At 37.9% G+C, this 53,453-nt stretch carries 40 protein-coding genes and 1 pseudogene (1 of these 41 running past the window's edge); 29 read left to right on the forward strand and 12 right to left on the reverse strand.

From position 1 onward, the window contains the following. Window positions 1–1,437, forward strand: the 3' portion of a protein-coding gene (locus OW492_RS02805) for a bifunctional diguanylate cyclase/phosphodiesterase (protein WP_290038268.1). It extends 336 nt beyond the left edge of the window; 1,437 of the gene's 1,773 nt are visible here — the last part of the coding sequence; the start codon falls outside the window, past its left edge; it ends in the stop codon at window positions 1,435–1,437. 80 nt (window positions 1,438–1,517) lie between these two features. Here OW492_RS02805 and OW492_RS02810 read toward each other — a convergent pair whose 3' ends face one another. Further along, the gene (locus OW492_RS02810) at window positions 1,518–2,714 is read right to left on the reverse strand and encodes a multidrug effflux MFS transporter (RefSeq protein WP_290038269.1); all 1,197 of its coding nucleotides are present in this window, start codon (window positions 2,712–2,714) and stop codon (window positions 1,518–1,520) included. 94 nt (window positions 2,715–2,808) lie between these two features. Between OW492_RS02810 and OW492_RS02815 the strand changes: the two genes are divergently transcribed. The 3 genes from OW492_RS02815 to OW492_RS02825 all read left to right on the forward strand — a co-directional run bounded on the left by OW492_RS02815 (window position 2,809) and on the right by OW492_RS02825 (window position 5,111). Further along, window positions 2,809–3,309 (forward strand): MarR family transcriptional regulator, encoded by a 501-nt coding sequence (locus OW492_RS02815; RefSeq protein ID WP_290038270.1) that lies wholly within the window; start codon window positions 2,809–2,811, stop codon window positions 3,307–3,309. Between the two features lie 33 nt (window positions 3,310–3,342). After that, window positions 3,343–4,074 (forward strand): DUF1499 domain-containing protein, encoded by a 732-nt coding sequence (locus tag OW492_RS02820; protein WP_290038271.1) that lies wholly within the window; start codon window positions 3,343–3,345, stop codon window positions 4,072–4,074. 239 nt (window positions 4,075–4,313) lie between these two features. Continuing rightward, entirely contained in the window at window positions 4,314–5,111 is a 798-nt protein-coding gene (locus OW492_RS02825) for an LEA type 2 family protein (RefSeq protein ID WP_290038272.1), read from the forward strand. A 108-nt stretch (window positions 5,112–5,219) separates the two neighbouring features. Here OW492_RS02825 and OW492_RS02830 read toward each other — a convergent pair whose 3' ends face one another. The 4 genes from OW492_RS02830 to OW492_RS02845 form a co-directional block, all read right to left on the reverse strand. After that, the gene (locus tag OW492_RS02830; RefSeq protein WP_290038273.1) at window positions 5,220–7,595 is read right to left on the reverse strand and encodes an EAL domain-containing protein; all 2,376 of its coding nucleotides are present in this window, start codon (window positions 7,593–7,595) and stop codon (window positions 5,220–5,222) included. A 541-nt stretch (window positions 7,596–8,136) separates the two neighbouring features. After that, window positions 8,137–9,624: an MATE family efflux transporter gene (locus OW492_RS02835; RefSeq protein WP_290038275.1), complete on the reverse strand. Its 1,488-nt coding sequence runs from the start codon at window positions 9,622–9,624 to the stop codon at window positions 8,137–8,139. 238 nt (window positions 9,625–9,862) lie between these two features. Next, window positions 9,863–11,434, reverse strand: a complete 1,572-nt coding sequence (locus OW492_RS02840; protein ID WP_290038276.1) for a polysaccharide lyase family 7 protein — start codon at window positions 11,432–11,434, stop codon at window positions 9,863–9,865. 792 nt (window positions 11,435–12,226) lie between these two features. Next, window positions 12,227–13,897: a methyl-accepting chemotaxis protein gene (locus tag OW492_RS02845; RefSeq protein ID WP_290038277.1), complete on the reverse strand. Its 1,671-nt coding sequence runs from the start codon at window positions 13,895–13,897 to the stop codon at window positions 12,227–12,229. Window positions 13,898–14,422: 525 nt separating this feature from the next. Between OW492_RS02845 and OW492_RS02850 the strand changes: the two are divergent. From OW492_RS02850 to OW492_RS02875, 6 genes and pseudogenes are all read left to right on the forward strand, one after another. Beyond that, window positions 14,423–15,601 (forward strand): annotated as a pseudogene (locus OW492_RS02850) (pyridoxal phosphate-dependent aminotransferase); the annotation flags it as partial. A 114-nt stretch (window positions 15,602–15,715) separates the two neighbouring features. Further along, window positions 15,716–16,489: an ATP-binding cassette domain-containing protein gene (locus OW492_RS02855; RefSeq protein WP_290038337.1), complete on the forward strand. Its 774-nt coding sequence runs from the start codon at window positions 15,716–15,718 to the stop codon at window positions 16,487–16,489. Between the two features lie 14 nt (window positions 16,490–16,503). After that, a complete protein-coding gene (locus OW492_RS02860; protein ID WP_290038279.1) occupies window positions 16,504–17,214 on the forward strand; it encodes an ABC transporter permease subunit in 711 nt (236 codons plus the stop codon). An 8-nt stretch (window positions 17,215–17,222) separates the two neighbouring features. After that, window positions 17,223–17,906, forward strand: coding sequence for an ABC transporter permease subunit (locus tag OW492_RS02865; protein ID WP_290038280.1), 684 nt, complete (start codon window positions 17,223–17,225; stop codon window positions 17,904–17,906). A gap of 11 nt (window positions 17,907–17,917) precedes the next feature. Beyond that, window positions 17,918–18,811 carry a DMT family transporter gene (locus OW492_RS02870; RefSeq protein WP_290038281.1) on the forward strand — a complete coding sequence of 298 codons (894 nt, stop codon included), beginning with the start codon at window positions 17,918–17,920 and terminating at the stop codon, window positions 18,809–18,811. A gap of 29 nt (window positions 18,812–18,840) precedes the next feature. Continuing rightward, a complete protein-coding gene (locus OW492_RS02875; RefSeq protein WP_290038282.1) occupies window positions 18,841–19,596 on the forward strand; it encodes a transporter substrate-binding domain-containing protein in 756 nt (251 codons plus the stop codon). Between the two features lie 81 nt (window positions 19,597–19,677). Here OW492_RS02875 and OW492_RS02880 read toward each other — a convergent pair whose 3' ends face one another. The 5 genes from OW492_RS02880 to OW492_RS02900 form a co-directional block, all read right to left on the reverse strand. Beyond that, window positions 19,678–20,295: a TetR family transcriptional regulator C-terminal domain-containing protein gene (locus OW492_RS02880; protein WP_290038283.1), complete on the reverse strand. Its 618-nt coding sequence runs from the start codon at window positions 20,293–20,295 to the stop codon at window positions 19,678–19,680. Between the two features lie 216 nt (window positions 20,296–20,511). Then, window positions 20,512–22,287: a DUF4347 domain-containing protein gene (locus tag OW492_RS02885; protein ID WP_290038285.1), complete on the reverse strand. Its 1,776-nt coding sequence runs from the start codon at window positions 22,285–22,287 to the stop codon at window positions 20,512–20,514. A 336-nt stretch (window positions 22,288–22,623) separates the two neighbouring features. Beyond that, window positions 22,624–29,922: a non-ribosomal peptide synthetase gene (locus OW492_RS02890; RefSeq protein ID WP_290038287.1), complete on the reverse strand. Its 7,299-nt coding sequence runs from the start codon at window positions 29,920–29,922 to the stop codon at window positions 22,624–22,626. Window positions 29,923–30,033: 111 nt separating this feature from the next. Further along, window positions 30,034–30,216, reverse strand: coding sequence for an MbtH family protein (locus tag OW492_RS02895; protein ID WP_290038289.1), 183 nt, complete (start codon window positions 30,214–30,216; stop codon window positions 30,034–30,036). Window positions 30,217–30,446: 230 nt separating this feature from the next. Continuing rightward, the gene (locus OW492_RS02900; RefSeq protein WP_290038291.1) at window positions 30,447–31,697 is read right to left on the reverse strand and encodes an MFS transporter; all 1,251 of its coding nucleotides are present in this window, start codon (window positions 31,695–31,697) and stop codon (window positions 30,447–30,449) included. Between the two features lie 307 nt (window positions 31,698–32,004). Between OW492_RS02900 and OW492_RS02905 the strand changes: the two genes are divergently transcribed. From OW492_RS02905 to OW492_RS02945, 9 genes are all read left to right on the forward strand, one after another. Beyond that, window positions 32,005–33,207, forward strand: a complete 1,203-nt coding sequence (locus OW492_RS02905; protein ID WP_290038293.1) for an isochorismate synthase — start codon at window positions 32,005–32,007, stop codon at window positions 33,205–33,207. Further along, window positions 33,207–34,880, forward strand: a complete 1,674-nt coding sequence (locus OW492_RS02910; protein WP_290038295.1) for a (2,3-dihydroxybenzoyl)adenylate synthase — start codon at window positions 33,207–33,209, stop codon at window positions 34,878–34,880. The genes OW492_RS02905 and OW492_RS02910 overlap by 1 nt, the downstream gene beginning before the upstream one ends. Before the next feature lie 10 nt (window positions 34,881–34,890). Further along, window positions 34,891–35,781 carry an isochorismatase family protein gene (locus tag OW492_RS02915; RefSeq protein ID WP_290038296.1) on the forward strand — a complete coding sequence of 297 codons (891 nt, stop codon included), beginning with the start codon at window positions 34,891–34,893 and terminating at the stop codon, window positions 35,779–35,781. Next, window positions 35,782–36,552, forward strand: coding sequence for a 2,3-dihydro-2,3-dihydroxybenzoate dehydrogenase (gene dhbA, locus OW492_RS02920; RefSeq protein ID WP_290038298.1), 771 nt, complete (start codon window positions 35,782–35,784; stop codon window positions 36,550–36,552). A gap of 8 nt (window positions 36,553–36,560) precedes the next feature. Further along, on the forward strand, window positions 36,561–37,292 hold the full coding sequence (locus OW492_RS02925; protein ID WP_290038300.1) for a 4'-phosphopantetheinyl transferase superfamily protein: 732 nt from the start codon (window positions 36,561–36,563) through the stop codon (window positions 37,290–37,292). Window positions 37,293–37,379: 87 nt separating this feature from the next. Next, complete coding sequence (gene fepB / locus OW492_RS02930) at window positions 37,380–38,393, forward strand: Fe2+-enterobactin ABC transporter substrate-binding protein (protein WP_290038302.1); 1,014 nt, start codon at window positions 37,380–37,382, stop codon at window positions 38,391–38,393. Next, complete coding sequence (locus OW492_RS02935; RefSeq protein WP_290038303.1) at window positions 38,386–39,402, forward strand: Fe(3+)-siderophore ABC transporter permease; 1,017 nt, start codon at window positions 38,386–38,388, stop codon at window positions 39,400–39,402. Before fepB ends, OW492_RS02935 begins: the two co-directional genes overlap by 8 nt. After that, entirely contained in the window at window positions 39,399–40,385 is a 987-nt protein-coding gene (locus OW492_RS02940; protein WP_290038304.1) for an iron chelate uptake ABC transporter family permease subunit, read from the forward strand. The genes OW492_RS02935 and OW492_RS02940 overlap by 4 nt, the downstream gene beginning before the upstream one ends. Continuing rightward, a complete protein-coding gene (locus OW492_RS02945) occupies window positions 40,385–41,233 on the forward strand; it encodes an ABC transporter ATP-binding protein (protein WP_290038305.1) in 849 nt (282 codons plus the stop codon). Before OW492_RS02940 ends, OW492_RS02945 begins: the two co-directional genes overlap by 1 nt. 16 nt (window positions 41,234–41,249) lie before the next feature. Here the strand turns inward: OW492_RS02945 and fes are convergent, their stop codons facing one another. Together fes and OW492_RS02955 are read right to left on the reverse strand one after the other, a co-directional pair. Further along, window positions 41,250–42,566 carry an enterochelin esterase gene (gene fes / locus OW492_RS02950; RefSeq protein ID WP_290038307.1) on the reverse strand — a complete coding sequence of 439 codons (1,317 nt, stop codon included), beginning with the start codon at window positions 42,564–42,566 and terminating at the stop codon, window positions 41,250–41,252. A gap of 66 nt (window positions 42,567–42,632) precedes the next feature. After that, window positions 42,633–43,676 (reverse strand): AraC family transcriptional regulator, encoded by a 1,044-nt coding sequence (locus OW492_RS02955; protein WP_290038308.1) that lies wholly within the window; start codon window positions 43,674–43,676, stop codon window positions 42,633–42,635. A 124-nt stretch (window positions 43,677–43,800) separates the two neighbouring features. Here OW492_RS02955 and OW492_RS02960 point away from each other — a divergent pair, with 124 nt between their 5' ends. The 10 genes from OW492_RS02960 to rpmJ all read left to right on the forward strand — a co-directional run. Next, window positions 43,801–45,828: a TonB-dependent receptor gene (locus tag OW492_RS02960; protein WP_290038309.1), complete on the forward strand. Its 2,028-nt coding sequence runs from the start codon at window positions 43,801–43,803 to the stop codon at window positions 45,826–45,828. A 455-nt stretch (window positions 45,829–46,283) separates the two neighbouring features. Then, entirely contained in the window at window positions 46,284–46,760 is a 477-nt protein-coding gene (gene iscR, locus OW492_RS02965; RefSeq protein WP_290038311.1) for a Fe-S cluster assembly transcriptional regulator IscR, read from the forward strand. Window positions 46,761–46,825: 65 nt separating this feature from the next. Next, window positions 46,826–48,262: a Fe-S cluster assembly protein SufB gene (gene sufB / locus OW492_RS02970; RefSeq protein WP_290038338.1), complete on the forward strand. Its 1,437-nt coding sequence runs from the start codon at window positions 46,826–46,828 to the stop codon at window positions 48,260–48,262. Between the two features lie 11 nt (window positions 48,263–48,273). After that, window positions 48,274–49,059, forward strand: coding sequence for a Fe-S cluster assembly ATPase SufC (sufC, locus tag OW492_RS02975; RefSeq protein WP_290038312.1), 786 nt, complete (start codon window positions 48,274–48,276; stop codon window positions 49,057–49,059). A 3-nt stretch (window positions 49,060–49,062) separates the two neighbouring features. Further along, the gene (locus OW492_RS02980) at window positions 49,063–50,322 is read left to right on the forward strand and encodes a SufD family Fe-S cluster assembly protein (RefSeq protein ID WP_290038313.1); all 1,260 of its coding nucleotides are present in this window, start codon (window positions 49,063–49,065) and stop codon (window positions 50,320–50,322) included. Window positions 50,323–50,333: 11 nt separating this feature from the next. Further along, window positions 50,334–51,551 carry a SufS family cysteine desulfurase gene (locus OW492_RS02985; RefSeq protein ID WP_290038314.1) on the forward strand — a complete coding sequence of 406 codons (1,218 nt, stop codon included), beginning with the start codon at window positions 50,334–50,336 and terminating at the stop codon, window positions 51,549–51,551. A gap of 9 nt (window positions 51,552–51,560) precedes the next feature. Beyond that, the gene (locus OW492_RS02990; RefSeq protein ID WP_290038316.1) at window positions 51,561–51,911 is read left to right on the forward strand and encodes an iron-sulfur cluster assembly accessory protein; all 351 of its coding nucleotides are present in this window, start codon (window positions 51,561–51,563) and stop codon (window positions 51,909–51,911) included. After that, on the forward strand, window positions 51,912–52,445 hold the full coding sequence (gene sufT / locus OW492_RS02995) for a putative Fe-S cluster assembly protein SufT (protein WP_290038340.1): 534 nt from the start codon (window positions 51,912–51,914) through the stop codon (window positions 52,443–52,445). A 118-nt stretch (window positions 52,446–52,563) separates the two neighbouring features. Continuing rightward, the gene (locus OW492_RS03000) at window positions 52,564–52,974 is read left to right on the forward strand and encodes a SufE family protein (protein ID WP_290038318.1); all 411 of its coding nucleotides are present in this window, start codon (window positions 52,564–52,566) and stop codon (window positions 52,972–52,974) included. Between the two features lie 403 nt (window positions 52,975–53,377). Continuing rightward, a partial coding sequence (rpmJ, locus tag OW492_RS03005; RefSeq protein WP_290038341.1) for a 50S ribosomal protein L36 occupies window positions 53,378–53,453 on the forward strand: 76 nt, incomplete at its 3' end.

Below are 53,453 nucleotides of genomic sequence, written 5' to 3' on the forward strand. Positions count from 1 at the left end.
AATAGTGGTTTATCACCCTCTCAGGTGGTCATAGAGTTAACCGAGCACAGCCCTTTAGAGAATTACGAGCTAGTTAGAGATGCACTTAAGCATTATAAAGAGATGGGCTTTGAAATTGCCATGGACGATTTAGGCTCTGGCTACTCTGGTTTAAGAATGTGGTATGAACTGCGTCCAGATTTTGTAAAAATAGACCGCCATTTTATATGCGACATTGATACCGATAAGGTCAAGCAGCAATTCGTTCGTTCCATTAAAAACATTGCAGAAGAACTTAATTGTAAAGTGATAGCCGAAGGAATTGAAACAGCTGATGAATTTCAATTTATTGAAAAAATTGGTGCCCCTTTTTGCCAAGGTTATTATTTTAGCCGTCCTGAAGAGTCGCCCATTGTTAAATTATCATCACACTTTTTTCAGGATAGGAATTTAATCAATGCAACTAGTAACAGAATTTTATCTAGCGCGACGATTGGTGATCTTTTATTACCCTTTCAGGCGATAGACATTTCATCCAATGTACAAACCTGTACCGACCTATTTAATCAATACCCAGATTTAGATTGCATTCCTATTGTTAAAGATAACCAACCTGTGGGTGTAGTACGGAGAAGTGGATTAACCAATCTATTATTTTCTAAATATGGGCACGATCTATCGAATAAGTTTGAATTATCCAGGTTAATTGATCAAGACGTATTGCTCTTAGAGGAGGACTTAGCCATAGAGCAAGCTAGTTTAATGATTAGTGAAAAAATCAATAATAAGAAGGTGTTAGAGTTTATCATTGTTAAACAAGGTCAATATAAAGGCATTGGCTTGATCATTGACTTGTTAAAAGAGATAACAAGCTTACAAATTAATAACGCACGTTATGCGAACCCACTTACTTTGTTACCCGGTAATGTCCCTATTAGTAAAAAGCTCGATTATATTCTATCAACATCAACCCCTTTCACTGTGTGTTATATAGATTTAGATAATTTTAAACCCTATAACGATTATTATGGTTATGAAAAAGGTGATCAAATTATTTTGGGTTTGGCAGATATTCTTAGAGCAAAAGTGAATGGAACTGATGATTTCATTGGCCATATTGGTGGAGATGACTTTATTCTTATCTCATCATCTATCGATTGGAAGCAACAGTGCGAACGTATTTTAAATAAATTTTCAGATTGGGTAGGTTATCGGTACCGACCAGAAGATCTAGCTAATGGCGGTATTTCAGGTGAAGATAGAATGGGTGAAAAACAGTTCTATCCCTTATTAAGCATATCAATTGGTTGTGTTTGTCTTCCTCCTCCTTATTGTAAGAGTCACCATGATGTTGCCGTATTAACCACACACGCTAAATCCATGGCTAAAAAAATCAAAGGTAACTCGATTTACATTTACAATGAAAGTAAACATCAAATAGAAAAACTTAACGCTTAACCTAGTAAATAAAAAAGGTTGGCAGAGTATAATCCCTGCCACCTCAATATTATGCTTATTAATAGGCCAGTTTATCCGACTTATATTTCAGATTTTTTTGCATCAACGTCTATTGATGATAATGGTTGTTTAATCGCTCCACCTAAATACGCAATCACTGTTGCTACCGTCATAACGCAAACAATAGGCCACAATGAGTCATAACTTAAAAGCGCAGCTAATGCACTAATAGCAGCACCTAACATATACTGAGTAGCACCTAATGTTGCAGCTGCAACCCCTGCATTTTTTCCGAAATAATTCATAAAACATGCACTGGAGTTTGGAATAACTCCTCCCATTGTTGCTGTAATAGCCACAAAACCTAATACTGTTAACCATAAAGATTCAGGGAAGAAAGCTGTGGCCACAATCAAAATAACCGCACCAGTTAATTGCACTATTAAAAATGACTTCAATAATTGATTCGGCTCGTACTTATGTAAAAGATAAGTATTAACACGATTAACAATTGAAACCCCTGCTACATTAAGTATAAGCAACACAGAGAAAAAGGTTTCACTCACACCAAAATGTGCAATATAAGCAAATGGAGCGTTTGTCAAAAATGTCATTAACACTGAAAAAGAAAAGCCCTGCGCCAATAAGAACCCTAACGCTCTCTTTTCTTTGAATACACTTAAATAACCACCACTTTTGTTCGCTTGTTTAACTTTTATTTCAGTAGGCATTACTAATAATGTTGCTACCGCCACAATCGCACCAACAATAGCTAATGAAGTGAATATCCATCCCCAGTTCGATAACTTTAATATAAGCGTACCAACAGATGGCGCAATTGAGGGGGCTAGCATGGTGATTAACATGATTAATGAAAATAGACGTGCAGCATCTTTACCTTGTGCATTATCTCGAATAATTGCAGGTACGCCTACCACGGCAATACCGCCACCCAAGGCTTGTATCATTCTCACTGTCCATAACATTTCTAAAGAATGTGCATACGGAATAGCGAAACTACCTAAAGTAAATATAATGAGACCAACAACAATAATAGATTTACGGCCGAATTTATCGGATAACGGTCCTCCTACCAATTGTCCAATAGCCAAACCAAAAATATAAAGACTAACGGTAACAGCAACCATGGAAATATCCGTATTAAGATCTTTTGCCATGATTGGAATTGCTGATAAATAGCCGTCAGTGGCGAATGGTGTTAATGCAGAGATGCCTGCAAGTAACAATAATAGTGATGTAGATATGTGTTTGCTCATAAAACCCTCGTTATTTAGCTTTCTAGAAAGATAATAATTGCAATTTAGCTTTCTAGCAAGGTATATTTACATTATATTAATTGAAGGAAGTAATATGAGTAAACAAAGCTCCATTGCTAATGTACTAGCGAAAACAAAAGCAAACTGGCCAGAATCAAATAACCAAATATCACCTGAAATATTGCGTATTCATCGTGTTAGTGCTTATTGCCAACAGAATTTATCATTGGTACTTGAACCTTATGGGTTACAAGTTGCTGAATTTTCGGTATTAGAAACCTTAAGAAAAGAAAAGCCTCCCTATTGCCTTACTCCAACTGAATTATCCAGTGCTATGTTATTTAGCTCTGGTGGCTTAACCAAAGTACTTAATAGAATGCATACTGCTGGATTAATTCAACGGATGGATAACCCTAATGATAAACGCGGGAAATTAGTTCAGCTAAGTGAATCAGGCCAATCATTGATCGGTGAAGTCATTGTAAAATTACATAATACTGAGCAACAAAAATTTAATGTATTAAACACAGAGGAAAAGGCACAATTGAATCACTTATTAAATAGAATACTGCAAGTGTGGGAAGAAGATGCTTAACTTAATAATTACCTAATTAAAAATGAGGTCATCATGTCAAAAATTAATACCCTTTGCTTAACCCTATCAATTGTTTGTATAAGTATTGCAGTGATAATGGTATTCGGCGCTTCACTTAATTTATGGGAACCTATCGTCGGGTTTTCTGCAAGTCGACAATATAACGATACCCTTGGCTATACCGCATTAACAGTGGCAGTAATAACTTTTATAATTAACGGCTATAACAAGCAAAAAGTATTCAATGTAAAACCAATCACCGCATTCATTCTTGGGATCGCGATATTAACACCAAGTATCATTAGCTTGGTGCGCGAGCCAGTTCGCTATCCTCCTATTCACGATATTTCAACAGATACAACTAACCCACCTAAATTTGTTTTCTTAGGTGATGATAGACCTGGGGCGAAAAACACGTTGCAATATAGTGGACAACAAATAGCAGAACAACAAGAGCAAGCTTACCCGAATGTTAAACCGCTTCTGACAAGCCTTTCTACAAAAAATGCCTACCAGAAATCTCTTCTTTTGGCAGACAAAATGGGCTGGGAAATAGTCTATGAAGATCCGGAAAAGGGGTTTCTTGAAGCAACAGCTTATACTGCCTTTTTCCATTTTGCTGACGATGTGATCATACGAGTCAGTGAACAAGAAAATGGTAGTAAAATAGATATTCGAAGTGTCTCACGTATTGGTCGCAGCGATCGTGGTGTTAACGCTCAACGAATAAGCACTTTTATAGGTGATTTTAAAACAATAAAATAAATCTTATAGCAGATCTATTTAAGCATAAATCAGCAAATAATGATTAGAATTGTTATCAACATTAAGACGGAGATTGCTGGCTATAATCTAGTAATCCCCGTTTTAATCCCCCACGCATGATCTATTCACCTCTAGTTTATTGACCTAAAATTTAAACTCTAAATATTATCGCTTTAGTATGAGATAGATACCAATCTGATATAATCCATTAAATCTAAAATAACTTACAGGATCAATCCATGTTTAAAAAACTCACCTTTGTCGCAGCAGTTAGCGTATTAACAGCCTGTACCACTCTACAAGAAAGTATTAAAGACTATGTGCAGCAACCCGAAGTTAATTACAAATCAATTTCAGTGGGTGAAGTTTCAATGGATCGCATCGAGTTAAACCCAACCTTTAATATTGCCAATAATAACGCTTTCTCACTGCCAATTAATAATGTGAGCTACGAGTTATCTTTAAACGACAGTAAAATGTTAGAGGGTGAAACAGATTCTATTGGTACACTCGCAGCCAATAGTAATAAAGATGTGGCATTATCATTAGCACTAACTCAAGAAACTCTAACCTCTTTACAACAGCTTTTATTTAAAGAAAACAAACTAGATTATCAAGTAAAAGGAAGTGTTAGCGCACTTGGCTTATCTATCCCATTTGAAAAATCAGCAACCTTATATGTACCGACGGTTTCTATCGCTGATTTAGAGGTGGTGAATGCAAGCTTTAGTCAGTTAGATATTATTCTTAGTTTAGAAGTTGATAACCAAAATGAGTTTAGTTTACCGCTAGATGATGTTAATTACTCAGTTTCTTCGAAAGGTAGCGAACTATTCACTGGTGCAGTAAACAATCAAAAAATCAGTGAAGGAAGCAATAGTATTCAACTGCCGTTAAGCATTAAACCAAGTGATATGTTCAGTAATGTTTTTTCACTATTAACCAGCCCTGAATTACCTTTACACTTTGAAATTACTTCTCCATTATTCACAAAGTCGTATGATCAAACGATTAATTTAACTTCATTTTTTAAATAAAAAATTAAAAAATAGGTAATAAACATAAAACTAACCACGCTGCTTTATTGAAAGGAGCGTGGTTTTTATTCTTATATAAGGTGTTTTCGAGCAACTGAATTTAAGAGATCAGATTTGGTAATCTGTCTTTTCGAAAGAAGGAGGATTAAGTAACCAAGGCGTTAACTCTGAAGCAGGTTTTGGCCTACTAATAAAATAACCTTGTACATAATTACAAGCATAATCAGATAACCAAGATAAAGAATATTCGTCTTCTATCCCTTCCGCGACCACTTTTAAGCCCATGTTATGCGCTAAATCTATAGTAGATCGCACAATAATTTGATCATCAACATCTTTTTCAAGTCGTTGAATAAAGGATTTATCTATTTTAAGCTCATGTACAGGTAATTGTTTCAGCTGTGCTAGCGATGAATAACCAGTACCATAATCATCAATCGAGATTTTTAAACCATAGTCTTTGAATTTACTTAACAGTTGTATTGCTGCGGCCGTGTCCCCTACGACAGAACTTTCAGTCACTTCTAAAGTAACTTGACTATGACTGATATTTTGCTCATGCATGGTATAACAAACAAAATCATAGAAATCAGGTTCTTTTAAATTCTCAGCTGAAATATTAATAGCCATGTTGATCTCTAACCCTAGCTCATTCCACTTTTTGCATTGTATTAAAGCCGCAGTAAAAACCCACCGAGTTAGTGCTTCTATCTGACCAGTTTTTTCTGCAATGGAGATGAAGTTATCTGGTGGGATCATTCCTAAGGTAGGATGCTTCCAACGTACTAAAGCTTCAACGTGTTTAACTTTCCTAGACGTCATACACAGTTTAGGTTGAAAATATAACTCAAATTGGTTCGCTGGAATAGCTTTCACTAAGTCATTGATTAAACTTAACCTTTCTACTGTATTTACATCTAATTCAGGCTGATACATTTGTACTAAGCTACCTGTGTTACGAGTGTGGTGTAAAGCAGTATCCGCCATTTGCACAAGCTTAGTAACATCAGTGGTATGTTCAGGATATAAGGCGATACCCATTCGTACTTGCAGCTGCAAACTAATACCTTGGAAACTAAATATCTCTTCTAGTTCTTTATTGACTTGAGCGCTTACCTCGCTGACTTCCATGGTATCGACAATTAAAATGAATTCATCTGCCCCTAGGTGCACTAAAAACTGAACATGTTGCTGTTCTGAGATCTTTTGTAATCGACTCGCAAGTGCTTGAATAACTAAATCCCCTACGTCATAACCTAATGTCGCATTCACATCTTTCAGCCGACTTAAATTCAAATGCAACATCATAAAGTGATCGTCTTTTAAACCGACTAAAAACTCATTAAGGCGATGCCTATTTGGTAAATCAGTGAGCAGATCATGGTTAGCTAAACGCGTTATTGCTTCTTCTCGTTGTAACAAAGCAACCTGCATATGATTGAATTCATTAGCTAACTGGCCTATTTCATTTTTTTCTTTAAAGGTAATATTTTGTTGAAAGTGTCCACTTGCAATGACCTTTGCATGCTTAACAAGCCGGTTGATTGGTCGACTTATTGAAGCAGCAATAAAATAGGCACTGGTTAAAGAAGCAATAAGCGTTAAGATAGCCAACATCAACAGTGGCCACCACTGCTCTTCAATCATAGAAATAATATTTTCTTTTAGGCTATACATGTAAACAACAAGTTCACGGTCTTCGAAACGTGTCAATACCGCCGAAGTCCCAATAAAATCATCAGGTAGGCGTTGTTCATCAATTGCACTTGTCAAGTTTAGCTTTTTTTGTAGGCTAAAATTTTGGATATGTTGTTCAGAAGAAGCTGTTAAGAATGATTGCTGGCCTTCTTTTAATACAAACTCGGTTTGTAAACCTGTGACGGACTTAAATTCATTAGCTAAGCGTTGGTTTATTTCAAAGCCAAACACAAGCCAGCCAATTTTTTTTCCTCTATAAACGACGGGGGAAATACTCGCTTGGTAATACAAACCATCAATAACATAGATATGTGATGTTTGCGTCGATTCAAACCAGTTCGGATAACGAAATTGCTCGCCAACCTCTACCCCACGGTTAATCTTATTATAAAAATTACTATCTTCGATTGAGTTATCAATATTACTAACTAACTCTCGTTGTAATTGCCCTGTAATCAAACCATCAGAAGTAATAGACATCGCTAAATCTGTATCAATCTCTTGTCTTTGATTATTTAAAGCAATTAATAAATGATGGATACTTCCATCTACAAACACTTTTATAATATTATTTTCTTTTGCTGTAATAGCTGTAAATGCAGATAAATATTCAATACGGCGTTTAAATAATTCTGTAAAAATGGTTTTAGCGGAAGTGAGTCGACTATTTACTTCAGTTGCTTCTTGGCTTTTATTCGTGGTGTAAAGTGCATAAAAAGTAATCCCTTGTACTATCAGCAGTATCGAAACAAATAATAAAAATATTTTATATTTGAGGCTCTTCATTTCATAATTTCCATTTTTTAGAGCATTTCTTTATGGTTAAGTCATCTTTGTGACTTTTAATCCATGTTCTTCATGGCTTAGCGCTAACTTAGCGTTATGCATATGCATATGCATGATTAATTGGATTGTTTGTATTGTTAAATAACTAAATAACATCAATGTTTGTTCGCTTATCTAACATGCAAAAAGTAATAAATATGCAAAAAAGCTTACTCAATAATTTTCAGCGAATAAATACCAATTAATATAAGATAGTAATACGAATTAGTTATTAAATTCAGTCTATACTAAATGAATAACAATCAATAGAGGCCAAAAGTCAAATTTAGCTATGCCAAATAAACTAATTAACTAAACATTATAAAGTACTGATATTAATTATTTTTTAGTCTTTTTTTTAAGCATATAGGTTGATTAATTTAGAAAAATTGAGAATAAAATATCAATTGGTGGCTGCTCCCGATTAATATCGAAATAATAATCGTTATAAACAATCACCAATAATGAGGTTTAATATGAATTGAATAGAAATTAATTTAGTTCATTTACTTTTAAGCTGACTGTTATCAAGGCTATTAGCCGATTCATTATCAACATCATCCTGTTCGGAGTATATATAACCTCGATTAGAACTAAATGGAGGTAAAGGTAAACTTGGCGTTAAATTGACCTCACCTTGATCTTGGTGCATTAATTCTACAGCGTCATGTTTACCGAGGCGATTGAGAATATATTGTGACCAATACCAAGCAATAATACCAAACAAAATAGCGCCTACAGCTTGCCCAGCAACAACCCCAAATGCACCAAACCACATACCGCCAAAATACACAAATGGTACGGTTCCGATCGTAGCTTTACCTATATTCATAATGGTAGAGGTACTTGGATACCCTAAGTTATTAAAAGTACCATTTGCTATAAAAATAACACCATTAAAAATAAAAGTGACAGATAACCAAGTACAATAGAATGCAACCATGTCAGCAGCTTCACTATGCGCACTAAACAATAAAATAACTTGATTTTGCAAACAGTAAATAATTAACGATACAACAAGCACATAACCCACAGTAAATTGTAAGGCTCTTTTACTGGTTAAGCGAACTCTATCATACAATAAAGCACCGAAGTTTTGGCCAATGATAGGCCCTACAGCTCCAGACATAGCAAAGATCATACTGAAAGAAACAGGCATTAATCGAGCAACAATAGCCCAACCAGCAACATAAGCATCGCCAAAAGAAGCAATCATTAAAGTGACATAAGCATTACCTAATGGGGTTGCAATATTAGTACTAATAGCAGGTATCGCAACCTTAAGGATATCTCGTTGATCCGCCAACCATGACTTGTAATCAAAACGTCCCATTAATTGATGGATGCGAGTCACTCCATATAAAGCCAACCAGGCTACTGCAAAGCGAGAAATAACTGATGCCAATGCTGCACCGTGTAAACCCATATCAAAGACAAAGATAAAAATAGGATCTAAAATGGCATTAACTGCCCCACCAGCTAATGTAGAGTACATCGCTAATTTCGCATCACCAACAGAGCGTAATGAAGCACCTGCACTCATCGCTATACACAAGATAGGTAACGAAGGTAACAGAATTCTTAGATATTCCACTGCAAGATCGTGTGTTTCATCGCGCGCACCAATGAGTGTCACTAATTCGGGCGTAAAATACCAAATAATGGCGGCGATAATAGAACTGATAATGAAGCCTGACACCAGTATATTAATGACATATCGACGAGCTTTATCTCGATCCTGTTGACCAATAGACCTTGACACCAACGCCGTCATTGCTATTGATAAACCAATGCTGATGGAGGTAGTAAAAAATGCGATAGTCCCGGCATAACCAACCGCTGCAGCGAGCTCAGTTTGTCCTAATAAACTAATAAAAAATAAATCTGCTAAGTCAACTAAAAACAATGCAGTTAAACCAATAGCATTGGTGGAAGACATTACAATAATATGGTTAAAAATATTACCGCTAACAAACTTTCCTTTGCTCATAAATTGATTCCATCGTTAATTTGTACTGAGGCTAAAAAGCATGCTGCTTTGATAAAGACATAGGAACTATATGACAAAAAGTCTAATCTAATATTACAAAACAGAATAAAACCGAAGATAAACAAATAGATTTGTTTATTAATCATTTCATTATAGATGAGTTGAAAACAACTAACGAGTGGCAGAAACTAAAAAGCCAGCAAAAGCTGGCTTTAATGACGTTTAAATAATGTTTATATTATTTATTGTATTGATCGTGTGATGTTTTGATTTTGTAGAAAGTTGCTTGTACATAATCCTCGGCATCACCAGTGTTATTTTGGTTATACGCACCCACTTTAAAGTACATGTAACGACCGCCTTGGTCATAACCACTCTTACTCATATCAACCACTTGCACAGCATCATCTTTACCGTCACGTTTTAATGTAACCGTCATTGTGTTACCTTCAACTTTGATTTGGTATGAGAATACTTCACCAAGTGCAATACCATCTTCAACTTCACCACTTAAATCACCTACTAAACTAAAGTAGTTGTCTGAACCTTCCAGTGTGTTTTCATGTGCAAAGTAAACTGAACCTGTGTCTCTGTTTGGTAATTTACGGTAGTAAAGACGAATCGGCTCATCATCTTGATCATGAATTTGACCAATAATGAAACGACCTACTTGGCCTAATTCACCCGTTGTTGTAGTGTGGTCAACTTTCATTGTTACATCCATTACACCATCTACACCACCAGCAGCTTTCAAATCAGCTTCAGGAGCACTACCGAATACCCAGTTATTTTTGTTAACGCCTTTCGTTGGAATTGATTTATCACCACGACGTAACATTTCACGCATTTCTGTACGTGTATATTTAGTATTTTTAGAAGTACGTGTACCTTTGATGAAGGTTTTAATAACTAGACCACCGTCGTCACCAGTATAGAAAAGCTCTGGTTGCTCATAGCCTTGATTTAAATACCATTCGTTAACATCATCAGGCTTACCATTTTTATCATGGTCAAAAGGTTGTGATAGGTACCAAGTTGTTAAGTCAAAGTTTTCACCTGGCTTATTACCTGCTTTTGGTACTGCAGGAATTACTGGCGATTTAAGTGGCACATCCCACCATGTTTTCTTAGTACAATCAGAGACTGCTGAATCACATTTCAATGGAACGTAAGTACCGAAGTCACCTTTACGTAATGCAGCCATTCTTGCTTTTTCTTCAGCTTGTTTAGCTTTAGCAGCTTTGTTAGCTGCTTCATTAGCGGCAATAACATCACTAGTTACAAACTCATTAGCAAGACAAGTATTAATAGCACAATTCACTGCGTAAAATTCAGTTAAACTGTTCCACATATTTTTAGTGTTACCATGTCCAACATATTTAATATAACGCGCTTTTACCGCAGTAAATGGAAAGCGTTCTATCGACGTGATCTTGCCAGATGACTTTTCACCTTCAAGTACAGCTGTCCAAGTATTTCCGTCTTCACTCACTAAGATATCAAATGTACTAGCGCGCTCATTGCCTTTAGAAAAGGCGATACGTACTGCATCAAATTCAGCAACTTGACCATAATCTAACACTGCATAAGAGTTATCACCACTTGCAGACCAACGCGTTGACGTATCACCATCAATTAGACGATCAGGGCCATTACCATCATGCGTACTTGATATTGCTTCAACCACTACTAGCGGTGCTGAAGTACCTGCTAAGTTAATTGGACCAACAGGCTCATCTGTTGTTGCACAACCAGATAAAGCGATAGCAACTGAAGTGCTTAGTAATAAATTTAATTTTCCGTGTTTCATTGGAACCCTTATTTATAATATTTAATAATATGACAAATGCAAAATAGTCTGCGTGTAAAAAGTAACTATTTATTCACGCTTACCCTGTGCATACAGTTCTTTTTTTGTTGCTAATAAGCCTACCTCAAGTTTTAAATAGACGTATTCAAGATTGTTAGAAAGTCTTAACTAGATCTCAGTTTCAGCATAAAATCGCTAAGAAGTTAGATCTGTAAACAGATTAATAAAAAAAACATAAGCCCTATATACACTGGCACAAACGTCTTAATTTTCTTTTATTAACTTAAGATAGGAAAATTTGGTGAGTTTTAAACAGGTAGAAAGAAGTACATGAAATGGTTATTTTCACTAAAATAATAAAAGAAATTTTACTCGAATATTTTAAAAAAACGATGCTATAAAATTTTATTTCAAAAGCTATTTAAAACTAAATATACAGAGCACTAAAGACTAACTTTTTTAAATAAACCTCGACATATTGTATTATTAAATTGCAAAGGTTATACAATTGTAGCGTCAATTAATTGATCTGTTTTACTAACAGATCAATTAATTTAGATTATTTAGACCAGAGAAGGCCAACTTCCTTATTCAGGAATTTAAGTAGTTAGTTATGGAGAGCCACTACTCTTCTCTAGTCGCAGTATGATTATTGTCATCAACGATATAATTAAAGTCCAAAATTAAACAATAAAAAAGGCTACGACAAATTCTTTGTACGTAGCCTTAATGTCTTTAAATAACCATTGATATAAACAATCGGCATATTGCTTATATCGTTTTTATTATCTGCTAAACAGTAAACTTATTAGTCATCTCAGCGATTAATTTAGATTGTAGTTCTAAACTTGCAAACTGTGACCTTGCTTCTGTCGAGCTATTACCAATATCTTCAGCCAATGAAGCAATGCCGTTAATTCGTTCCGCTATCTCAGAGGACACTGTTGATTGTTCACTAGCTGCTGTTGCTACTTGTACATTCATCTCTGATAATTGTTGAATACCTTGATTACTGCTGTGAATAAACTCTCTTATTTTTGCCATGGCATCGGTCACAACTTGTCTTTGTTCATCTGAACGCGCCATATCTTGTACTGTTTTCTCTGCACTATCTTGTAACTTATCTAGAATCCCTTTGATTTCAACTGTACTATCCTGGCTTCGTTTAGCAAGATTCCTCACTTCATCAGCAACTACCGCAAACCCTCTCCCCTGTTCACCTGCTCGTGCAGCTTCAATAGCTGCATTTAATGCTAACAAGTTAGTTTGTTCTGAAATACCTTGAATAACGCTTAATACAGAATGGATCAATGTCACGTTATCACCCAACTCGTTGATTGAACCTTCTACTCCTTTCATTAAACTATTTAAATCTTCAAGCTGCTCATTGGACACTTCTACTTGTTGTAGTACACCTCTTATTTCTGTTTCCACAGCAGTAGCTGAAGCACGTGTTTGTTCTGCTGTATTTGCTATTTCATTTGATGTTGAAGACATTTGGTCAATAGCTGCAGCCACTTGTACCGTTTCTTCTTTCTGTTGATTTGATAATGCCTCTAAACGAGCTTGCTGCTGACTTGACTGACTAGCAATATTGTTAAGCTCTTCACTGGTGCCTTTTAAATTCTTAATATCTAATCCCATCGCAGCCAAAAATTTATTGAAATCTGCTGCTAATTTATCGAGTAGAGATATATAACTAGCTGGTAAGGTAGCCGTTAAGTCTCCTTCTCCTGCGGCTAATCCATTCACTGAGACACTTAAGTTATTAAGTGGCAAGTATAATTTATTAATAGCAATAAAGACGGCAACTGCCACTATTATAAAAGCGATCAAGAACAGAAAAATTGCATCATTGATTGCCTCTGTAGCAACTTCAACAATCGCTGCATCGACTTCTTTTTGTGCTTTCTCTACATCGTCGATGTAAAAGCCCGTTGAAATGACTATGTTCCATTTTGGTACTAATAAAGAGTATGAATATTTTGGAGAAGGTTCCGTTGCACCAGGCTTAACAAAGTAATAAGTGCTATAACCCGTTCCATCTTTTGCAGCGCTAATAACATTCTGAGTAATATAATTACCTTTTTTATCTTGGTTATTATAAAAGTTTTTACCAATACCCTTACCAGAACCACTTTGTAAACGAACACCTTTTAAGTCATAAGTAAAAATATATCCCGTACCATTGTCATAACGTAGCTTATCGATAACAGATAACGCTTCTTTTAAACCACTATCACCGGGTAATTGAATGTAATCCTGTATCATAGAATAAGCTGAGTCCACGACAGTTTTTAAACGTTTTTTCTCTATTGCTAAAGTGTTGTTTAAGGTCATCTCTGACACTTTATCTTCAATGACAGTCGTACTACGAATTTCACTGTACAAACCAAGACCGGCCATTATCACAAAGGGAATAAAGACCAGTAGGTATATTTGCACTTTAAGCGAACGTAACATATTTTAAACTCCATCTTATTTTATAAAATTAAATTATTGGTTATCCGTACCCATTTTCTGGTAATCATCGATCTGGATTATTAGTTGCTTAGTACATCCTTCATTCCATTTGAATTGCTTATGCACTCAATAAATATATTACTAAAGTAATACAAAAGATACTTAATAGGACAGTTTGTGACTATTGTGTGGGCTAGATTGCACCGATTAAATAGAGAGCAATTGAACATTTCTATACGTCTTCTATTTAATTCCAAAGATTGATCTAAAGACTATATCGACCAAATTACGATTTACCTGAATAATAATTAAATATTTTTTCATGCACCCTTGTGGTTCATATAAATAGAAGCTAACCACTAATATTTAGTTAGTTATAAGCATTATCAATACATTTAACCTCGCACCAAAATGTACCTATCACCTCTTTTTTGCACCTTTATTGTGAAGCTAAATAAACGCACTCTTTTAGCAAAAAAACACTATTGAACGATCGTATATTTAAGGGTAATCTAAAAATGCTAAATGAATAAAAACGATAAAAAAGAGTGCATTTATAAGGAGAAGGATTTGAATTATTCACCGTTTGTAGACCGTATAAAAAGCCAAGGTGGCGATGTTTGGAATATCCATTTTGAAGCCTTAAATGCGCAACGAAAAGGTGAAGATACAATCATATTGAGTGTCGGTGATCCTGATTTTAATACACCAGATGTTATTTGTGATAGTGCAATTAGAGCGATCAAAGAAGGCGATACTCATTATACCGATACCTGCGGTCATATGGCTTTACGTGAGAAAATAGCAGAGGTGCATAATCAAACAGCTAAACATGCTGTTGGTGTAGAAAATGTGGTTGTACTGCCGGGCACACAAAATGGCTTGTACTGTGCTGCAACTTGTTTATTAACCGCGGGTGATGAAGTACTCGTTATCGACCCTTCTTATGTCACCTATGAAGCAACACTCAAATCAACTGGTGCAACCATAGTGCCAGTACCCACATTAAAAGAAGAGCATTTCCGACTCAGTCACACAGCATTGCGGAAACTAGTAACAGAAAAAACTAAAGCAATATTTTTCGCCAACCCTAATAACCCAACTGGCCGAGTGATGGATCGCGATGAACTGGAAGAGATAGCAGCAGTCGCTAAAGAGTTTGACCTTTGGGTCGTTTCTGATGAAGTTTATCAATCACTAAGTTTCAGCAAAGAAGTTATTTCGATTCGTGAATTAGAAGGTATGCAAGAACGTACTATTACCCTATCTAGCCTTTCTAAATCTCATGCCATGACGGGTTGGCGTTCAGGTTGGATGATAGCCAATCCAACCATGATCGGACATATTGAAAATCTCACTTTAAACATGTTTTATGGGCTGCCAGGTTTTGTACAACAAGCTGCTATTACTGCTTTAGAGCATTACCAATCTATTAGTAGTTCAATGCTTGAAGTGTATAAACATCGCCGTTATCTAGTAATGGACATGCTGAAAGATTGCCCTGCAGTTAAATTGATCACACCAGATGCAGGTATGTTTGTACTAGTCGACATTCGTCAATTAAATATATCCGCAAAGGAGTTTACTTGGAGTTTATATAGGCACACAGGCGTAGCAACTTTAGATGCAGAAGCTTTTGGTAGCTGTACGAAAGGATTTGTTCGCTTATCTTTCTCTGTCAGTGAGTCCGAATTAACAGAAGCTTGCTCTCGTATCAAAAAGTTTGTCACCGAACTAGTTGAAGGCACTATTACCATAGCAAGCCAACAAGCTGAACAAACTTCAACAATAGAAAGTGCAGTTGAACCCAAAATTATTCTGCCTAAAAAAGTCATAGAAGTAGTTAACTTACATAAAAGCTTTGGAGATCACGAAGTATTAAAAGGTGTTTCTTTATGTGCTCGTGAAGGTGAAGTTATCTCATTAATTGGCGGTTCAGGGTCAGGTAAAAGTACCCTATTACGCTGTATTAATATGTTAGAGGTACCTAATAAAGGCCTTATCTACGTCAACGGTGAAGGTATCAATACCGATATTGACCATAAAGGTCGTCCATTTGTTACCAACCAAAAACAACTGTTAGATATTCGTTCTCGTCTCGGGATGGTATTCCAAAACTTTAACCTTTGGCCACACCGCACTGTGTTAGAAAATTTAATCGAAGCACCTATTCACGTATTTGGTGAATCTAAAGCTGTAGCGACTGAACGAGCCGAAGCTTTATTGGAACGTGTTGGAATGGCACATAAGCGAGATCAATATCCAGGGTTTTTATCCGGTGGCCAACAACAACGTGTCGCTATTGCAAGAGCTCTCGCTGTTGAGCCAAAAGCCATGTTATTTGATGAGCCGACCTCCGCTTTAGATCCAGAACTGGTAGGAGAAGTATTGAAAGTCATCCGCTCTTTAGCTGATGAAGGTCGCACTATGATCTTAGTGACACATGAAATGGCATTCGCGCGTGACGTTTCTTCTCATATAGCTTTCTTACATCAAGGTGTTATTGAAGAGCAAGGTAAACCAAGTGACATATTTACCAACCCACAAAGTGAGCGGTTCTGTCAATTTATCAATGCTCAACATAATCGCTAATAGGGGAAGTTTTTATGAATGAAGCAATGCAACTACTCGGATTCGGTGAAGGAGGATGGGGACCAGCATTATTAAGTGGTACCTGGGTAACCCTACAAATATCTATTGGCGCGTTCATTGTCGGTATTTTGATCGGGTTATTAACGGCATTAGCTAAGCTATATGGCAACCCTTTTTGCCAATCCTTTGCCCGTGGTTATACCACTATATGTCGCGCTGTACCTGAATTATTACTAATACTGCTATTTTTTTATGGAGGCAGTAGCTTACTCAACATGCTATTAGATTATTTAGGATATGGCTACGTTGAAATTGCTGGTTTACCCGTTGCCATTATCGTATTGGGATTAGTACAAGGCGCTTACGCATCTGAAATATTTCGAGGATCTATTTTAGCAGTTCACTCAGGTCAAGCTGAAGCAGGTTCAGCTTATGGTATGAACCAACGTAAAGTGTTTTTTAGAATTACCTTACCAATTATGGCGCCACATGCATTAGCTGGATTATCTAACTTATGGGTTAATTTAATTAAAGACAGTGCCTTAATCAGTGTAATTGGTACTAACGAGCTGTTATACACAGCTAAACAAGCTGGTGGTTCTACTCGTGAATATCTGCTGTTCTTTGTTTCAGTTGCAGTTATCTATTATTTAATCACCCTTATTTCTAGTTATCTTTTACGCAAACTTGAAATTCATTTACGCCGCTGGCAACCAAAACACTAGGAGTAAACATGGACGTCTTAATTGACTATTCGAATCTTATTTATGAAGGGTTACAAGTTACCTTAGCGTTATTAATCATTGGTTTAATTTTTGGTTTTATCTTTGCTATTGGTGTTGCACTGGCACGATTATCAAAATACAGGGTGATTGCTTACCCTGCTTTTCTCTTTACTAGTGTGATAAGAGGTACTCCATTACTGGTACAAATTTATATCTATTATTATGGGCTTGGCACCCTATTTTCCCATGTACCATGGATTCGAGGACACTTTTTATGGCCCTATCTACGTGATGGCTTTTGGTACGTTGCTTTTGCCCTAATTATATCGACAGCCGCTTATTTAAGTGAAGTTATTCGTGGCGGTTTATTAGCTGTACCTAAAGGAGAGGTAGAAGCCGCAAGAGCCTATGGAATGACTGAAACTAAGGCCTTATTACGAGTTCGATTACCAAGAGCATTGTATCAATTAGCACCGACTTTAGCCGGTGAAACCGTTCTGTTATTAAAATCTACTGCATTAGCATCAACCATTGCAGTCGTTGATCTATTAGGCGCCGCTAATCAGATCCGCTCTATTACCTTTGAAGTGTATAAACCGCTGTTATTAGTGGCTGCAATTTACATTATTGCAACCTATCTAATTGAATTCATATTTGCACAATTCGAAAAACGCATCCCAATGAAACAATAAGGAATAGATTGATGTTAATAAACAATAAATCAGTTAACAAAGGTATTTTACTTTGCTTTGCTGCATACGCTATTTTTTCTATTCAAGATGCAGTCATGAAATGGATGGTTGCCGACTTTGGTGTCGCAGAATTATTATTCTGGCGGAGTCTTGCAGCGCTCTTCATCTGCTTAGTCATTGGTCGTTCGACAATTATTAAACAAACAATACAATCCCCTGTTATCAAACCATTAATGTGGCGTAGTTTAATCGCCGCTTTAGCTTGGGTATTTTATTACTTATCAGCAAAAGAACTAAGTTTAGCGCAGATGACAACCATCTATTACTCTGCACCAATAATTGTAGTGGTATTAGCAGTACTATTACTCAATGAAAAACCCACCAAACTGCAATGGACAAGTGTTTTTATTGGATTTATTGGCGTATTAATCGCTTCACGCCCTGGATTCACTAGCCAAGCTTTATCAGTATTTTACGCACTCTTTTCAGCGCTGTTATGGGCTTATACCTACATCTTATTAAGAAGGTTATCAGGTAAAGCAAGTATCCTTGTACAGATGGTGGCAGCTAACTTTATGTTTATCGTGATCACAGGTGTCAGTTTACCTTGGACATTTACCTCATTGGATAGCACAGCTATTTTAGTAATGATGATCACTGGAGTGATCGGCGCAGCAGGACAATACTTCTTGTTTGCCAGTTTTGAGCATGTTGAAGCCACTGTACTCGCGCCCATTGAATACACTGGTCTTATTTGGGCATTTATTTTCTCTTATCTAATTTGGGGAAGTGAACCCAACAACTATTTAATCATCGGAGCGTTCATGATTGCAGTTAGTGGTTTTGTCTCAGTACTAGCCAATAATAATAAAAATAAAACACTTAAATTACACGCAGAAACTTAATTTTATTACTCACAACAAGGAAGAAGAAAATGAAAAAAGCATTATTAGCACTCTCTATGGCATTTACTGCTATTTCAGCACAAGCTGCAGATACAATTAAATTTGGTGTAGCAGCAGAACCTTACCCGCCCTTTGCAACAAAGTCATCGGATGGCACTTGGCAAGGCTTTGAAATAGATTTAATAGCAGATATATGTAAAGAAGCAGCATTAGATTGTGAGGTCAAAGAAGTTGCATGGGATGGTATTATTCCATCCTTAGAAAGTAAAAAAATAGACGTTATCTTTGCGTCAATGACAGTCACAGATGAACGCGCAAAAAAGGTACGTTTCACTGCACCATATTACAACACACTTCCAGCGATTGTTGGTCTTGATGGGCAGGAATTTGCACTTGATAAAGACACGCTAAAAAGAAAAATAATCGGTGTTCAAACCTCTACAATTGCCGCTTTTTACATTAAAGAAAAAGCAGGAAAGTTTACCAGTATACGTTATTACGATACGCAAGATGCAGTTAACTCAGACCTTTTAGCAGGACGTATTGACTTCATGATAGCCGATGATATTCCAGCCACTGACTTTTTTAATAAAAATAAAGATGGTCTAAAATATTATGGTGCAGTGGAATACGAAGAGATGCTAGGTAAAGGGGTTGCAGCAGGCGTCCGTTTAGAAGATAGTGAACTTGAAAGTAAATTAAGTACTGCAATTAAAAAAGTTGTTAGTAGAGATCATTACAATGAGCTCTCAATCAAATACTTTGGTACTAATATCGCTCCTTAGTGAATACTATTAATATTAATTGGTTTAAGCAGAAAGTAGTTATTCAACACTTTCTGCTTTTTATTAAGAACAGGCTGCAAATTAATTATATAAACCTGCTTTAAACCCTATAGTCCAGTTTCTACATACACTTAATGAATCTTGCAGTGAAATATGTTGAGGCGCTAAACATTGTCTAACCCAAAGACCATCTAACAATGCCATTAATCCCTGAGTAGCTAGTGACACATTGGTACCCTGTAAATTTTCATCTTGTTTTATTTCATTTAGCAATGCTTTTAAAATAACTTCTATCCGTCCATTTGCTGTTTCATAAGCGTCAGCCATTCCTTCCGAGTCTCTGATTAAACTCCAAAAGACTAACCAGGGCTTTAATAGGCTTTGGTCAAAAGATTCAACATCAAAATGAATACGAAAAAATGCATCTAACTGTGCTGAAGCATCGCCTTCACAAGCTTCAAGCATGCTTTCTATATTAACCATAAATTCATCAGAAACAGATTGATAAGCATAAATAATTAAAGCATTCATTGAACCAAAATGGTGGTTAACTAACCCTTGTGAAACATTCGCTTCTTTAGTTATTTTACGTACCGATAAACCAGCATAACCATCAGCGATTAAACTTCTTATAACGCCTTGTACCATCAGAGATTTACGTTCATCGGGTTCTATTCGGTCAAACTTTTTAACTCGCATAATAACTAATTCGCCTGTGTATTTGAGGATAAGGTAGAAAATAAATTAACAGTACTTAAGGCCTTTATAATACATGAAAATAAAGGTGTTCAGTTTCATATAAATCAATTAGTAAGGTAATCTAACTCATATAATAGTGATCAACCTCAATGCTGGTTAAGAAAACGAGTTAATACCCCGGTTTATACGGATTTCTGTTTAACTATCTGATTTTATCTAATGTTTCGTTTCCATATTAATTGGGGTAACACTGATAACCACAGATCCTGTTAAACTGATATCCCCATCTGTTACAGAATAAGTAAAACCCTCAGAACCAGTTGTCTCTTCACCGTTGTGTTGGTAAATAATTAAGCCCGCAGTAATATCTGCTTGGGTAAAGGTATCACCAACACTGAGTGTGACACCGTCCAATGAAAATACACCTTCGTCGTTATCTAATGTCTCTATTGTAAATACAATTTGTGACGCTGAATTATCAGCATCATTATATAAAAGCTCAGTATCACTAAAGGTTAGACTTTCACCTTCACCTATTGAGACTTCAACCACAACAGCCCCATCTTCATCAGGATCTAAACTACTGTCTGCTTCAAGTGGGTCATTGTAAGCGGTTATAGTGATGTCAAATACTTGATTGTTTAATGTATTACCCGTTCTATCTACAACTTCATAAGTAAAATTATCAGCAGTCACTTCGCTGCCATCGTTAACATAACTCAATAAACCGTTGTCGATCTCATCCTGAGTGAAGGTATCACCAAGATATAATACGGTACCATCAAGATTTAACTGTCCAGCGCTTGGCTCTGAAAGCAGGGTATAAACAATCTCACTTGCTTCTGACTCAGGGTCCGTTGTATTTAATTCAGTGTTTGTAATGATTTGTTGTGTGGGATTATTAAGATTACTTTCTTCATCAAAGGTTGCACTACTGTCAGTGATCTCAGCAGTATCATCTGTGCCAGTTACGGTTATGGTTAAAGTAGCCGTTTCAGTTGTATTATCACTAACATCTGTCAATGTGTAAGTAATAGAAGTTGTTTGTGGTTCACCGTCTGCTAAGTAATCAAAATCAGTGCCAGGTTCAAAACTATAATTACCATCGCCGTCTACTGTAAAAATACCACCGTCGGAGCCTTCAACATCGGTATTAAGAGCATCTCCACCATTCACCGCCGTGACTACTTTATCACCCGTAGCGGTGTCGTTATCTAAAACATTTCCACTCAGGCTAGTGTTCTCTTCTGTGCTAGCAGAGTCATCATTCGCTCCTGCGCTCAGTAATAAATCGTGAGCAGAGGCATCTGTTTTGAGTAAAGTAATAGATTCAGCTTCTATATCACCCACTGTGTATTCTAAATCCCAGTCTCCTCCCAATGCATCAGAACCAGTATCATCAACAGAAGCCGCTACATCCAGTCCTGTTAATAAAGCGAATTCTTGTACAAATTCTTGACCTGTTTCAGTTTCAGCAACATTACAACCAAACAATAATAAGTCTGCCCCCTCTTCCGTGGCATCCTGCCAGGTTGCAATCAAATCATTGTAGTCTGCTAAGGTATCAGAGTTTAGGTTGGTACTACCAAGAAGTAATTCGCCATCATCACCGTGGCTGACTATTTGAATTGAGCTTAAAGAGTCATATTGAGAAAGGGTTTCTGTAATTTGATCGATGCCATTTTCATTAGCATCTAAAATAATGACTAGCGTATTTTCATCTGCATCTACAGTATAACCGCTATCAGTAACTCGGCTATCAATAAACACAATCTGGTCTATGTTGTCAGCAGATGAATTAAGGGATACTAGGCTCGCAGAAAGTGATTCAATCTCAGCTAATTTTGCCTCTGACTTTTCTTCGTTATCAACTTGTTTTTTTGCTGCAACATCTGCTGAGTCTGATTGGCTATCATTGACTTCACTAGCCGTTACTAAGGCAGCAGCGTCCAGTAAAATCCTAGGTTCTAGCTCGTAATACCCCTTGCTCATGTAAATCTCCTTTTAACAACATAGTCCATTAAATATCACCTTAGTAGTATATAGTAAAAAAACAAAAAAATATCAAGTGGACATTACGAAATAACTAATGATTTCATATAAATAGCATTCAAATGGGAAATAAATCACTTAACGTAAATAAATATATTTCAAAGTGATCTTAATTAAATATGGATGCTTTATAATTAATAATTATAAGCAAAAAGAAGATTATTTATGCTTTGATAGAGGAAATTTAACTCAGATTACAAATCAGTAGAAGAAGCAAAGTGAATCGAACAACCTCATTACATACAAATTTCGTAGGTAATGAGGTTTTATTTGTTACTAATTTAAACTTGATTTTACTAATCTAGATAGCCTAGTTCCAATGCTCAGTAACGCTTCGCTTGATAAAATATCATCATGCGAAAATGGCAGCCTATATTTTGTCAAGTCATTAACAAAAGGTGCCCAGGACTTAACTTCATCCCAACCTTCAGGTAAGGTTTTTTCAGCGACAAATAGATGTACTTTTCCTGAGTAACTTTGCGTAGTTGCTTTGGACAATAAGCGCACCGTATCATCATAGTTAGCCACAATATCATTAAACATTTTGTCTTGTTCTGCGAGTCCTGCTTTGTCTGAAATATCATTTTCGGCAGCAGCAAAGAATTGACGTTTTTCACGTTCCACTTCCTCTCTTGCTTCTGCTTCAGTAGGACGTTTCCATTCTTGTCCTTCCGGTGGATAGGTATCTAATAATCCAACAAAAGAGACCTGCTCACCCAACCTCTCAAGTTTAGCCGCTAAGGCAATCGCGACAGTTCCACCAAACGAATACCCTAAGAAATGATAAGGTCCTTGTGGCTGTACACCCTTCAATGCCCTAAAATAATGCTCAACGGCAGCTTCCATATCCTCACTGACAGCAACAGCACCATTAGGTCGAGGTGACTGTAAACCAACTATTGGGTAATTCCCTTCAAGGTATTTTGGAAGTCCAGTGTACTGCCATGAAAAGCCTGAGCCCGGATTGATACAGATAAGCGGTGTACCTTGCCCTTGTCGAATAGGTAAGATATGTCCAAAACCTGCTTTTTCAGGATCATTACGTAATGTTTCATCAACTAACACTGAAGCCAACTCTTCAATAGTAGGTGAAACCATTATCTGTCCAACTGACACAGGCAATCCTAAACTCGCTCTTAATTCAACGGCTAACTTCATGGCCATTAACGAATGACCACCTAAATTAAAGAAGCTATCTTGTGCTGAAATATCATTTACATTTAATAACTTCTTAAAGGCTTGAGCAATAGTTTGTTCAACACCTGCTGTTGGTTTCCTGCCTGTGCTAGATTGACTTTGTTCTGGGTCAGGTAATGCCTTTTTATTTAACTTACCATTTGCACTCAGTGGAAACTCGTTTACTTCAATTAAAGCAATGGGAATCATGTGCGTAGGTAAGCTCTCAGAGAGTCTACTTAACATTTGCGAAGCGTTTAAATGCAGCCCTTGGTTCACCTGATTGTTAGCAATATAATAGGCCACCAGCTGACGATTATCTTGAAGTGGTTGTGTTGGTATTGAGCGTTGTAAAGCTCGTGCATCAACCGTCACTTTTTTAATCTCATCAAAACTTAGTAACGCTTGCTCTATCTCTCCTATCTCTACACGTAAGCCACGAATTTTTAATTGGTCATCAGTGCGCCCCAAATAAATCACATTGCCATCATTTGACCATTTAGCAATATCGCCGGTGCGATACATGCGTTGACCGTCCGCTTGAGGATCTGCAACAAACCTATCTGCAGTAATATCGGGCCTATTTAAATATCCATTGGCGAGTTGTTGTCCTGTTAAGTACAGTTCTCCAATACAATCAACACCAACAGGGCGAAGTTGATGATCTAAAATTCGTAGCTGAGTATTCCAAACAGGCAAACCAATTGGCACTTCAGTTAGTTGATTTTTAGTTGCTTCATTAGCCGGAAAATAAGTAACATCAACAGCAGCTTCGGTTGGCCCATAAAGATTATGTAATGGCTTATCACTGATTGCTTCAAACTGTTCAACCAAACCAATTGGTAGCGCTTCACCACTACAAAATACTCGCTTTAATCTACTATTTAATGCAGATAGTTGGTTAGTTCCTGATGCATGCTCAACAAAGGTCGCTAACATCGAAGGAACAAAATGCAAGGTTGTAATGTTTTCTGAAATAATAGTATCTAATATGGCTTGAGGGTCTCGGTGTGCCTCAGGCTCAGCCATAAATAAGCATGCGCCCTCAATTAATGGCCAGAAAAACTCCCACACTGATACATCAAAACTTGAAGGTGTTTTTTGTAAAATAACATCCTCGCTAGTGAGTTGATACGCAGCTTGCATCCATAACAGTCGATTAACAATAGCTTGATGCGAGACCACCACACCTTTTGGTTTACCCGTAGAGCCAGACGTATAAATAACATAAGCAGGATCGTCAGCTTTAATTGTTTTTACAGCATGCTCAGAAAATGAATTATCCGTTTTTTGCTGTATTAATAAGCGATCGATTAAAATAATGTTAAGTGATAGACCACTAAAAGCAGGCTTAGCAAACCTTGGCAGTTGCTCTTTGGTTGTGACTAAAGTGGTGACTTTTGCATCTGATAACATAAAAGCTAATCGTTCATCAGGATAACTGCTGTCCAGGGGTAGGTATGCAGCCCCTATCTCAATAACTGCTTGCAGAGCAATACTTAATTCACAACTCCTAGGGACTGCAATGGCAATGAAGTCTGTACCGGAATTATCGCTATTATTTTCCTGTAACAAACCTGTTGCTACGTTTTCTACTTGATGACGCATTTGTTGGTAGGTAAATGATTGTTGCGCATCTTTTAATGCGATTTTAGTCGGCGTTAGATGTGCTTGCTGCTGTAGTAAATTACGCAAAGAATGTTCTTTTACAACAACATCAGTCTGGTTCGCTTTGCATATCACTTCCTGATCTTGCTCAGTTTGAAATATTAATTCGGGTACTGAAATTTCTGAGTTATTAACTAGTTGCGTTAATATTTGGATAAAGCGTTGTACTAACTGTTCAGGTGCTTTAACCACATCTCTGTATTCAAACAAAATACGTATATTATCACCAGGTAGTACTAATATAGTCAGTGGATAATGTGTATATCCTCTATTTTCAACTTGTTTAACTTCTAGTCCACGGTATGACTGGCTTAGGAAGTCCTGATCAGCTGGATAGTTCTCCACCACCAATAAAGTATCAAATAGATTATCGAGATTAGCAATCCGCTGGATTTCACCTAATCCTAAGTTATCATGAGACATTAAAGTGATTTGCTGTTTCTGTAACGCCAATAACTGAGTTAACACCGTTTGGTAGCTATTAAAGTCAATAGCGACTGGTAAGGTATTACTGAATAAACCAATTTGCTGATCAATACCAACTACATCACTGAATCGACCAGAAACTGGGCTACCGAATACCACTTTATCTCGTCCACACATAGCACCTAGCTGTAGGCCCCAAACTCCTTGTATTAAGGTATTTAGCGTCACTCCATGGTGTTGACAATATTGGTGTATTTGGGCACTTAACCGTGTATCTAAACTGGTTTTTAATTCTTGTACATCTGAAGTCGATTGTGCATAAAGCAGTGTCGGTGTTACGTCATTTAATGCTGTTCTCCAAGCTTGTTTTGCCGTTTCAGTTGAACTACTCGCCATCTCTATTACGACATCTTGATAACGCGCATTTAAAGTATCCACCTGCGCAGAGTCATCAACATAGCTACCAACATAATGCACAAATAGGTCCCTCAATAAAATTGGGGTAGACCAACCATCAATAATGAGATGATGTGCCGTAATTAACAGTTCATATTGTTTATCGGCCAGTTTAATTAGATTAAAAAACAGTAATGATGGCAATATTTCACCTTGGCCATTATTGTTATCAAGTTCAAACACTCTGTAGGCTTCATCCATTTCTAAAGAATATAAAGCGCTTTGTTTATCTGATTCATTTAAAGTGCTGAAATCCAATGTATGCAGAGGTGCGTATTGTTTTGCACTAGATAATGAAATTTCCGGGATAATTTGCAAGGCTTTGCCTGTTAATTGCACATCGAATTGTGCCGCTAATTGAGGGTGTTGTACGATCAATTTAGCGATCGCCTGTTGCAACTGTTCAGTATCAACTTCTCCAGCGATACTTAGTTTGGTGGTAAAACTATATTGACTATCTTCTCCTGCTATTTGCGCATGAAATAATAATCCGGCTTGCAAAGGCAGAGTAGGTAGAATATCCGCTTGTTCACCATAATGCTGACGTAGTAATTGATACTCTTGTTGATTAAATAGAGTATTTAACACTTTAGTTCTAGCGCGACTTTTATCCAGCTGATCATCAACTATTTGCTGTGTGGTTTTCGAGGTGGCTTGAATTTCTTTCATCGTGCCCAGCATTTTTTCTGCGGTTCTCGCTTGGAAAATGCTCTGTGGCCTTAACTCATAACCTTGTTTATGTAATGCAATACTTAACCGCATAGCACTGATACTGTCTCCAGCCATTTTGAAAAAGTCATCATCTAACGCCACGCTATCAATATCCAATACAGAAGCCATTTGCTGACATAACAACACTTCTTTCACCGTCTTAGGTATTAAGGCCCCCTGACTTAACATAATCGGTTTAGGTAATGCTTTTTTATTAATTTTACCACTCACGGTTAATGGCATTTCATTTAAAATCGAGACTACAGAAGGCACCATATAACTTGGTAATACCGCATTCAGTTGTTTTAAAATACGAGCAACAACTTCTGACTCATCGCCTAGTTGATGCTTATTCAAAGTACAGTAAGCCAATAAACGTTGACTATTATCATTTTGTTCAACAATAACAGCTACTTCTTTGGTTACCGTTAAACATGACAGTGCAGCTTCTACATCTCCTAACTCAATACGATAGCCACGAATTTTTACCTGATTATCACAGCGCCCAACAAATATTAATTGTCCCTGTGCTGACCAACGTACAATATCCCCCGTCATGTACATGACATCCCCATCCATAAATGGATTGGCTACAAATCGACTGGCTGTAATATCAGGTCTATTCAAATACCCAGAAGACATATTATCACCAGCGAGATACAACTCACCATTAACGCCAATGGGAACAGGTTTTAGCTGTTCATCGAGTATATACACTGAAGTATTGGCAAAGGGTTTACCAATTTCAACATCAGGCGTTTTATCAGTTATCTGCTCACTAGTTGCATAAACGGTAAATTCCGTTGGCCCATAGATGTTATGTGAAGCAATAGTGCTATTACGCAAGGTTTGCCAAAGCGAAGGTGGTACTGGCTCACCACAAATATCCATTAATTGAGGTTGATGTCTGCCCTCTTCACATAAACCGGCTTGCACTAGTTGTGTCGCCAAAGAAGGAGCAACGGCTAAAGTATCTATTTTATCTGATTCAATCGAGGCTAATAACGAGAAAACATCTTGTTTTACATTATCAGAATAAAGGTGAAGTTTATGGCCTAAAGCCATTAAAATAATAGGATCCCAAGAGGTATCAAAGGACAAGGATCCAGTTAATGCAACACTTAATTGTTGCTTATTACAGTCAACACTTGGATAAACTTTCGCCTGTAAAGCACTAATAAGGTTGATTAATGCACCATGCGAGACAATTACCCCTTTCGGTCTTCCAGTAGAACCAGAAGTATAAAACACATAGGCAAGCTGCTGTTTTCTAACATCCGTTTTATCTTCCGATAAAGGCGTATCATAACAAGCTTCAAGTACGGTTAACGTTGGCTTATCATCTAAACAAAGGGTTAATACTGTGTCAGGTAACAGGTGTTTATTGTCGATGGTGCTTAATGCAAGACTGGGGATTTTATCTTCACACATCATGGCTAAACGATCTGCTGGATGTCCTAGATCTAGCGGCAGGTACACCGCACCTATATTCATGATGGCAAAAATAGAAATAATAGAATCAATACTGCGTGGCACAGCAACCGCAACCAAATCACCTGCTTTCACATCGTGAGAGAGTAACAAGCGGCTTAATTGATTAACACGTTTGTATAAATCTTCAAAACTTAATGAATCCCCTTCATGAACCAGCGCAGTTTTATGCCCTGCTGTATTAGCTTGTTTTACCAACAACGAAACGATAGTTTCACCATAAGGGCTTGTATCAACTTTGGGGCCATTTGACCACTCAACTAATTGTAGTTTCTCTTCAGAAGTGACCATTGAATAACTATCTAAAGCAGGATGTAAATTAAACGCTACATTATGTGCATACTGGGCTAATAAATTTAATAAACGATGGCCATGTAACTGTAATTCAGCTTGGTTGTAGCGTGTTGCATTGGCAGATAATTCTATTGATAATTTACCTTGAAGTAGATAAATACCAAACTCGATATCTTCAATCGGCCCGGTAGCCATTTGATGTGTTTTACCTTTTACACCTGCTAAATCTAGCTGGTAATCAAATAATTTACAGTTTAACGTAGCACTATAAAGTCTTTCTTTGTTGCCAGCCGCCCCTAAGTCTCGTTGTATTTGCTCTGCTTCGTATTGCTGATGGCGTCTAATTTTTTTAATTTGTTGCATCAAAGCTTTAATGCAATCTTCAAAGGTAAATTCAGGTTTTAATGTCATGATTAACGGGAGTACATTAACTGAAGTACCCAATGTTGTTAAAGCCTGAGAGCCCATCCGTCTCATTAATGGGTAACCTACGCATTGAGTCTGTTGGCCTGTGAGATTAGCCAAATAAATAAACACAGCAGTGCTAGCAATATCTGATAAAGAATAATCAACATGACGCCCTAGTGATTCGGCAATCTCACCCGACAGTACAAACTGCTCTCTGATCACATCTATATTAAGTCCATCAGTACTCGCTGACTGACGATAAGACAATGAGCTAGGCGCAATATCCTGCTCACAATAATCTTGCCAAAACTGTTTATCTCTATTTTTTTTATCACTTTTATCATAAGCAATATATTCTTTAACAACTGCGTCATAGGGGGTAAATGGTGAACCTCCTATCTCTTCTCCAGACAGCAGAGCTGAATAAATATTACTGATGCGTTGTGTCAATGCAGTAAAACTAAATCCATCTAACATTAAATGATGGTATCGCTGATACCAAAGCCATTTCGGTTTACCTTTTTCAGTCGGTAACTTAAACACAATATGTCGAAAGCGATTATCTTCTGCATTCGCTCTTGGAGCCTGTGCAATATCATCTCGCATGATGCTAATAGCATCATCAACTGCACAATTATTGGCATTTGTTAAGTCAACAAAATCAGCAACAAGCCGCGCTTTACCGTCAGCTGATTGTAGTATTTGCACACTCTCATCCGCATGCTCTTGATATAGAGTATGTACTGTATCCGCTTCTATCAGCCCAAGTTTGATAGCTTCATTAAGTCGCTCAACATTGATATCTCCTAATAACTCAACATATTGAGCAACAGCAAAAGTATTATCCTTAGCGGCTAATTGATCTGCTACCCAAATTCCTAATTGAGGGCCTACAATTGGCAAGGAATGAGCAATAGAAATTTCAGTTGAAGTAGTATTTGGCAAAATGACATCCTTTTATTTAGTGATGTTAAAAATGATGATAAGCAAGGCACACTCGTTTATCAGGCCTATTTTTCATAGTGATTGTTTAACGCTATTTTCAAAAACGACCTATTAAGACGACGCCGATAATAGAAATGCCATACACTTCTCTCGCTGCTCAGGCCCAAACAATACGTGCCAGCCCTTTGGCACATCAGTGAAGGTTGGCCATAGACTCTGTTGTTGTTTATCATTAATTAATACAAAGAATTGATGGTCAGTATTATCAAATGGATTGATATATTCATTTTGCATTTTTTATCCTTAAAACCTTAACAGGCTGAGTTGTTAAACCATTAACATCAATCATTAATGGTTATGGTTAAATGTCACAAACACCAAAAAACTTAATGATTATCACTATCAACTGATATTTAAATACAATTATCCCTATATCGGCATAAGCATTTATCAATATTAGTGAGGTATTAGATCGACATTGTGTTGATTGATAAGAGAAAAAATTTTCCTCTTATCATATATAATTAATTTTTAGCTAGCGGTGTGGCTTGATGATGAGAATCGGTTACTAGAGAGTCATGATTTACCCATCGCCACAAAATAATTGGCGCAGCAATAGTTAATAGAATACTAATCATAGCAACCCAATCCATACCGACAATTTTATTATCTACAGTAGTAGTCAATAACGCTGCAGATAAAAACCCTGCAGCCCCAGAAGCAACATTGCTAACACTATTATTAATGGACATAAAAGCGGCACGTTGTGGTGGTGCAGGTAGATGGCTGATGATACTTGTTGTAGCACTCATTCTCACTGTACTAACCGTCATCATTAATGCAAAAAGCACAAACAATTCATTCACTTGTGGTGTTGCGATAAAAATAAGGTACAGAGATAACGCAACCATTAATGCACTAACGATATGTAACTGGTGACGAATGCCTTTATCAAATAATTTGCCAGTGAACTGCAAAATAATAAAACTAGCAATACCACCTCCAAAATATAATGCAGACATATCCTCTCGAGGAAATGCAAGATTAAACTGAAAATAAGCAGAGAAATTACTGATGATCAAGAAGTGAGCAAGTATCTGAATTGCAACAACTAATAGCGCTATTTTAACTTTTGATTGTGACAATAATAGCGAAACAGCTTTCTGTTTTGCGGTATTCCCTGATTGAATATGCGCAGTCATTGAAGGAAAAACTATTACACACAACAAAGCCAGTAATATACCTAACCCACCAAATATCCAAAAGTTAATTTGCCATGAAAAATACAAAGAAACTAGCAAGGATAATGGCACCATTAAGATCGCAGCGATAGAAAAAGCACTACCGATAAAGGCCATCACTCGTCCGCGGTTTGGCGGTGGTGTCACATCAATCACAGCAGCCATTAGTACCGATGAAGCAGGTCCAGTAAAACTACCCGATAAAGTAAACAAAATAATCAATGCTAAGGGAGAGGAGGCAAATCCACAGGCGATTAAACACAGGCCTCTTAATAATAAAAATAGTACCAATATTGATTTTCGATCATATTTATCAAGCTGATCAGCCAATAACCAAGTTAATAACGCAGATCCAAACATCGCTCCACCGATTAAGTAACCAATATGCGCAGGATTCAGATCAATACTCTTCACTAAATCAGGCCCTAAAGGCACCACCATCATAAAACCGCCAAGCGATATTATATTTATCAAAAAAGCTAACCTTACGACCCAATTACTGGTTGGCTTTGCTGCACTATTTTCTAAAGTCATAGACTCATCCTGAGATAAAAAATCAAATAAATATGCGAAATATATTTTTAACCATTCGCAAAAAAGAAGTGGATTGTACACACAAAACAATTTCGATCGCAAATGATAATAATTATTAATTCGATTGATCTATTGTTAAAAATAATGCTAGCATTTTAATGCACTCATCATTTTTAAAATTAAAGTAAATATTGAAACTTAGTAATACAGTAAATAACTAAGTTCAATTTTATTTATATTAATTAATAACTTATGAGCTTTCATTGATTTTAAAAAATAAGCATTCAGTTTAAAGGGGAACCTACTAATGAATACTGAAAACCTTGATCAAAAAAATGTTACGCAGCAAAGCAACCAGTCTGAAGTACAGTTCATTTTCACTTCTCAACATAAAATATTAACTGCTACAGGTATCAAAAAAACACTTTCAAATGAAGGATTAAACACTTCTGAATTCATAACATCTGTTAAAAGTCATTTAAAAGAATTAAAAAAAATGGGTCATGACAACCCTATCGCTATCGGTTCAATCCCATTTGATATTACTCAGAAAACAGAATTTTTTATCCCAAATAACAGTGTATATTCTGACAATTTTGACTCGAGTTCAGAGAACTCAGAAAGTAATGCAACAAAACTAATTTCATTATCGCAAGTAACCGGAGAACAACATTTTAAAGGTGCCGTGAATAAAGCCCTATCTCTATCTGAAAATACACAATTGGATAAAGTAGTTTTATCTAGAGCCATTGATGTACAAACTTCAGAAACTTTAAATGCGCAAAGCATGGCGCGAGTTTTATATCAGCAAAACCCTTCTGCCTATGTTTTTTCAATTCCACAATCTAATGGCAGTATCTTAGTCGGTGCGAGTCCAGAACTATTAGTTAAAAAACAAGGTAATCAAGTCAGTAGCAACCCATTAGCAGGTTCCAGAAAACGCACAGCCATAACAAAACAAAATGAGCAGCTTTCTGAAGAACTATGGTCATGTACAAAAGATCGTTTTGAGCATAAATTAGTCGCTGAGGCGGTATATCAAAACCTTAAACCATTTTGCGATCAACTAAATAACCCCAAAGCCCCTTCAATCATCGAAACATCGGCAATGATTCACTTGTCGACGAAAATTGATGGCACCCTAACATCAGAAAATACTTCAGCGCTTGATCTTGCCTATGCACTTCATCCTACGCCTGCTATTTGCGGGACACCTGCTCATCTAGCTAAAGCCACTATTCAACACTTAGAAGGCTATGAACGAGCACAATTTTGTGGTGCTGTTGGCTGGATGGATGCCGATGGTAATGGAGAGTGGGTAGTGACTATTCGTTGTGGTGTGATTCAACAAAACTCAATTCGACTTTACGCTGGAGCAGGCATAGTACAAGGCTCAGACCCCGCTGCTGAATTTAATGAAACAGAAGCAAAATTAAATACCATGCTGACCGCCCTTGGTTTTAATGCAGCTAATGAACCTCAACAATCTACACAGGCGATGGCACTCTAATGACAATTCAATTTACTGCATGGCCTGAAAAATTTGCCAATGACTATGTTAAGAAAGGTTATTGGAATCACCAACCATTAACCCATATCATCGAGGGAAATCTGACAGATAATGGGCATAAAACAGCGATTATTTGTAACAATAGATCCTTCACTTACCACCAAGTTGAAGCATTAAGTAATCAACTCGCAGCAGAAATAGCCTTAAGAGGTATCCCAGCAGGATCAACGGCATTGGTTCAATTGCCAAACAGTGCTGAATTTTATATTGTGTATTTTGCGCTATTAAAATGCGGCATCGCAGCAGTTAATGCATTGTTCAATCATAGCTCCCATGAATTAATGGCATTTGCTCAACAACTTAATCCAGCTTTATATATCTTATCAACAGAGCATCCTTTATTAGAGAGCCAAGATCAACAAACCACATTACTCGCTAAATTAGCGCAATACGGAACAGAAAACTGTGAAGCTTTATTAGTTTCACCCGTAATAGCGGCGAGTTCAAATAACAGTGTAACTGCTGATATGCGCTGGCTTGATGAACAACCTGCATTATTATTGAACGGAAAACACGCAGATAAAATTAATCAGCATACTGCAGCCGATCAAGTGGCTTTCTTTCAATTGTCAGGCGGGAGTACCGGCACCCCGAAATTGATCCCTCGCACACACAATGATTATTATTACAGCATCAGACAAAGTGCAGTAGTCTGCCAACTTTCATCTGATTGTATCTATTTATGCGCACTACCTGCACCACATAACTTTACACTGAGTTCACCAGGAGCGCTGGGGGTATTTTTTGCTGGCGGTACGGTTGTCACGGCACCAGATCCAAGTCCAACGACTTGTTTTGCTTTAATCAAACAGCATCAAGTAAACATGACTTCATTGGTACCACCAGCGTTACATCTTTGGATAAATGCAGTGACCGATACTCACAGCAGCCAAGCACTGGCTTCCCTAAATTTGATTCAAGTTGGTGGTTCAAAACTAAGCGTCACCATTGCAGAAAAAGTCAGTGTTGTTTTGGGATGTAAATTACAACAAGTGTTTGGCATGGCTGAAGGATTAGTCAATTACACCCACTTTACTGACAACCAATGGCATATCACTCATACACAAGGTAAACCTATGTCCCCTTGTGACGAAATTAAAATACTCGATGAATCAGGAAACCCAGTCAAACAAGGTGAAGTCGGCGCGTTATGGACACGTGGCCCTTATACCTTCAGAGGTTATTACAACGCCCCTATCGCGAATAGCCGAGCTTTTGATGAGCACGGTTTTTATTGCAGCGGAGACTTAGTTCAACAAACTGAAACCGGCTATTTAATTGTAATGGGTCGTAATAAAGATCAAATAAACCGTGGCGGCGAAAAAATTGATGCGCAAGAAGTAGAGGAACTGATGTTACAGCTTCCAGCTATTTCAGATGTTGCATTAGTCGCCATGGAAGATCCCGTATTAGGTGAACGCAGTTGCGCTTACATCATTAACAAATCAGCAATAAAAGCCAGAGATGTTCGCCGCTTCTTAAGAGAGCAAGGTGTTGCATCTTACAAAATTCCAGATCGTATTACCTTTGTTGATAATTTACCCAAAACCGCCGTAGGTAAAATCGACAAACGTGCTTTACGCGAACTAACTTCTCTACAACTCACTGAATAACAGGATAATTATGTCTATTAAATCACTTGCCGCTTATACATTACCAACGTCAGAAGAGATCCCAAGCAATAAAGTATCTTGGCCTTTTGAACCACACAAATCAGCCTTGTTAATTCATGATATGCAACAATATTTTGTTGAGTTTTATGGCCAAGACAATGCCTTAATCGACCAAGTCGTAAAGCATATTGCCGAGCTGAAGCAATACTGTAAGGCTAACAATATCCCAGTATATTACACCGCACAACCACAACAACAACCAGAAGGGGATCGTGCTTTACTCAATGATATGTGGGGAAAAGGTTTACCAGAGCATCCAGAAAAACAACCTATTATTGATGCTTTATATCCAGACCAAGACGATATTGTATTAACCAAGTGGCGTTACAGTGCATTTTATCGTTCTCCGCTCAAAGAGATGATGGATAACTCATCGCGCGATCAACTGCTTATCTGTGGTATTTATGGTCATATCGGGGTAATGCAAACAGGTGTTGATGCCTTTATGAATGATATAAAACCATTTTTAGTCGCTGATGGTATTGCCGATTTCAGTCGAGAAGACCACTTATTAGCGCTCAACTATATTGCTAGAAATGCCGGAAGAGTGGTCAGTAAAGATCACCTTATCAATACGCCTGTGAATACAGAACCTAATATTGCATTCACTAAATCAAGTTTGCGCGCTCAGATAGCGCCCTTTATTGAAGATGCTGATGAGCTACAAGATGACGATAATCTGATGGATTTTGGATTAGATTCTGTTGCAGTAATGACGTTAATTTCTAAATGGCAGCAACAAGGTATCAATGCCAACTTTGTAGACCTAGCTAAAACACCTAGTGTTGATGGTTTCTGGCAAGTTATATCCCAATCATCAGGTCAAGAAGGACAAGCTTAAATGGCAGAACAATTGGCTAATTCTCAACAATGGCACAATAAAAAAGTATGGGTGACAGGTGCGAATCAAGGTATTGGTGCTGCAACAGCTGAAATGTTTCTGGAATTGGGTGCTGATGTAGTTGCTTTTGATCAACATTTCGATCAAACACACAATAAAATAACGCAAATCACCCTAGATATTAGTAATGAGCAAGCAGTGAAAGAAGCTTGCCAATCGCTATTAACACCAGAAAACAAAATTGATGCATTAGTGAATGTTGCTGGTATCTTACAAATGGGACAAATAACTGAGTTAAGCAGTAAACAATGGCAACGTACTTTTGATGTTAACGTGTCTGGTGCATTTTATATAATGCAACAAGTGATTCCAGTGATGAAGGCTGCTAATGCCGGCGCAATTGTCAGTGTCTCGTCAAATGCAAATCACATGCCTCGTATGGCAATGGCCGCTTACAGCGCCTCTAAGTCAGCATTAACCAATTTAACTATGGTGGCGGGTATTGAACTTGCTGAATATGGAATTCGATGTAACGTTGTATCTCCAGGCTCGACACAAACCCCGATGCAATGGTCATTATGGCAAGATAAAACCGGTGAAGCGAATACCATTAATGGATTTCCTGAACAGTTTAAACCAGGTATTCCACTCGGTAAGTTAGCGACGCCAGACGATATTGCCGAGACAATTGTATTTCTATGCTCCTCACAAGCCAACCATATAACATTACAAGATATTGTTATTGATGGCGGTGCAACCTTAGGAAAATAAGGTTTTCAGTGTTAAATATAAAATGTCCCAATAACATTTTGATAGATAACCCAACTTGTATCGATACAGACTCTGTATCGATACAAGATGTTGGCCATATCGTCATCGCAAGTTGTACTTTTTCATCAAACCGATTTAATAATGACCAATTCAACACCCTAGAGATTCCGCTACCCTGCTCATTAGACAATGCCGTCGCTAAGCGTAAAAGCGAATTTTTGGCAGGTCGTTACTTAGCTAAAATAGCCATGAAACATCTAGGAGTTGAAGGCTTAAATATTCCTATTGATGAGCACAAAGCACCTGCATGGCCCGCGGGTTTACTGGGTTCCATTTCTCACTCAAAAAATACAGCGCTATGTGTTATCACTAAGTCGCAAAACCATAATTTTATTGGTATAGATATTGAACATTGGTTATCTACAAGCGATGCTAATAGCTTAGTGAATAACATTGTTGTTGATCAGAGCGAATACCAAATCATGCTCCCTCATATTAGCTTTGAACAGGCAATTACCTTGATTTTTTCAGCAAAAGAGAGTTTATATAAAGCGATATTTAAAGCGTTTAGTCACTATGTTGATTTCGATGTTGCTATGGTGACAGAGTTAGATTTCACAACAAAACAACTGACCTTAACGTTATGCCAAAACCTATCGGAAGCGATGCATATAGGTCGTCAATTTATTTGCCAGTTTAAACTGTCCGAACAATTAGTTACCACCTTAATAAGTGATTAGGTAAATTCATTAATATTAATGATTCTCATTAGTATAAAAGAGAAGAATTAATCTATATAATCATTTTATTTTTTCAAGGTGTTACACATGATTCGATTGCTTGTCCGCCCTTTTTTAATAGTGTTTACAGGACTTGTATTAGCAAGTTGCGGTGATCCACAGGAAACCAGTTCAACATTAGCAATCGATCAAATAGAAAAAGATCCTTCTGGGTGGCCAAGAAGTATCATGACATCACAGGGGCTAATCACGCTGGCTAAACCACCGCAACGTATTGTCTCTACCAGTGTCACCCTATCAGGTACTTTGCTCGCAATAGATGCGCCTTTAGTTGCTTCTGGTGCAACTATGCCTAACACCAACGTCGCTTCAGAAAAAGGATTTATGCGTCAATGGGACACGATTGCTGAGCAACGTGGTGTAAAAGCTTTATATCAAAGTGAGCCCAATGCCGAAGCCATCATTAAAGCGCAACCCGATGTTATTATAATTTCTGCTACTGGTGCTGATTCTGCGATGCGTTTATATGATCAACTTAAAGATATCGCGCCAACATTAGTCATTCGTTACGACGATAAAAGCTGGATCCAACTGGCACAAACCTTCGGAAACCTCTTTGGATTAGAAACTCAGGCCGAGTCAGTGATCAATTCATTTCAACAACAAGTAGAACAAACGAAACAAAATATTACACTGCCTGAACAACCCACTACTGCCATGGTGTATACCCTAGATGACAGTGGCGCGAGTATTTGGACAAGCCAATCAGCGCAAGGCCGTTTACTTGAAACCTTAGGATTTACCCTTGCCACTGTCCCTGAATCAATCAAAGGAGACATTAGTATGGGTGTTCGCAATGATATTATTATTGCCAAAGGAGAGCGATTCCCAGATGCCGTAACAGGAAAATCCATTCTGTTATTTGCAGCGGAAAAAGCAATAGAACAACAAGTATTAGACAATCCTTTTCTACAATCTAATCAAGCAGTTGAAAATAAACAGGTATACGCAGTGGGTAGCGATACTTTTAGACTGGACTATTACAGTGCAAGCAATTTATTAACTCGCCTACAATCGCTATTTGGTAGCAACAATGACTAATTGCCAAATCAAAAAAAGTACGGCAAGTCGTTACCAATGGTTAATCTTTTGCATCATGCTATTAGGCCTGATCATGATTGCGAGTCTGTGTATTGGCGCTAAGCCCATATCCGTTAGTGAAATTTATCATGTACTATTTTCCAATCAATCAGGATTAACCAGCACGATTATCTTTGAAGGCCGTTTACCCAGAACCTTGAACGGATTATTTGTAGGAATGGCCTTGGGTACTTCAGGCGCATTGATACAAGCAATTACACGAAACCCATTGGCTGACCCAGGCATTCTCGGCATTAGCCTAGGCGCGAGTTTAGCAGTCGCTATCGCCGTCGTCTTTTTAGGGGCGACACAATTTAGCGAGTTTTTCATTTATGCTGCACTGGGGTCGTTAATAGCGAGTTTATTAATATTTGCTATTGGAAGCCTCAGCGCCGGTAAAGTTGACCCACTAAAATTAACCTTAGCGGGTATCGCCTTAGGCGCGGTATTTGCCGGACTTAGCTCTGCTTTAACCTTATTTAATCCACTAGCTTTCGATCAAATACGATTTTGGAGTGTAGGAAGTCTAGATATCCGCACCCTATCTGTGCCTTTATATATTGCTCCGGTTGTTATCGTCGGATGTTTATTAGCCTTAACTATTACACCTGCATTAAACGCATTTGGTTTAGGTGACGCTTTAGCTGCTACTCTTGGAAGCAACCCTATTCGAGTACAAATTGTTGGATTAATTACCATTACTTTATTATGCGGTGCAGCCACCGCTGCAGCTGGCCCAATAGGATTTGTGAGTTTAATGATGCCTCATATTGCGCGTTGGATGGTTGGCCCAGATCAACGCTGGATTATCCCATTTAGCTTTATCCTAACGCCTTGTTTATTACTTATTGCAGATATTATCGGTCGTTTACTGGTAGTTGGTGAGCTTAGAGTATCTATTGTCACCGCTTTTATCGGTGCACCTATTCTTATTTATTTAGTTCGTCGAAAAGGAGCGAGTAGTTTATGACCTCCAATGTAGGCAACTTTTTAACTAAGATTTTAGGACTCGTTGTTGTGCTAATCTTAGTCTATTTTACGCTGTTTATCGGTGATGATATCGCTCATAACCTGCAAGGTATTTGGCAGTTAATCAGCGGTGAAGCAGATAAATATCAATCGATTGTGGTGTGGCAATGGCGCGCTTCAAGATTATTCTCAGCGATGATCATTGGTGCAGCACTTGGCATTAGTGGTGCCGTATTCCAATCATTAGTTAGAAATCCACTCGGTAGTCCAGATATTACAGGCTTTAATGTGGGGGCCTTTACAGGTGTGCTTATCTCTATCGCCCTATTCGGAAACCTTTACTGGTATAGTGTGATTGGTGCAATAATTGGTGGCTTAGGTGCCGCGATTTTAGTATATCTATTTGCATATCGAGATGGGCATTCAGGTTTTAGACTGATTATCGTAGGTATTGCCATCAGTGCAACCTTGACCGCTTTTAATCAATGGCTATCGCTAACCGTGTCATTAGAAACAGCAATGACGGCAGCACTTTGGAGTGCGGGATCACTTAATGGCATGACTTGGTTACGCATCATGCCGGCAACGCTATTAATTGTCGCTTTAGTGGGCTTAGCCTTATTACTTAATACCCGAATGAAATTGTTAGAGATGGGCGATGATACAGCCGCTGCACTGGGTATTTCAGTGAATAAAACTCGATTAATCATTATGTTAATCGGTGTCTCTTTAACAGCAGTTGCCACAGCGATTACAGGCCCAATCTCTTTTATTTCACTCGCAGCTCCACAAATAGCACGTCGATTACATCCTCAACGACATATCACCCTAGTTGGCTCTGCTTTAGTCGGTGCTTTATTACTCATGAGTGCAGACTTTATTGCTCAACATGGTTTGCAAAACGCGACACTGCCTGTCGGCCTTGTCACCATCAGTTTAGGTGGCCTATACCTGGTTTATTTGATTATTCGAGAAGGTAAATAATGACACAACAATCCTCTCAGCTAAGCGCTGTAAACACAGCAGAGACACATACTGCAAAAGCTGCGCTATCTACAAAATCAGTCACGCTAGCCTATGAAGATAATGTGATAGCCAAAGACCTCACCGTTGATATTCCACAGGGTAAATTTACCGTTATTGTTGGCCCCAATGGATGTGGTAAATCGACTCTATTACGATCATTAAGTCGTTTATTAGTGCCGCAATCTGGTGAAATTTTATTGAATGGAGAGAACATTCACCACCAATCAACGAGAGAAGTGGCTAAAAAGTTAGGCTTATTACCTCAATCAGCCATTGCCCCCGATGGAATTAAAGTTATTGACTTAGTCTCCCGTGGTCGATTCCCTCATCAAAAGTGGTTTCAACCATGGTCTGAAGCAGATCAACAAGCCGTTGAACTAGCAATGCAAGCAACCGGAGTCATCGATTTTGCAGAATTCAATGTAGATCAATTGTCCGGTGGCCAACGACAACGGGTATGGGTAGCAATGGCATTGGCACAAGAAACATCACTATTGCTGTTGGACGAGCCCACCACCTATTTAGATATTGCTCACCAAATCGAGTTAATGGATCTATTTCAAGATCTTAATCAGATTCAAGGACATACTCTAGTCGCAGTCTTACACGACCTTAATCATGCTTGTCGCTATGCTGATCATTTAATCATGATAAAAGCTGGTGAAATCATTGCGACAGGTTCGCCCAATGAAATAGTCACAGAAGCACTAATTGAACAAGTCTTTGGGTTATCCTGTTTAATCTTATCTGATCCTATTTCTAATACGCCGTTAATTATTCCTCGAGGGAGGAAAACGGCGAATTAACCTTCAATCAAGTAAATTAAGTTTGTGCGGGTAACAAGGTTATTAAACCATTCATCAAAGATGATCGCCATGATAACCAATCATGGCCACCCTCCACTTTTTGATAGATTATATTCGCGCCCTTTTCCTCAAACACGGCATAATGCATATCGTTATAAACGCATAATTGCTTTTCAGCATTGCCTACCGTTTGGTAAATATCTAAACCAGAGACAGTTATCTCATTATTTGATACCCGGTCAGCTAAACTGTTTTTAGGTAATCTTGTATCCCATTTTTCATTGTTTAATTTAAATGCATCGGGATCTTGCATCCTCTCAATTTCTGGCCACCAAAACGAGCCTGATAATGAAATAACTTTGCTAAAATAGTCCCGAAAATAGGCACCTGCGAACACAGCAGATAACCCACCTAAACTCTGGCCGGCCACAAGATATTCAGTGATTGATTGTTCAGATTCTAATAACTGCTTTTCAACTTGAGGTAACAAATGTTCAGTGACCGACTGCCAAAAAGGTTGATAACAACTTAACTCCCTCCAGCGTGTTTTATTGTTCAGCGATGGAATTAATAAATAATGAGCAGCCCTGAGTTTATTAATATTAGTTAAATATTGCAGCACAGATAAGGTGCCAGTATCCGCTCCCCATTTCTCTCCATCCAACAAGATAACCAAAGGAGCACTGCTCGTTGCTGTTGAGAAAATGGTGCATTGTCGTTTATTCTTGAGCTTTTCAGCAGACCATGTAACGGTAATATTTTCAGCAATAGGTAAGTTGTTAAGTTTACCTTGATCCCATTCATGCCAGCCTAATTCTGATGGTGCATTCGGTAAATGTAATGGCGAATTCAATCCCCAACCGGAGGCAATTGACGGACCTGAATTTAATGGATCCACCCGCTGCTGTTTAACTACCTCTAACCACCAGCGACGTTGTGCTTCTCGGCTCCCATCACTCTGTTGTTGAACAAGCTGAGGAGATTGATTATCGTGAATTGGAATAAAAGAATAACTACCGCGCCATTGATCATTAATAGTCAAACAAGCAAACCAGAGATTAGTCTCCGGGTGTCTTTCTAAGCAGCTAGGTTGCCAGGTATTATGATTAGTTAGCCCATTAACATTTAAGATAACTGAAGTTGTAGATGATAAATGCTGATCGCCTTCAGGATCTTGCCATATAAACAGCACCTTACAAAAACCATCTTGTTGTACTTTGATAAAAGGAGCTTCACTTTTAGCAAGATTTTTCCACCACCGTGAAGAGCCGATGGCATTACTTGAGAGATTAAAATATGTTAATAAACTGTCTAATGATAATACGTTGTTCATTAATAACCTTTTTTGATTTTTAACAGAAATGTTAATTAAGAGTATGAAAACTGGCTATTGAGATAACTAAACCTGATCTGTTTTAAGCATGAGATCCTGCGGCGGTATGCCAAATACCTTTTTAAATGCGCTGGTAAAATTAGATGGATGACGATACCCAGCGTTGTAAGCAGCTTCAGAAATCGTCATTAAACCTGACTCCAACTGCTGTTTGGCAATATTTAAACGACGACGACGAATATAACTTAACACACTAATACCTAATGAATTTTTAAATTTATGTTGCAAACTAGAAATACTCATTGCTGAAAACTTAGCTAAGTGACTAACCGACATATCCTGATCTAAATTTGCTTCTATATATGACACTAATTTATCTAAGACAGGATCATAGCCCAATGATTCATTTGCAAAATTGTTACTCGCAAACTGTTTTATATCACTAGTGGCATCATTAAGTTGCATAAGCACTTGAATCAATAATTGTTGTGTTAAGGATTCAAGGTTCATCTGTTCAATGATCGACGTTGGCTCACTGGATTTTATTATGTTGCTTGTCAAAGAGACTATTTCTTCATCAACATTAAGTTCAAAATGCGCTAAGTGTTGGTTAACTAATTCGCTAAAGTTGTCATTTGATACAATACGTTGCGCGATCCATTCATGTGGCAAAATAAGATTGAGCTTAGTGACTTGATTATTTTTATAGAGAGTACGACGAAAGCTCACCGATCTCGTCAGACTAACAATCACAGCACGCGGCTGCTCTATCGCATCATATAAGAAGTTTAAATCATCATAACCAAAATCTAATTTCCCCTCTAACAAAATGGTAATGCAAAGTGACTTTTTGGCTGTAGCAAGAACTTGAAAATCCACTAATTCTTTGGTTTTTCCACCATGCAGAATAAAGCTATTGTCTGCTTGATATGAAATAAGGTCACCTTCTATTAGCGCTAAACTTTGCTTGTTACTGGCCGTATTACTCGCGTTAGAATGACTGTCTGAAAAGATAGTTTTTTGCTTTAAATCCCCAATGGTGCGGATAAAAGTGCCTTTAGGTAAAGCTTGTTTTAACTTTCCTTGAAACTTCATATTATTTTTTTCCATAACCAAATAGCCATTTTGCATAACCTATTATGCTGTGAACTTGAGAATATTTACCTTATCATTAATACGAATAAATATCATTACCAATAAATATTATAACAACACAATAATGGAATTAGGAAATATGAAGCATTGCAAAGTATATGCAGGCATTATGCTCGCGTTAAGCGGTCAAGTCATGGCAGAAGAACCTTCACACACAGAAGTTATGATTGTGACAGGTGAAAAAATGGATCGAGATATTAAAGATACCACGACAGCAGTAACAGTAATACACGGTGAAGATATCGACAAAACCGGTGCAAAAACAGTAAATGACGTCGTTATCAAAGCACCCAATGTCGTTACTTCTGGCTTTGGTAGTGTCAATATCCGTGGTGTTAACGGTAGTGGCGCAGCAACCGGATTCTATGCAATTCGAAGTGGTGCTCGTCAACGTGTCGATACTAATGTTGATGGCGTTTCTGATGCATTTACAGGCTATAACTTCAGTGGTTCTGGTGTATGGGATGTGCAGCAGGTAGAAGTTTTACGTGGTCCGCAATCAACCACACAGGGTGAGAACTCTATCGGTGGCGCTGTAACCGTTAAAACTAACGATCCTACTTTTGCACCTGAATATGCAATTCGTGGTGGTGCAGAAATTTATGAAAACGGTAATGTAATGAAAAACGTTGCATTAATGGCGTCAGGCCCAATCAATGACGAGTTAGCTTACCGCTTTGCCTTTGATGGTACCGATGGTCAAAGTTATATTACTTATGATGGGGATAGTATCCCTGTTGATCCTGAAGACTCACAAAATTTAAACTTCCGCGGTAAATTATTGTGGGAGCCAGCATTCAATGAAGACCTTTCAATCAAACTAACAACCAACTACCGCAAAGCCGATGGTAATTATTTAAACTGGGCAAACTGGGATGGTGGAACAGGTTATGAAGACGAAACACTAACACTAGGTACTAATTACAACGAATACCTTGGTCGTGATTACAGTTACAATACCCGTATTCAAGACTCTGATGTATATAATGTTTCTTCTGAAATCAACTACAAAATTAACAGTCAAGTAAGCAGTAAAACCCTAATATCATACAACAGCCAAAGAAATATTTTTGATCAATACCCAACTGAACAAACTTATAACTTCAAAGACAAAACAGCTAAAATTGAAAGCCAATTAACCTTCACACCAACTGATTCAAAAATCGATGGTTTCGTCGGCATCATGGCGGCAGACCGCGAAAATACAGTTGCCAGTGAAAGTTATTCTACACAAGGTAAAACCGATGAAACACGTGTAGGTGTATTTGGTGAAATGAACTATTACATTGATGAGCAATTCACTGTTACTGCTGGCGCACGTGTTCAACGTGAAAAGCAGCATAGAGAATTCTCTGCCACGTATGTGACTAATGAAGTAGATAATGACATACAAGACACTTACCTTTTACCTAAATTAGCCTTTACCTACAGTCCAGTTGAAGACACGACCTTTGGTATTTCTGTCCGTCAAGGTTATAACTCAGGGGGTCTTGGTTACTATAACTACGGTGGCGCTTCTGAAGTTTATACTTATGAGAGTGAATCAGTAACAGCCTATGAGTTAAGTGCTAAAACAGCCTTTAATAACAGCACCACAATCAACACGGCAGTTTTCTACAATGACTACAGGGATTACCAAGGCATTTCAGACTACAAAATTACTAACGTAGATGAATCTCACACTATGGGTTTAGAAGTTGAATTAGCACATTGGTTAACGGATAGCTTAGAAGTTCGTCCAGCAATTGGTTTATTAAAAACCAAAGTTGATAACGACGATAGCTTTGGTGGCAATGAATTATCAAATGCACCAGACTTCAATGCGTCACTTGCATTAACGCAATATGTCGGTGAAAACCTAACATTAGGTGCAGATGTGACTTACGTAAGTGAATACTACTCTGACCTTGATAATACTGATGATTATAAAGCGGGTGAATATGCAATCGTAGGAGCCAATGTTGATTATACTATCGGCGATCTATTAATCAGTGGTTACATCACTAACTTAACCGATGAAGACGTAGTCTACTTAATTAACGGTGGTTACCGTGCTTCAGTTGGCCAAAGCCGTACTGTAGGTTTAAATTTAACTTACCGTATGTAAGTGACCTTCCTTATACAATATAATTAAATAACCAAAGGTGGGTCAGTAATGAGCCACCTTTATTCGTTTAGGCATCCAATAAACCAAACTTTCTTTATGACTCTAAGTTAATCACTCCCCTATTCTCAACGACCACCTTGTAAGTTAACTTCATCATTTATAGCCAGTATTCTATTAATTCCCTTTATATAAACAGCATAATTAGCTAAAATCTGCGCGCGAACAATATGAACAGACTTGAAATAAAATAACTGATAATGCAGCAGCAATATTCAACCTTTGAATGGGGTTAAAAGGCATTAATGACTATCATTCAACAGCTTAGACAGTATTTAAGAGGTCAACTCCCTTAATTTCCAGATATCCGACTAAAATAGTCAAGTAAATACTTGATTAAAACAGTAGGTTTTATGTATCATTACTACTCAAGAATAATTGACTGAATTGGATAGCTTATGCGTTTAACAACAAAAGGCCGTTATGCGGTGACTGCAATGCTTGATCTTGCATTACACCCAGAACAAGGTCCTGTGTCATTATCAGATATTTCAGAACGACAAGGTATCTCATTATCTTATCTTGAGCAGTTATTTTCTAAACTTCGCCGAGTCTCTTTAGTAAAAAGTGTTAGAGGTCCTGGTGGAGGCTATCAATTGGGTCGTTCAATTGACGATATTTTTGTAGCACAAATTATGGATGCAGTTAATGAAGTCATTGATGCAACCGGATGTAAAAAAAGCGCAGATTGTAAAAATGGCGTCACTTGCTTAACACACTATTTATGGTGTGACTTAAGTGACCAAATACACGGCTTTTTAAGTAAAATTAGCTTAGGTGATTTGATGCGCCAACATGATGCTCAAAACAACGTGGCTGAACAAAGAATTGATAGTCAATTATTTACTATTCAAACTAGCGAAATGATTGGTTAGTTGGCAAAAAAGATAAAACGATTATTACCATCCTCCCCCCGACAAAGAGTGAGTTTTATATGACAGTGCAAGTAGAAATAGATGAAGCACTAGGAAGAGAATATGAAGCTGGTTTTATTTCTGATATCGAGTCAGAAACCTTTGAACCAGGTTTAGATGAAAGTGTTATTACGCGAATTTCTAAAATGAAAAATGAACCAGAGTGGATGCTAGAATGGCGACTAGGTGCATTTAGAGAATGGCTGAAGATGGAAGAGCCTGATTGGGCCTTAGTCGATTATCCTAAAATAGATTTTCAAGCTATCTCTTACTACTCTGCACCTAAAAGTATGAAAGATAAACCAAAGTCATTGGATGAGGTTGACCCTGAATTACTGCGTACTTATGAAAAACTAGGTATTCCTCTAATCGAGCAACAAATGCTCGCAGGTATCGCTGTTGATGCGGTTTTTGATTCAGTATCAGTTGTGACAACATTCAGAGAAAAACTACAGGAAGCAGGCGTTATTTTCTGCCCTATCTCTGAAGCGATTGTTGAATACCCTGAACTGGTTAAAAAATACCTTGGCAGTGTTGTTGGCCGTAAAGATAACTACTACTCAGCATTAAACTGTGCAGTATTTACTGATGGTTCATTTGTATACATTCCAAAAGGCACACGTTGCCCAATGGAGTTATCAACTTACTTCCGTATTAACGAACAAAATACAGGTCAGTTTGAGCGTACGCTTATCATTGCCGATGAAGGCAGTCACGTTAGCTACCTTGAAGGTTGTACTGCTCCACAGCGTGATGAAAATCAATTACACGCAGCGGTCGTTGAATTAATCGCGCTAGACAATGCAGAAATCAAATACTCAACAGTACAAAACTGGTACCCAGGCGATGAAAATGGCAAAGGTGGTATTTACAACTTCGTTACTAAACGTGGTATTTGCCATACCAAAGCTAAAATCTCTTGGACACAAGTTGAAACAGGGTCAGCGGTTACTTGGAAATACCCAAGCTGTATCCTAAAAGGCGATGACAGTGTTGGCGAATTCTACTCAGTTGCATTAACACGTGGTAGACAACAAGCAGATACAGGTACAAAAATGATCCACCTTGGTAAAAATACCAAGTCAACCATCATTACCAAAGGTATCTCAGCAGGTCGCAGTAATAACAGTTACCGTGGTCTAGTAAAAATGGCAGCGACTGCCGATGGCGCACGTAACTTTACCGAGTGTGATTCACTGTTAATCGGTGATAAATGTGGTGCACATACTTTCCCTTACATTGAAAGCCGTAACCCTTCTGCCATCGTTGAGCACGAAGCGACAACGTCAAAAGTAAGTGACGAGCAAATGTTCCTATGTCGCCAACGTGGTCTTGATCCTGAAAAAGCAGTATCGATGATCGTTAATGGTTTCTGTAAAGAAGTATTCAAAGAGCTGCCAATGGAATTTGCCGTTGAAGCAAGTAAATTATTAGAGATTAGCCTTGAAGGCTCTGTAGGTTAAGGATTATTAAGATGTCAGACAACAAAAGTTTATTAACAATTAAAGACGTATACGCAAGCATTGAAGAAAAGCAAATCATCAAAGGTTTTAATCTAGATATTAAACCAGGTGAAGTACACGCGATCATGGGACCAAATGGTGCTGGTAAAAGTACTATGGGCTATGTTTTATCAGGCCGTGAAGGTTACGAAGTAAATAGCGGTACGATCACTTTCAATGGTAAAGACCTACTAGAGATGGAAATTGAAGAGCGTGCTGCGGCAGGCCTATTCTTAGCATTCCAATACCCTGTTGAAATCCCAGGTGTAAGCAACTTAGAATTTTTAAAAGCCTCTGTTGATGCAATTCGTGAAGCAAATGGTGAAGAGCCAATCACTTCATCTGAACTATTAAAGCAAGCAAAAGAAGCTTGTAAACAAGTTGACTTACCGCTTGCATTCTTAAAGCGTGGCGTTAACGAAGGTTTCTCTGGTGGTGAAAAGAAACGTAACGAATTAATGCAAATGTTACTGCTTAAACCAAAACTATGTATTTTAGATGAAACAGACTCTGGTTTAGATATCGATGCATTACAAATGGTCGCAGCTGGTGTTAACAGCCAACGTTCTCCTGAGCGTAGCTTCATTGTTGTAACGCATTACCAACGTCTACTTGATTACATCAAACCTGATTTTGTTCATGTATTAGCTGACGGTAAAATCGTGAAAAGTGGTGACGCTTCGCTAGCACTAGAATTAGAATCTCAAGGTTACGCTTGGTTAGAAACTCACAAAGACGAAGACAACATTGAGGGTTAATAGATGAGCGAATGGTTAGAAAATGCCATCTCACGAGGGCAAAAAATAGACGATTGGTTAAACCCAAAACGTAGCCGTGCACTTGAACTTTTATCAACAACTAAATGGCCTACTCGTAAAACAGAAGCATGGCGTTACACACCACTGCGTGCAATTCAAAGCACTAAAGCAACACAGCTTGAAGTAGTAAGTGAATTAACGCCATTAGCAATTGCCGACCTATCTGCTATTGAATTAGTATTTAAAAATGGCAAGTTAGATAAAAGCGCATTAAGCGACACACTTCCAACAGGATTAACTGTCTCTTTAGGTAGTGAGTTAGCAGCTCAACAACAATTGCAAGCAATTGCTGACTTCTCTGAAGTAAAACCTGACCGTCATTTATTTGGTTTGGTGAATGATGCATTAGCACAAGATGTCGTGATCGTGAATGTTGAAGCAGGTGTTAAAGTTGAACAACCTTTACGTATTAGTTCACTATTAAGCCAAGGTGCTGAATCTCATACTCGTGTACAAGTGTCACTAGGCGAAGGTGCTGAACTAGCAGTGATTGAAGATGTACAAGCAGAAGGCGAAACATTGAATACCGCTTTCGTTGAATACTTTGTATCACCTAAAGCACACTTAGAGCACTACCGTTTTGCATTACAAACAGGAACTAATGTCTCTGTAGGTGGTTGTCACTTCAACATGTTAGATCATTCAACTATGCACAGTACTATCGTAGCATTTGGTAGTGACTTATCACGCTTAGATACTGACATCATTCACTCAGGTGAATTTGTAGATGCAAAATTAAACGCTATCTACCTGTTAGATAATAACGAGCTATTTGATCTTCATGCAACCGTTGAACACGCAATGCCAAACGGCACTACAGAAGAAAACGTACGTTGTATTGTAGGCGGTCGTGCTAAAGCAGTATTCAACGGTCGAATTCATATTCACCGTGACGCACAAAAAACCTTAGCTGAATTAAACAACCGTAACTTATTGGTATCAAAAACAGCTGAAATCAACACTAAACCAGAACTAGAAATTTATGCCGATGATGTACGTTGTGCCCATGGTGCAACGTCTGCAGAAGTTGATAAACAAGCTTTGTATTACTTGCAAACAAGAGGCATAAACCGCGCACAAGCGAATGTGATCTTAAACTTTGGTTTCATCAATGAATTAATTGATTTAATGCCAAATAAAGTACTCGCTGAATGGATTCGTCCAATAATTCGTGCACGCTTCTCTGCCATGAAAGTAAACTAAGTGAGAGTCTAATGAGTTTTGATGTATTAGCTATCCGCGAACAATTTCCAATTCTAAAGCGTCAAGTCAATGGTAAACCCTTGGTGTACTTAGATAACGCAGCAACCACACAGAAACCACAATGTGTGATTGATGCAATGGTTGATTATTACTCGAACAGTAATTCCAATGTGCACCGAGGTGCACACTTCCTTGCGGATCAAGCAACACGTGGCTTTGAAAATGCGCGTGATATTATCCAGCAATTTCTAAATGCGCCAAAACGTGAAGAAGTGATTTGGACAACCGGCACCACCGAAAGTATAAACATCGTAGCAAATGGTTTACGTACCCTACTTTCACCGGGTGATGAAGTCATTGCAACGGAAATGGATCACCATGCAAACCTAGTAACATGGCAACATGCTTGTAAAGAAGCAGGCGCAACGTTGCGTACCGTACCTGTGAACGATGCTGGTGAACTAGATCAAGTCGCTTATGAAAGCTTGCTCAATGAAAACACAAAATTCGTTGCTTTCCCGCATGTTTCAAACGTACTCGGTACAATCAATCCCGTTAAATCAATGACAGAAAAGGCTAAAAAAGTAGATGCCTTAGTATTAGTTGATGGCGCACAAGGTGCTGCACATGGTTGGGCTGATGTACAAGATATTGGTTGTGACTTTTACGCTTTTTCTGCACATAAAATCTATGGCCCAATGGGCATAGGTATACTTTGGGGGAGAGAATCTGTCCTTGAAAGTTGGCCTGTATGGCGTACTGGTGGTGAAATGATTGCCACAGTGACCTTGCAAGATGCTACCTGGAATGTATTGCCATACCGCTTTGAAGCAGGAACACCAAATGTAGGCGGTGCCATTGCCATGGGTGAAGCAGTACGTTGGTTTAGTGCATTAGATCAAGATGCAGTATTAGCACACGAACATGCATTACTTGCCTATGCCACTGAAAAAGCACAAGCATTTGAAGGCCTAACCATCATAGGTAACGCTAAAAATAAAATTGGTGTATTAAGTTTTGTACTTGAACAAGGCCACCCTGCTGACCTTGGGTTCTTACTTGATCAGCAAGGTATCGCAATCAGAACGGGCGACCTATGTGCACAACCTTTAATGACGCGCTTTAATGTGCCAGGCACTGCACGTGCTTCATTCTCTATTTACAATACATTTGATGATATTGATGCTTTATTTGTTGCACTCAACAAAGCAAAAACAATGTTGTCTTAGGAGTTATTAATGACCGTATCTGTATTTGATCCAACTGCTAATATTTTATTAACTGAAGCAGCAGAAAAATACTTCTCAGCACAAATGGCTAACAAGCCAGACAGTGTTATACGACTCAGTACCAAAGTGAGCGGTTGTACCGGCTTTGCTTACGTACTAGAAATCGAAGACCAACCTGCTGAAGACGATATTATTATCAAATTTTATGATTTTGATATCGCTGTCGCAGCTAAATCAATGATGATGATAGCCGGCACAGAGATAGATCTTGTTACCGAAGGTATTAATCAAGTTGTTAAATATAACAACCCTAACGTTGTAGCTGAATGTGGCTGTGGCGAAAGCTTTAATGTGAGCTAACTGATGCAAAAGATGGTAGTAACACAACGCGCTTGTGCAGCGCGTAGAGTCCCAACTGGCGAACCAACCATTATTCCTGAAGGAGAGTTTATCTCCATTAATCAGAGCCTTGGTGGTAACTATACAGTGACTTGGATGGGTAACATGTTGCGCATCGATGGTACCGATGCATCAGCAATTGGCCAGCAATCTGAAGTCTTGGAGTTTGAAGACCTTGGCAAAGATGAGATTGATGAAGATCAGGTATGGCAAGCACTAGATGGCATATACGATCCAGAAATCCCAATTAGTTTAGTTTCTTTAGGTCTAATCTACAAAGTATCAGTAGAACAAAGTAACAAAACTGTCTCGATCGACATGACTTTAACCGCACCTGGATGTGGCATGGGCCCAGTACTTGTTAGCGACGTTGAATATCGTGTAGCAAAAGTACCCAATGTTGACAATGTGAAAGTTGAATTACTCTTTGATCCACCTTGGTCAAGAGAAATGATGAGTGAAGAAGCCCAATTAGAATCTGGTATGTTCTTCTAACCTCTTTCACCACTGCACATAATCCAATATAATAAATCGCACTTAGCTAGTTGTTTTATAAACAAGTTAACTGCGATTTTTTTTACGCTGTCTATAAAGTATAAATATTAGAGGTATCATGTCATTACCAACAACAGAAGAGATCATTGAAGATTTAACATTTTTCGACGACTGGGAAGATAAATATAAGTATATTATTGATTTAGGGAAACAACTCCCCGCTTTTGATGATAAGTGGCACACCTCTGAACGCCTTGTAAAAGGTTGCCAAAGCAATGTTTGGATCCAACCTGGTACCGAAGGCGAACTACTCACCTTCTCAGTAGACAGTGATGCCATTATCGTACGTGGATTACTTGGACTAGTACTAGCAGCATTTGATCATAAAACGCCCCAAGAGATTGTAGATTTCGATATCTCAGCTTACTTCCAAGCCCTAGACCTAGAAAAACACCTCAGCCCTACTCGCGGCAATGGTTTACGCTCAATCGTAGGTCGCATTCAAAACATCGCGCAGGCGGCAGTTTAACTCTAATCATGTACTAGTTTATAAAGTAAGGTTTTGTCCTTATGGAAAGCCTTACTTTATTTATAATCTAAGGAATATTTTTCTGTATTCCTACTTTGTTCTAACTATAATAATTAGATTAAATAACTAGCCCTCTTTTTAAACTTTATTATTCCGAATTTAATAATGTCTAGATAGGAATAATTCTTCTATATAAAAAACGGTGTAATCTGTTTTACTAGCGATTGTTACATTAATTAATAAGTCGAATAAATACTCATTATTTGCTATATTACGCGGCTAACGAATATTTATCGGTTTTACACGGATTTCTATAGGTCCTTTTATCTTATGATTTAAGCGCTTATAAAATTTTATTAATAATAAATAGTCGTTTTATTAATTAATATTTCGGAGTTGTAAAATGAAAGTTCGTGCATCCGTAAAAAAAATCTGTCGTAACTGCAAAGTTATCAAACGCCACGGTGTGGTGCGAGTTA

The sequence above is a fragment of the Psychromonas sp. 14N.309.X.WAT.B.A12 genome (assembly GCF_030397575.1).
In the GTDB taxonomy this organism is placed as follows: Bacteria; Pseudomonadota; Gammaproteobacteria; order Enterobacterales; family Psychromonadaceae; genus Psychromonas.

Bases quoted from the DNA above. Each gene is read 5' to 3' on its own strand.
- OW492_RS02810 (WP_290038269.1), bottom strand. From the start codon at position 2,714: ATGAGCAAACACATATCTACATCACTATTATTGTTACTTGCAGGCATC.
- OW492_RS02815 (WP_290038270.1), top strand. From the start codon at position 2,809: ATGAGTAAACAAAGCTCCATTGCTAATGTACTAGCGAAAACAAAAGCA.
- OW492_RS02820 (WP_290038271.1), top strand. From the start codon at position 3,343: ATGTCAAAAATTAATACCCTTTGCTTAACCCTATCAATTGTTTGTATA.
- OW492_RS02825 (WP_290038272.1), top strand. From the start codon at position 4,314: ATGTTTAAAAAACTCACCTTTGTCGCAGCAGTTAGCGTATTAACAGCC.
- OW492_RS02830 (WP_290038273.1), bottom strand. From the start codon at position 7,595: ATGAAGAGCCTCAAATATAAAATATTTTTATTATTTGTTTCGATACTG.
- OW492_RS02835 (WP_290038275.1), bottom strand. From the start codon at position 9,624: ATGAGCAAAGGAAAGTTTGTTAGCGGTAATATTTTTAACCATATTATT.
- OW492_RS02840 (WP_290038276.1), bottom strand. From the start codon at position 11,434: ATGAAACACGGAAAATTAAATTTATTACTAAGCACTTCAGTTGCTATC.
- OW492_RS02845 (WP_290038277.1), bottom strand. From the start codon at position 13,897: ATGTTACGTTCGCTTAAAGTGCAAATATACCTACTGGTCTTTATTCCC.
- OW492_RS02860 (WP_290038279.1), top strand. From the start codon at position 16,504: ATGAATGAAGCAATGCAACTACTCGGATTCGGTGAAGGAGGATGGGGA.
- OW492_RS02865 (WP_290038280.1), top strand. From the start codon at position 17,223: ATGGACGTCTTAATTGACTATTCGAATCTTATTTATGAAGGGTTACAA.
- OW492_RS02870 (WP_290038281.1), top strand. From the start codon at position 17,918: ATGTTAATAAACAATAAATCAGTTAACAAAGGTATTTTACTTTGCTTT.
- OW492_RS02875 (WP_290038282.1), top strand. From the start codon at position 18,841: ATGAAAAAAGCATTATTAGCACTCTCTATGGCATTTACTGCTATTTCA.
- OW492_RS02880 (WP_290038283.1), bottom strand. From the start codon at position 20,295: ATGCGAGTTAAAAAGTTTGACCGAATAGAACCCGATGAACGTAAATCT.
- OW492_RS02885 (WP_290038285.1), bottom strand. From the start codon at position 22,287: ATGAGCAAGGGGTATTACGAGCTAGAACCTAGGATTTTACTGGACGCT.
- OW492_RS02895 (WP_290038289.1), bottom strand. From the start codon at position 30,216: ATGCAAAATGAATATATCAATCCATTTGATAATACTGACCATCAATTC.
- OW492_RS02900 (WP_290038291.1), bottom strand. From the start codon at position 31,697: ATGACTTTAGAAAATAGTGCAGCAAAGCCAACCAGTAATTGGGTCGTA.
- OW492_RS02905 (WP_290038293.1), top strand. From the start codon at position 32,005: ATGAATACTGAAAACCTTGATCAAAAAAATGTTACGCAGCAAAGCAAC.
- OW492_RS02910 (WP_290038295.1), top strand. From the start codon at position 33,207: ATGACAATTCAATTTACTGCATGGCCTGAAAAATTTGCCAATGACTAT.
- OW492_RS02915 (WP_290038296.1), top strand. From the start codon at position 34,891: ATGTCTATTAAATCACTTGCCGCTTATACATTACCAACGTCAGAAGAG.
- dhbA (WP_290038298.1), top strand. From the start codon at position 35,782: ATGGCAGAACAATTGGCTAATTCTCAACAATGGCACAATAAAAAAGTA.
- fepB (WP_290038302.1), top strand. From the start codon at position 37,380: ATGATTCGATTGCTTGTCCGCCCTTTTTTAATAGTGTTTACAGGACTT.
- OW492_RS02935 (WP_290038303.1), top strand. From the start codon at position 38,386: ATGACTAATTGCCAAATCAAAAAAAGTACGGCAAGTCGTTACCAATGG.
- OW492_RS02940 (WP_290038304.1), top strand. From the start codon at position 39,399: ATGACCTCCAATGTAGGCAACTTTTTAACTAAGATTTTAGGACTCGTT.
- OW492_RS02945 (WP_290038305.1), top strand. From the start codon at position 40,385: ATGACACAACAATCCTCTCAGCTAAGCGCTGTAAACACAGCAGAGACA.
- fes (WP_290038307.1), bottom strand. From the start codon at position 42,566: ATGAACAACGTATTATCATTAGACAGTTTATTAACATATTTTAATCTC.
- OW492_RS02955 (WP_290038308.1), bottom strand. From the start codon at position 43,676: ATGGAAAAAAATAATATGAAGTTTCAAGGAAAGTTAAAACAAGCTTTA.
- OW492_RS02960 (WP_290038309.1), top strand. From the start codon at position 43,801: ATGAAGCATTGCAAAGTATATGCAGGCATTATGCTCGCGTTAAGCGGT.
- iscR (WP_290038311.1), top strand. From the start codon at position 46,284: ATGCGTTTAACAACAAAAGGCCGTTATGCGGTGACTGCAATGCTTGAT.
- sufC (WP_290038312.1), top strand. From the start codon at position 48,274: ATGTCAGACAACAAAAGTTTATTAACAATTAAAGACGTATACGCAAGC.
- OW492_RS02980 (WP_290038313.1), top strand. From the start codon at position 49,063: ATGAGCGAATGGTTAGAAAATGCCATCTCACGAGGGCAAAAAATAGAC.
- OW492_RS02985 (WP_290038314.1), top strand. From the start codon at position 50,334: ATGAGTTTTGATGTATTAGCTATCCGCGAACAATTTCCAATTCTAAAG.
- OW492_RS02990 (WP_290038316.1), top strand. From the start codon at position 51,561: ATGACCGTATCTGTATTTGATCCAACTGCTAATATTTTATTAACTGAA.
- OW492_RS03000 (WP_290038318.1), top strand. From the start codon at position 52,564: ATGTCATTACCAACAACAGAAGAGATCATTGAAGATTTAACATTTTTC.